Origin of the sequence: Pantoea sp. VS1, from assembly GCF_002207995.1 — a bacterium.
Lineage (GTDB): Bacteria > Pseudomonadota > Gammaproteobacteria > Enterobacterales > Enterobacteriaceae > Pantoea > Pantoea dispersa.
The window spans coordinates 1-53,960 of record NZ_NHZE01000026.1; the positions used below are offsets into that span (position 1 = coordinate 1).

A 53,960-nucleotide genomic window follows, 5' to 3' on the forward strand; every position below is an offset into this window, starting at 1 on the left:
TGGGTTCTTCTTGGGGTGTTTTTTTAAACAAAATTCAGAAATATTCTCTACATCACTGATCCTATATTTCTTAAGGTAACTTTTTAATCTAGGCAAATAAAAATTATCAAACTCTGACTCAATCAATATTATAATCTATCTCATTAAAAGTATCAATAACGTGATTTAAGAATAGTTGGAAACTTAAATTAAATTAATGTAATAAGTGTTTTGTCGAGGTTGAATTTACTCTAACATAGTCTTTTAGGGTGGAAGAGGTTGTTATGGAAAGAAAAGTAAAAACGTTCATGCGAATAAAATCAATTAACGACGAAATTAAAGCAAATGAAAATTTTCATTTAGCGGTAAGCATTCATTGCAAAATGATTCTGGATGAGTTTTCTCGTAAAAAGTTGTTTTATAAATTTATCTTTAGTAATAACAGATTTCTAATTTCAACGATTACTGCTTCGGTTTATTACAGTCAGGAAGATTCCTCTCTCTCCGAAGTTTCACGCCAGTGCCTCAAAACAGGTATGGTCAGTTTGAATACTGTATCTTCTTTATTGACTCTTTTTAAGGTAAGTGGAAGGATCCGTGTCTGCAACAGCAATAAAGATCGTCGAAAAAAAATATACATGATGACTGAAAAAGGAATTGAAGATACTTTATGCCTGCTTAATACTATGACCCCTAGTTTGAAAACTGTCTTTCCTAAATCATTAAAGGGTGAACGTTTAAGTAGTTTTGATCTTCCATTTTTTTTTAAACGATATACAGAAATTCATGAGTCTTCTGTTTTTCTGATTAACCTTGTAAAGGATGTTGAAGTATTTATCGCAAAAGATTCCGGTCACATGGTGCTCATTAATATTTATATGCTCGGAATCCGTAACGAAAATTCTAAAGATACGATAAGCTCTATTGCTAAACGTTGTGGCATATCTCGCACACATCTGAGAAGCATGATTTTAGACGCAGAATCAAGAGGTTTACTTCTGCTTGAAAGTAAATCCAATAAAGTGATTGTATATAAGAAGTTCTATTCCATGTTCAACTCTTATATGGCTTATTATTTCTCTTTCTTTTATTACGGCATGGAAGGTATTTCAGAAAAAAACAATCAATTATAAATCACCCTGTCAGACTGTGACAAAAAAACATGCTACCGCCCTTTGCGTCACTCAGGCAAATTAAGTTGATTTTTATTATTTCAATCACTTTAATAAATATTCATGAATAATTACCTCGCATGCTATAGATACTGAGTGATAATTATATTTTGTTTGAGGGAATATAACGCATCCTTCATGCATACAAAACGTAATGATTTACAACCAAATTTTGACGTTAAAAAGCGATATAAATTATTGACTTTATTTCATTGTTATGAATTTCGTGAAGGTGCTCAGATCAAATCCCTCCGGCCGATTGGTTTCATTCATCAGGTTATGTGGAAATCAATACTGACCAGGCACGCAGCCAAGAGTGCCTGGTACGATCCCGCCGGCGCCGGTTTTTGATTATTCCCTTAACCACCAGACACTTACCTTCTTTCCCGCGCCCGAAAGGTGGCGGGGCCCGCGCCTTTTTATTTCCGGCCGTCCAGGTTATTCTCCGCATACGAGAGAAAAGCCGAAAAACGGATCGAAGCCGGATCCTCTGCGGATCGATTTATTCCCGTGGTTTTCGCTGGACAGACAGGGGAAAATACGTTCCACCCCGCCAGACAACGGAGATTGAAAGTTTGGGCACTTTACCCCGCGAACTGACGCAGATTTCACGCAGCGGCGTCACTGAACAGAATCTGACCGGAACGGGCGCCGCGCGCTACTTTGACTATGAGAGCGCCGTGGCGCTGCGCAACCTGGCCGCCGCGTACGGCACCGACATGCCGCGCTACCTGCTGGCGCCCGAGGTGGCCGTGCTGCTGGCAAAGGTGACCGATCTCCGCAAACGCCTGTTCATCGACGCGCTGTGGAACACCGGCGGCCGGCTCAACGAGATCCTGCCGCTGACCCGGGAGGACTTCGTGCTGGACGCACCGCACACCGGCGCCCCGCTGTCATCACCCTTCGTGGTGCTGCGCACCCTCAAGCAGCGGAAGCTGGAAGAGGCGGCGAAGAGCCGCAGCCGCCGGCGCGGCCGGCCGACGAAGGAGGAGCAGCAGGCGGAGCGCGAGGTGGAAGCCGAGATAAAGGACAACCCGCCGCGCGCGGTGCCGCTCACCGATCCGGGGTTCGTGCAGCGGCTGAGGGAGTGGTTTGCGACCGCGCAGCCGGCGGCCGGTGCGCGCCTGTGGGACATTAAAAGCGAGGACACGGCGCGCAGCTGGATAAGCCAGGCCGTGGCGGCCGCAGCACGTGACGGTGTGACGTTTTCCATCCGGCCGGTAACGCCGAAGACGTTCCGGGACTCGTTTGCGATGCACCTGGTGCAGCATCAGGTGCCGCAGAAGGTGATCCAGACGCTGATGGGCCACAGGGACGCCAAGTCCACCGAGTGGTATACAAGAGTGTTTGCGCTGGACGTCACCCGCCAGCTCGGCGTGCGCTTCTCGATGGACGCAGGCGAGGCCGCGCGCCTGCTGCTGCCGGGCGTTCCGCGCCCCTGAACGTGTTCCGGCTCTGCTCTGAGCAGGCCTTTAATCTGTCTGGAAAATCAGAGCAACCTTTACCGTCAGCAAACACAGTTTCCGCAGAACAGGCATCCGGCACTGCACTGTGCTGCACTGGCCGAAAATCTGTACAGGAAACGAATGCATGACAGTTTCACCGCTTAAACAGGCCATTCCGGGGCGCTGCCGCGGCGTGCTGGCGGCCCGCGAGCGGAAACAGGTCTGCGCCATCTGCTGGCCACCGGATGAATGGCCGCCGGCAGACGTCTGGCTGGCGTTGCAGGAGATGCGGCGTGACGGCATCATCGCCTGTACCCGCAGGAGCAGCCTTACTGAGGATGGATTTGTGCTGAACGGGCGGTAATGCTGCCTGTCATCGCTGAGAAGCCTGAACGTTCAGGGGTAGCCCCGGATGGTAAGGCGAAGCAGGCAGTGGAGTGCAGGCAATCGCGCTGAAAAGTTCGGTCAGGCGTGGCGACTTTACCTGACAGAGGTGGCCCTTATTGCCGGCGTGCTTATTCCTGAAATCCGGCAGCGGCTACTGCTTACGCCACGGAACACGCCAGATGCTGCCATCATCCAGCGTCAGTACACCGGCCTTTTCATCGGTCCGGAAACACCGTGTTTTTTTCCCGTCCACCGTGCAATCGTGCCAGTACAGCGGGAAGCGTTCGGCCTCTTCTTTCGCCTGCGCCAGCGCTGCCCGTCGCGCCTGTATCTCATCCAGCGGGGGGACAAGCGTCATGATAAACCCAATGGCCACTGCACAAAACGCCACCTGCGCAGTCAGAAACCAGAGCCAGCTTCGCCAGCCAAGCGACCGGCTGGCCCGCTCATAGCGTTCAGCCGCCTTTTCTGCGGCCCTGTCGGCTTCGCGGAAATGCTCCGCCAGAAGCCGTGCTGACTCCTGAGCCGTTGAGCCGGCCATGGACGTCACGGCACTGATGACGTCATCCCCGACCGCCTTCACGTGTCGTTCATGGGCGGCGGTGACCTGAAGCAGCGCTGACGTTGCTCTGTCGGCCGTTTTTCCCTGCTGCTGCGCGGCCTGGAGGATCCTGTCTGCGGCGTCAAAGAACAGGCGTATGTCGTGGTCGCTGATTGCGTTGGTGTTTTTCACAGGCTCAGATCCATTCCTCTGTCGTGATCTAATGATTTTTCCCTCTCCAGCTCTTTGCCGTGTTCCATACTGAGCCTGTATTCGAGCCATGTCTCATGCGTCATCGACAGCTCCATTATGTTTTTCAGTTCGGCATAGTGCAGATTGCCGAGGCCGTCACACACGACGATAAGCGCCCCCGCGCTGCTCTTTTCATCAACGCCCTGGCACCACCGGATCAGTTTCAGGTAGTTGCTGACGGCCACCGGGTCGTCTGCGTCCGTCTGAGCCGAAAAGATGCTGCACGTTGTCTGCGCAATAAAACGCGCAAGGTTCAGCGGCTCAGCCTGACGGGCAGGCTGAGAGAGTGCGCTGAGGTAGCTCGAAAAGTAGGTTTTTACGCCCGACTGAACGTCAGGGGTGGTTTCTACATACCAGTGGATCCGGTGAGATACCGCTCTCAGTCCCTCGCGGCACTCCAGCGCGTGTGAAAGCTTTCGGAAGCGGGCCGCCTCTTTGTCTGACCGGTTAGCCGCGGATTTGAACTCAATCAGCCGCAGCGTGCCGGGGAAAGAAAGGAGTACGTCGCCCAGCGCCTTGTCTTCCGGCGTCTGCTGCAGCAGGTTCACCGAGGCTGGAAGGACGTCTCCACCCAGCCGGGCCCCCACGGACACGCCCAGCCCGTACAGGAAATTACCAATGACCACGTTCTCGTAGAGCTTCACGTTATACCTGGGTTCCTGCATTTTTCGCTCACTGAGCGGTCACGTCATCATCACGCCGCCCGTGCCGGATTGCTCACAGCAGCGTGCCGTGTCAGACGCGAATGATGATTTTCGTCTGTGAAGCCAGACCACATTATTTCTGAGCGCCAGCACTGCCATCATAAAAAAACACCATTCCCTGCTCTGAGTACCCGCCAGAGGGGGCAACCGTGTGATGATAAAAATGTGCACGCGGGCTTATCTCAGTACATTATTTTTTCAGGAGCTAACTATGCACATCAAAATGTCCTAAGGACATTTTGATGTGCATAGCGTCACGTTGTCAAGATATATATAAAAATCCAGCGAATTCAGGAAGTCAGAACTTTATGTTCAACCTGAAAAAGTTGACATGTGACGTTATGCAGCGTATAAGTCCTTAGGACTTATACGCTGCATGGTGTTGCATGAATAAAACAATTTCGCTTCGTGAAGCTGTCCGCCTGATACTCCTTAACCGGCACCCTAAACCGGTTATTGCGCTTCACGAATTTAATGAACACCTGTATCAGCTTTACCAGGACAAATCGTATGATGGCCTCCCCATTGGAAAGATCCAGACCGCCGAGCCCGATGGTCGTATCCTCAGCGATATCCTGAGTGACATGCTGTATCAGGGGATATTGCTGCCCGCCATCGATGGCTACGTCTGGCAGATAAGCAACCGGGACATCTCTACCGCGCAGCAGCAGGTATGCGATCTTACCCCCTACTCCCACCTGTCCTGTCTTTCGGCGATGGAATGGCATGGCCTGACCGACAGGATCCCACACGTGCTCCACGTCACTCAGGCTAAGCTCTCTGCCGCCAGAAAACTGCATGAGCAATATCTGCGAACGCGATTTCCAGACCTGACAACCGTGCTTCCTCTGCTTCCGCGGGGATTTGTCCCTCATGAAAAAATCGACGGAAAAACGCTGATTCAGCATGCCAGAACAAAATACCGGCCGCGCTCTGAGCTCCATGGCTCTGGCGGAGTCCGGGTGACCAGCCTGGGAGAAACCTTCCTTGATATGCTCAGAGAGCCGGATCTTTGCGGGGGCTACTCTCATGTGGAAGATGTTTTTCGTGAAAGAGCGGCTGAACACCTGCCGGTGATCGTCAAAACCGTCGACAGGGAAGGCACAGGGATCGATAAGGCACGTACCGGGTACATGCTGGAAGAAGTCTGTGGCCTGTCACACCGCACCATCGAAAAGTGGAAAGATACCGTGCAGCGGGGTGGGAGCAGGAAACTGGTCTCGTCGAACCCTTACAAAAATGTTTTCTCCGAAGTATGGTGTATCTCCATCAACAACTGATCCCGGGAAGTCCATGGAATACGCTATCGAGGAATGGGTCGCTGAGGCTCCGGCAGACAGGGTAACCTTCCGTCAGGCGGTACATATTGTTTTGCAGGCGATTGCGGAGAGCGAGTACCTGCAGCCGCGCATGATAATGAAGGGAGGGATCCTGCTGGGGCTGCGCTACCGGAGTTCCCGCTTCACGGAGGACATCGACTTTTCAACCAGCATGCGCCTGGCTGACATCGATAAGGATACCTTCCGGGAGGAGCTGAACGAAGCGCTTCAGATAGCATCGGCCGAACTCCCCTATCAGGTCAGCTGCGCGGTGCAGAGCCTGAACATTCAGCCGCGCGATGCTGAACATGCCACCTTTCCGGCCTTTCTGCTCAAAATTGGCTATGCCCGGAACGGGATCGACGGTGAAATGCGCCGCCTGCGCGCCGGTCAGTCCCCGCATACCGTGCAGATTGACTACAGCCTGAATGAATACAGCCTGTCGGTTGACCACATTACGCTCACCGATGACAACGATCTGCTGGCCTACAGCTTCACCGACCTGGTGGCCGAAAAGCTCCGCTCCGTCATGCAGCAGGTGGTCAGAAACCGCTCGCGCCGGCAGGATATTTACGATCTCAACCTGCTGCTCGGTGCCGTTGAGATCAGCGATGAGGACCGCCTGCACATCCTGACCAGCCTGCTGGAGAAGTCCGCGGGTCGGCTGGAAGCGGGGTTCGTCAATCCGCGGACGCTGAACCGCACGGATATCCGTGACCGGTCAGCGCAGGAGTATGCGCTGCTGAAAAGCGAGGTGGCGGGCACCCTGCCCGATTTTGATGCGGCCTATGATGCAATCGGGGCGTTTTATCGCGCCCTGCCGTGGGATCTGGTGACAGGATGGCAGCGTGCTGACGACTGAGTTTCATCTCTCATTGCAGGGGAGCAGGACGGAACAGCTGGACCGGTTTATGTGGGTGGAAACCGGCCGGTGCCGGCTGTTTATGATGGCCGACGGATTTTCTCACTGTGATGCCCGCCCACACTACGTGGACTGGCTGACGACGCATCTGGAGCGGATGAAGGATTCGGGCAGGGATCTTCACGCGGTCTGCCACGACATCAGCGCCCTGCTGCGCTCGGCCGGCCACTCTCCAGGCAGAGCCAGCGTGGCGTTTGTGATTGCAGACGATCGGGAATATCACTATGCCTCACTGGGCGACACGCGGATTTACTGCCTGAACTGCCGCGACAGGACGCGCGATCATTCGCTCGCCGAGCGCTGTGTGGCTCTGGGACACTGCCCCCCAGACGCGATACGGTTTCATCCCCTGCGAAACCGCCTCTTCGCCTGGGCAGGAAACAGCCGGGGGCCCATGCATGAGGTGAAATGGCACCAGAGAGCCTGTCAGCAGGACCAGTCACTGCTTCTCTGTACTGACGGATTCTGGAGCCAGCTCAGTGATGCGGACATCTACACCCTCCGCTCTGCCGCCGCGCTGAGGGAACGGTGCAAACGTCTTTCTGCTGACCATCGAAGCAGCCCGGATAACCTTACCGTTGCCCTTCTCCTGCAGCGGCCGATCTGTCAGACCGCGTCACACCACGCTTAATCCACCCCGGATATCAGACGGTTCTGCCTCATTAGCGGCTCTGCGGTGGTGCAGGGCGGGAACCGTATTTGCCGGCCGACACTCCCCGCCTGCATCAGTGTCTGTGAAACCTGATCCTGCTCACGATGCACGACTCTGGCTACGTCAGGGATACGACCGCGGTCTTCCTCAGCGACAGCGTCAGAAAACTCCCCCTCCGCCATCGCCACCTTCATCAATGAGATACCATTTTTATTAATCAGTTCATGATTTACGCCTGAACGGATCGATGATTATATGAGCGAGTCACAGCAAGGATATTTCACTAGTTTCGATGCAGTTTTAACTTAAATCAGCCATTAGAAGGAATTTTCGATGGATGTTGAAATCTGCCACTGCAATAACATTGATATTGCGCGCATCACGCTTTCAGAAAATAAGTTAAACATTAAGTTTGCGCCTAACGGCACTGGCAAAAGCACGATTTCCCGCGCTATTCTGCACAGCGTGAACGGTGATGCCGACGGTCTCCTGAGCCTTTTGCCCTTTAAGCTCCGGACGGCAAATTTCTCAGATCTCCGTCCCGGCGTGTCCGGTGTGGAGCATATTCAGGATGTCCTGTGCTTTGATGAAAAGTACGTCTCTCAATTCACGTTTCAGCCCGACGAGCTGGTCAGCAACAGCTTTGATATCTTCATTAAAATGGAAGCTTACAGCGAGACAGAACGTGAGATCGATGCGATGGTGCTGGCCATCCGGCAGGAATTCAGCGGAAATGATGATCTTGAATTATTCATCACGCACCTGCAGGCGCTCAGCGGCGCGTTTAAACTGACCAGCAAAGGCCTGTCCAGGTCCTCTACGGGGATGAAGGGACTGGCGGGCGGTAACAAACTGCAGCATATTCCTCCAGGCCTGGAGCCTTATCAGCCGTTTATTCAGAGCGACCGCAACGTTGAGTGGATTGAGTGGCAGACAAAGGGGTATGAAAACTTCTCCACGCTGTCTGCGGGATGCTGCCCCTTCTGTACCGGTGATTCTAATGATAAAACCGAGCAGATAAGCAAAGTCAGCGCCGAGTATGACAAGACGGTTATAAAGAATCTGGTCGGCATTATTGCGGTGCTCGATAAGCTGGGCGCTTATTTTTCCGAAGCGGCCAGGACACGCCTGAAGGAAATCACCACACTGCAGGGCGGTCTGGAAAAAAAGCATGAAGACTATCTGATCACCGTTAAACAGCAGACAGAAAATCTGCTCTCCATGCTCCTGACCCTGAAAACGCTGAATGGTTTTACCTTTACCGACGCCGGCAATATCCGCGCCTCACTCGCGGAATTCCGCCTGGACGTCACTTATTTCCCCGATCTGCAGTCGGAGAAAACCCGTGAGGTGACGGAACGTCTTAACGCTTCTCTGGAAGGACTTATCTCCCAGGCCGGTCAGCTGCAGGGGCAGATCAGCAGGCAGCGAGCGGGCATGCAGCGCCTGATTGAAAAGCATAAAAAAGATATCAATACCTTTCTGGCCTACGCCGGCTACCGCTATCAGGTTGATATCACCGGCGCCGGTGAGCAGTGCCGCCTGAAGCTTCGTCACGTCGATTATGGCGATTACCTCAGTGGAGGGAGCCAGCATCTGAGCTACGGCGAGCGTAACGCGTTTGCCATCGTCCTGTTCATGTATGAATGTCTGGCCCGCAGGCCCGGTCTGATCGTGCTCGACGATCCCATTTCGTCGTTTGATAAAAACAAAAAATTTGCCATTCTGGAGATGCTGTTCCGCCGCAGCACGGGCGAATGCCTGAAGAACCTGACGGTCATGATGCTGACGCACGACGTCGAGCCCATTATCGATACCCTGAGGTCGGTGAAGCGATTGTTCAGCAACCAGGTCACCGCCTCCTATCTGCGGTACAGCGCCGGCACAATCACGGAGCTGCCTATCCGCGAAAGCGACATCATGACCTTCACGCAAATCTGCACGCGCGTGACAGCCTCCGGCTGTGATGATCTGATTAAGCTGATTTATCTGCGCCGGCATTATGAAATTCTGGACGACCGCGGCGATGCCTATCAGGTGCTCTCAAATCTCTTCCATCATCGGGAGGTCCCCACCGACACGCGTGAACCCCTCGCAGAAGGCGCCGGTTATCCTCCTATGGAGCCGGAACGGGTGAACAGCGGCTGCAGCGAGGTGGCCGGGCGTATCCCGGGGTTTGACTACGCCAGCATGCTGGCCCTGCTGAACAGCCATGCGCATATCCTGGCGCTTTATCAGCGCTGTGTGAACGGGTATGAGAAGCTTCAGGTTTTCAGGCTGCTTGAGCCGGAGGCCGACAACCGCGTCATCCGCAAATTTGTCAACGAGACCTACCATATCGAGAATGAGTTTATCTGTCAGCTCGACCCTACCCGTTTCGACCTGATCCCGGAGTACGTCATCGCTGAGTGTGACAGGTTGCTGCTGACCGGTGAGGCAGCGAACGAGGAGGCCGGACAGCAGACGGCCTGAACCTTTCAGCCCTGCCCTTTATGATGGCCAAAGAAGTTATCACGTCAGTGAAATGTCCGGAAGGCAGAGTCTGCGGTTTATTCTTACAGTGGGGGCCATGAAGCCCGTCAGACTGGGGGAAAAAATCGTCTAGCGATAATAAACCACCGGCTCAGGGGCTGAGAGAAGAGTGATCATGATGTGATACATACCCGTAATAAAAACATCTGAGGTGAGGAGAGGGTGACCCCGGCATGACGGCATATGTGTGCTGACGGGAAACCCTCTGGCGAAAGCTGTATGGCGCCATTATTAAGGGGATGAAACATGTGCCGTGGCGGGATCAGGACATCCTAAAGTGTGCTCTGTTGAGGATTCAGGGCTGGATATGTGTGGTGGCGGGTATATTCGGTTTGCTATCCCGCCACCACACACTTTGTTTAGCGACTCTGCGTTCGTAAAAGCCGCAAAGCTTAAGCTTACCCGCCAGCACACACTCAATCTGCCGAGAAACTCCCCCGCCAGCACACATGTTTACATGTCAGCTGGTTTTAGTTTTGGATTACGTTTATGAATAAAAAGATAATTTTCACGTTCTTTGCGAACTAACGAAAATTCCAGATACCCTATTTTCTGTAACTGCTCCAGGGCCTTTTTGATCGTGCGGTTTTGCTCGCTGATTGAGCTTGAGAGGGAAAGCCGTTCACGCAGGCGCGCGAAAGCGACCGGGATGGGTTGAGCAGGCAGGCTTTCGATAAAGGTGTAGATTGCCTGCGCCGCTTCTTTTTTGGGTAGTGCCTTGATAGCGTGCTGCTGCAGGAGTACGCGGTAATCCAGCTGAAAGAGCTCCCAGAGCTTCTCATCCGCCTCCAGCTGAACCACATCCTTATCTGCATCAAAGTAACCGGTTTTCAGCAGGCCTGTCTGATAGCTGCCGCGCACATCTTTTCCCCGCTTAAATGAAATAGATTTATTACGCAGCTTGCCCAGCGATTCATGAATTGCGCTTCGCAGGCGGCTGTCTATACGCTTGGCTGAAAAACCACAACCCTTTGCAAATTCAGTGAATTTGAGCTCAATTTTATTTGAATTCAGGCCATATGTACTGAAGGCATAAATGACGCCTATCCATACCTTAAAGTCGCAGTCCATATCCAGACGTGGTCCGGCAATGTTGATATTGTCGTATCCCTCCGCCCTGGCAATTTCCAGCTGGGAAAACAGCTCAGAGGCGTCAACAACATTATTTTCCCCCTGCGATTTAGTGGGTTTGGGAACAAATACGCCGAGGCGCATCAGGGCGACTGGCTGAACCGTGTTATTAGAATTAACTGTGAGCTGTTTTTCCCTGCTAATCATGTCGCTGTACAGCGCATCACTGATAAATGTGTTGTCTTTCATCTACTTGTATCTGCTTCCTAAGAGTCACTACAGATTGTGGATAGAAAGAGATCTTTCCCGGCAGCACACACCATACATCCCGACAACACACATTTCCATCCCGCAGGCACACATATTAATCCCATCAGCACACATGGAAATCCCAAAAGCACACATCAGGATCAGTCTTCAAGCCACGAATGACAGGCTTTACAGAAGGCTGAGATCTATTTGGAACTATAAGGATCTGAATGGAACTGTTATTGGATCGCTCCTGTGGATTTGTGGATAACACCTGATACCTTTTGAGCCATGCTACAGGCACGTTATGGGTAAACAATGAACTACATTCTTTGCCCTGCAACGAGGCAACTGCAGACAGACGCTCATAACGAATTATTTATCGTGGATCTTCTGCCTATTTCCGGCACAAGATCCGGAAAAAGGGAAAACCGGAAACTCACCTTTTGTTAAGAGTCTATGAATTTTGATTTCGGATTTTCTTATCCGTAGCCTTTGCCAGTTCTACACCCTGCAGCTGCCTCTCATGATGTGTTGTGTGGTCATTAGCGCCGTCTGCAGGGCAACCTTCAGGCGTCAGATCCTGAACGGGTTCGGGCAAGATTCGGGCCGCGCCATCCTGACTGGCAGTCAGGCGGGGCTGGCCAGCATTTCTCCTTTAGCTTTTATCGGGCCAGACAGCAGCCCGGCTTAGGCAAGTAGAAAACGGCTTCAGGGGCAACTTTCTCAGCCGCAACTACTATGGCAGGCTGCACGTCACCAGTCATAAGCTGAAGTTACGGTCAGTCTGCACTGGAAACCGATATTTTCCCTCTGTAGACGCCTGCTGCAGAAATCCCTGGCCTGACATTTCAGCAAAGCTTTTTTCTCATCAGCGTCAGTCCTGACGGACTGACGTGAAGACATATAGGCAGTATGCGCACAGGCTGGTAATCCTGGCGTTTTCACGATTAGATTCAGCTATCGTAAAGGTCATGAAAAAACAACTTAACTTGTTAGAGATAAATTTAAGAATAACAAGCTTGTCTTCGCATTCGGTCTAAATCCTAAAGAAGCTGGCCTGGAGCAGGGCGGAAAAGAGATGTGAGTATTTCTCAGGCCATGTCCCCGACACAATGATAATTTTTCCAGCCATAAATAAATGCGTAGTCAGCTGATGAAGATTGAAATTTTACTGATTGAAAATGGTGACAGAGCTATTAAATCCTGCTTGCCGGTTATTAAACTGATCCCTGATGAGAGTTAAGGCTATAAATTATATCATTTAATTATAAAACGAAGGGGACAGTGGAGCGCTCGAAAATGAGATGCAAGTCACACATTAAGCTGAGCGCAACATTCGTAATAAAAAAAATTAATCGTTTTTATGAGGATTTTCTGAAACCACTCATCATATTGAGAGGCTACGCTTTTGAAAAAAAAGAAAATGAACCTAGAGATTTTATTTGTAAAACAGTTAGTTATCCGTTTTACTGCGGTTTTGTTCTGAGCTGGCCTGAAATATGAATATGTAACACAATCTAAACTATAAATTAATACCTTAACAATGTCGGAAAAACTTTTGAAAAATGGCATTTATTTTTATTCAATTAAATCAATATGATATATAAATAATGAGATTGACCTGTGCTTTCATAAGTGGCTGTAACTATGGAAACAGTGAAGTCATGGTAATGGAGTTTCTGTTTTTAATGAAATAATCTGTTTGATTCACATTTTAAGCACATGTAATTATCGAGACCCGCATTTTATAGTGCTTTAACGTACATAGAACAGGAATGACTATGAGCTTAAAAGCTAAAGATCTCATGCAGTCTGATATCAACTATTTCACCACCATCTGTGGTGATACCGTTGATGAACTGGTCAGAAATGGTATTTATCAGATCATCTCATCCGGAGAAAAAATATCTTCCCGGGCAGGTGATGCACTGCAGGCTTATGGTGTAAATTACATTCTTAAAAACCCTAAAAACCGCCTTCATAACTTAAGAAGTGGCGCGGTTAAATATTTATGCCGTGAATTTTTAGCTTACTTTAGTGGCAGTTTAAAGGCCGAGGAAGGACTCGCAAAAGCTTCCAAGTTCTGGATGTCACTGGTGGACGATAACGGGAACGTTAATTCAAACTATGGATACTATGTTTTTCATGAAAGTGTTGAAGGACATGGAAATCAGTATAACTGGGTAAAAAGCGTTCTCCTGAAGAACAGAGACTCCCGGCGAGCTATAATAAATATTAATCAAAACTATCACAAATCTGATACGAAAGATTTCCCATGTACTGTTGGCATTCAGTTTTACATAAAAAATAACATTCTGAATTGTGAAACCATTTCACGAAGTACCGATGTGATAACGGGCCTTCCATATGACATGGGATTCTTTTCATTTATACATGAGCTGATGTGGAAAGATCTTGCAGAAAATGGAATGCCAGACCTCAGGCTGGGTACAACAGTCATGAAAACAACATTTACTCAGATATATGATAAGACGCTGCAAAAAGCCAATGAAGTAATCGAGAAAAATGAAGAAGATATCATTACTTCTTTAATGCCAGAAATTTTTTCAGCCAAAGAAACGCTGAAAGACATTTTTTCCGGCAGGGCCGAAACTGAAGTTATTAAGTGGATTAGAAAAAATGCCGAGTAACCATCCGACTTTTTTGCTGACATCTGTAAATGAAGCAAAAATTAATTCATTGAAGAATGTCTGCTCTGCAATTTTCAAAGACTTTACTGTGACATATAAAAGTGCAGAGTCAGGCGTTAGCCAAACACCAGACAATGACGACGAAGCGATAAACGGCTGCCATGCCAGAATAAGCGATATTGAAGCATCACTCTCTGCACCGGTGGACTATATCATTGCACTCGAAGGGTTGATCGAACGAAAAGATTTTGGAGATTTTGTATACGGATGGGCCATGATTAAGGATGTTTCAACATCCCTGTTTTATTATGGCTGCAGTGGGAAAGTGATGCTGCCTGCAGGTGTTGTCGATAAGATAGGAAGGGAATCAAAACTATCAGAGGTAATTATTTCATTATATCCACATATATCATGGTCCGATATGAACAGATTAGGAACCAATGGCGTCCTGACCAAAGGTGTGTATACAAGAGTTAACGAATTTGAGACAGCGCTCAGATGTGCTTTTGGTTCACTGATTATGCATAAGGATCTGGGGCATGATTAAACTAATAATTTTTGATCTTGATGATACCCTGGTGGACCATCAGGCAGGAGCGGAAGCTGCATTAAAAGCAGTAATCGATCTGATGATCAGAGCTAATTACATACCAGCTACCTATGACAGTAAACCGTTTGTGGATGCTTATCATAAAAAAAATCACCTTTTGTGGGGAGGATTTACTGCAGGCAGGATTGCAATAGATAAATTGCTGGAAGAGCGGTTTGACTACATATCTGACTGGTTTGAAACAGATGAGAAAATCAAAGAAGAGCTGAAAAAATGCTACTGGGATTCATATACAGCTAATTGCCCGTTAACAGCAGACTGGATTCCACTTCTTGAAGAATTAAAAAATCATTTGTCACTGGCTATTTGCAGTAATGGCGCGCAGGAGGTGCAAATACGCAAGTTAAAATCAAATAACATTATGGGATTTTTTGATGGCCTGTATTTTGGTACCCGACAGCCAGAATGTAAGCCCTTCGAAAATTTCTTCAGGGGTATTCTTGATGATTTTAAGCTAAAGTCAGAAGACGTGTTAATGGTCGGGGATAGCCTAGATAATGATATTATACCCTGTTCAGAAATGGGAATGCAGGTATTACTCTATAAAAGTGACTTTCCTTATGAAAAAATTAAGGAGAGTATAATGGATATGACAGGTATAAGAAATGTTGCTATTTAAAAACGTTAAGTTCCTCAGCCCTGATACCAAGGTACTGGAATCGGGAGATGTGCTGATTGCAGAGGATAAAATCGCAGACACAGGCTTCGGTTTAGAGGTTAATGACAGCAATTTATCCGTAATTGAGGGCGATTACATATTACTTCCCGGGATGATCAACGCGCACTTGCATCCGAGCAAAGAAGTTTATGGCGATATTCTTGACTCCTCTCCTATTGATATCGTACTTGACAAGGTACACAGCAATAATGAACTTGAAGATGCCCAAGGGCAGTTCATCTCATCACTGAAGTGTCTGGTAACCGCAGTCAGAAAGGGCGTGACAACACTGGGTTTGTTTACAAGCCGCATAGAAAGTGACTATCGTGCTGCCCAAGCGATTTCAGCCCGCTGTGTTATGAATTTCTGTCAGAGTAATCAATGGGTTGGTAGTGGAAAAAGTCCACAAAGTAAAACGACTGATACAATATTAAGTGAATACTTATCAGCTGAGAATGCTTATCAGAATAAATTAGTAACATTGACCCCTGCTACAGCATCTGAATTGTCTGCTACGGATGAATTGTTGACCGGTCTTCATGATGTCGCCGTCAGATACAGTAAACCTTTCACTTTGCATGTTCATGAGGGCAGTCATCAGGTTAAGTGCCATAAGGACGCCTATTCGCAAAGCGGTATAAAAAGAATGTACGAGCTGGGCGTTATCGACAACAACACTACCCTTATACACGCCTCTCATCTTGATGAAACTGATTGTGAAATTATAAAGAAATCCGGCTGTAAAATTGTTCATTGCCCGGTCAGTAACAGTTTCGTCGGCGCCGGTACCATGCCTCTGGCTGAATTCCAGAGCACCAACGCTGTGGGATTAGGTACCGATGCAGCTATGGTCAATCCCGTAAATGATCTGACGTTTGACGCTCTTTTCACCTTATATCATCATGGTGATAACGATTTATTAAATAAAGTTAATGCAGAAAAAATATTCGATATGATGACTATCGGTGGAGCTGAAGCGCTTGGCCTAGAAAAAATTGGCAGAATTCAGTCAGGATATAAAGCTGACATTATTATTTACCGAGAAAAAGACATTGATGCTGGCTACATTAACACCCCTGTTTCAATCCTCAGGATGATGCATAAAGAAAAACCATCTGATGTCATCATTGATGGTCGCTTTATTGTTAAAAACAACGACTTTGTTAATCTGGATATCCGCAAAATCTCTGATTCTTATTCTTTACTCAGAAGGAAGATTACATTATGAAAAAGGTGGCTTTTCTTTTTTCAGGTCGTGGCAGCCTGCTGACTACGGTTTCAGAGGCTATTAACTCATGTAATCAGAAAGCAGAGCTGAGTGTCGTCATTACTAATAATGATAGCTTTTCCGCAGAAGGTAATCCTGCTTTTAAAGACATTAATGTCCTGAAGGTTAATCACCGTGATTACATAGACAGGGAAGGATTTGAACGCGAAATTTCTAATCACCTCGATAAGGGTGGAGCAGATCTCATTATTCTGGGAGGGTTCAGAAGAATTTTTTCACCGGAATTTGTAAAAAAATATGGTTCGTTAACAATGAATACGCACCCGTCACTGCTTCCAGCCTTTCCCGGCGACAAAGCTCAGCTCAAAGCTATCACTGGGGGGTTACGCATCTCTGGCGCTACGCTGCATTTTATCAATGAACATGTTGATGCTGGGCCTATCATTGATCAGGAACCCGTCAGAATACTGAATGGCACCACTGAGTCCGAGCTTAAAGAATTAATTATAGAAGCTGAAAGGACCATGATTTATCGTGCTGTTTGTGCTTTTATAGAAGGCAGGATATCTGTCTTTGATAATCGCGTAGTCTATGAAGGATATAACGATGTTCAGAATCAAAAATGATGTTATTGCTGCGAGTCTTATAGCCAGCATCCTGTTTCTTGCAATCCTTAGCCTGGGACTTTCACTGGCCATTTTACCTCTGTTTGTCGCCAAGTACCTGAAGTATTCGGCTTTCTATGTCGGACTGGTTGTTGCAGCCGAGTCTGTCGCCACCCTCGCCTCCAGAGCGTATGCTGGCCGGTATTCAGACCGGCACGGGCCTAAAAAAGGCATGATTTTAGGCCTGACCCTCACCGTCTTTTCAGGTCTTTTAACCTATTTTGTATTTTCCCTGAATAATCCCGGAATTGTGGCTTATATCATTATAATCCTGTCAAGAATTATAATGGGTCTGGGTGAAAGTCTTATATTTACCTGTAGTGGAACCTGGCCAATCGGGCTGGTTGGCAGAGAGCACGCCGGGAAAATTATGTCCTGGGTAGGTATTGCCATGTTCCTTGGACTGGCTATCGGTAACTATGCCGGGACATGGTCTTATTACAATGCCGGAATTACGCTTTCTGCATTGTTGATGACATGTTTACCTGCGTTAGGTTTTGTCTTTGTTTTAATTGTCAGGCCTGTTACTTTTCATCCTGACGGAAATCAACCCACCCTTGCCTTTGCAATCAAAAGAGTATGGAAGGCTGGAGCTGGTTTTTCACTTGCCAATATCGGTTACGCGTCTGTAACCACCTTTCTTGTTCTCTACTTCATAGACAAAGGCTGGTCATCTTTCAGTGCGTTTGCCCTTTCACTATTCGGTATAGGGTATGTTTTGTCACGTCTTACCCTGGGATGGAAAGCTGATTCCAGTGGATTAAAAATGACTCTGTTTTCCATTTTTATTGAAGCCTCAGGGTTGCTTATGATAGCAACTTCCGCAACGCCCTACTCCGCTATGACTGGCTCATTCCTTACAGGGTTCGGCTTGTCAATGGTTTATCCGTTACTCGCCTTACCTGCATTAAAAAGCATGCCAGAAGAAAACATTGGTCTTGCTTTAAGCACATATGAGTCCTGTTTTGACATAGGGATCCTTATCGCAGGTCTTGTCGGAGGCACCATTGTCTCTATTTTCGGATACGCTGGCGTTTATTACTTCGCCTTTGTCTGTTGCGTTGTTTCTCTTTATTCTTCCGTACTGGCTTATAAGCAGCTAAACAACCCGTCACGTTCAGACAGCAATTCCGGCGTGTACGATTGACCTATATAAGGGGGGCATTCTGTCTCCCTTATTCCAATAATTTTTAACACGCAGAATTTTTGCCCTCGACATTAACCCTTAAAAGTTCAGATAGGCGAAAAATCCGGGTCCGCATTTTCAATAATGCCAGTCTAATCTGCTGATGTGGCTTTGTATATGATCACCATCCTGCTTCCGCCCTGTTTTCTCTGTGCACGTTTAGCTGTCTGTTCACGAGCCCTGATGATGAATAAAGTTGTGGCCAGCCACCGTAGTGCGGGATCTGTCCCGCAGCGGGAAGGTGGCATAACGGACTGCGCGGTACGATGCTTTTTCCTGCGGGCCCGCGCACTGATGTCCGGTCACCCGTCAGCTGCCGGCTCGGGCCAGATCGCGACACGGTAACTGTACTCAAGCCCTTGTCTCAGGAGTCCGCTCACTTTCCTGTCAGGCATAACGAATGAGCGGGTCACAGGCTGGCTGGTCAACGGGAATGTTTTGTACATCATTCCGTAACACCCCGCATTGAGATCGGTCTTTTATGCACAATCAGTGCATCCGGATGTGATTTTAACATTCGTGAGCCTTTACCTGCTTTATGCGGTATTTATTGCCGTATGCATTAAAGCGTCCTGCAGGATGTTATTGTGTTTAACGATGATTTTATTTCACTATTCACTGTGTGTAGCATGAAGCTTTTGCTTTCCCTCTCAGGGATCCGTTTTCTGTAGGAACCGGATCTTTCCCGGCCTAGCGGTGCTTTTTTATCCACACTACAACATGTAGTGGCTAACCCAGCTGATAATGGCACAAGATAAGGGATGCGTCAGGAAAGCACGCGTGACAAAACGGCGCTGGCTGCCCCGGAACGGGCTGCTACGCTTCCGGAAAAATGACAAATGAAGAAGAAAGCGGATCTAGCAGAGAGGGTAATGCGGTAATTTAGTGTGGTGGCTGTTTGCAGGCTTACTGTTTCATCGGTAACTGTGAGTGACATTGGCCGTCCGTTTTTAAAACGAGGAGTCCGTGATGTTCGAGTCTTTTTTTAACCGCAGCGACTTCCGCTGCGCCTTTGAAAAAATCAGCGCCGCCGTGGCCGATCCCTCCGCCGAAAACGTGCACGCCGCCACCCATCTCGGGCTGAACGTCCTGAGCGCCAAGTTCAGCACGTTCCGCCATGAGCTCGACGAGGCTGGCGCGATCGGGGAGTGGCATGACGATCTGGACACCTACGAACATTGCCTGGGCGTGCTGGAGCGCTACCTGACCGGGAATCCGGACGGGCTCACCGGCCGCGACGCCCGTATTTACTGCCGGTACCTGCGCTGCGAGTACGTAGAGTTTACCGAGCTGGCCGGCGACCTGGCGGAGCGGCCCGCAGGTAATGAAGGACGTCAGGCCGGATGAGCGCAGGCATTTCAGTGTGGACGGCGGTGATCGGCGCGGCCGCGGGTGTTGCCGGCGCGCCGGGAAGCCAGTGGCTGTCGCACCACTTTAAGACTTCACGTGAAAGGCGTGCCTCAGAAGACAAGCTGACCCGGGTGCGGTATTTAATCGCTACCAGGCTGGTCTTTCTGCTTGAGCGGTTTGCCCAGCAGTGTGTGCACTCGGCCTGTGAGCGCGGTTACAGCAATCACAAAAACGGACAGATAAGGGTTGAACATTATCTGCCCGATTTAAACTACAGCGCCATCGCCGGTGACTGGCGCTCCCTCCCGACCTGATGTACCGGAGGCCCTGCGCTCGATTGCGGCGGCGTTTGATAACGACAGCCCCTATGAGGGTGACGAAGGGGTATCTGAACTTAACCGCCAGTCGTGCCGGCTGGGCCTCAGGGCCATCCGCCTGTCGCGCGAACTTAGGCGCACCTGCGCAATGCCGGACGACGAACTTTCGGCCCATCACTGGTCAGCGTGGCGTTCACACTCTGCCTAACGCGCCCCAATTACTGACGCCGATCTGCGCTACGGCCGCAGCCGCTATAAAGCCTGGGACGCGATGAAACTACTGAATTCAGCTGGCCCAGACACAGAGGAAAGTGCGTCATCATGACCGGTCTCGTTTCATTCGGCCACGCCGCGCCGCCTGCGCATCTGCCGGTGGCCATTGACTATCCTGCTGCGCTGGCCCTGCGCCAGATGGCCGCGCTGATCGACGACCTGCCGAAGTATCTGCTGGCGCCAGAGGTCAGCGCCCTGCTCCACTTCATGCCCGACCTGCGCCGCAAGATGTTGTTCACCACGCTGTGGAACATCGGCGCGCGCATCAGCGAGGCGCTGGCGCTGACACGGGGGGACTTTCTGCTTCGCCAGCAGTCCCCGTTCGTGCAGCTGGCCACGCTCAAGCAGCGCGAGGATAAGGCGGAGCACCGGGCCGGACGCCGCGCCGCCGGCGTCGTCCCCCACCGCCTGGTGCCGCTCTCCTACGCGCAGTACGTGACGCAGCTGGAGATGATGATCGCCACCCTGCGCATTCCGCTGGAGCGTAAGAGCGAGAAGACCGGGCGGGCGGAAAAGGTGCGCCTGTGGGAGGTAACCGACCGCACGGCGCGCACCTGGCTGAACGAGGCGGTGGAAGCGGCGTCAGAGGGGGTAACGTTCTCGATACCGGTGACCCTGCACACCTTCCGGCACAGCTACGCCATGCACATGCTGTACGCCGGCACGCCGCTCAAGGCGCTGCAGAGCCTGCTCGGGCACAAGAGCGCGAAGTCGACGGAAATTTATACGCGGGTGTTCGCGCTGGACGTGGCGGCCCGGCACCGGGTGCAGTTCCAGATGCCGGGTAATGAGGCTGTGGCGATGCTAAGGAAAGGGTGACAGCGGGTGTGATACATGAATTTGTGTTTTGTTTATCGATGCCTGCTTCTTCAAAACAATATTTCAGCCTAAACTCATATGTGTTTTTACTCAAATGAGTTTTTAATGTTATATTACTTGTTATTTTTCAATTAAATAGTGTGATTTATGAGTTTATACTCATTTGTGGTTTTGAGTTTATGTGTAAAAATCTTTATTCCTATGGTTTAAACCTCTATACTCATTTACTCACATCTTCATTTGAGTTTTAACATAGGGGTTATCTAACATGAAGGCTATCTCTTTTCTGAACCCTAAAGGTGGTTCTGGTAAGACGACTGCTGTTATCAATGTCAGCACAGCTATGACCAGAAGTGGCTACAATATTGCTGTAGTTGATACAGACCCCCAGATGAGTTTGACAAACTGGAGTAAGTCTGACAAAGCAGCATTCGATGTATATACAGCTGCCTCAGAAAAAGATGTCTACGGAATCCGCAAAGATCTTGCTGAGTATGATTACGTTATCGTTGACGGTGCTGGTTCGCTTTCCGTAATCACCTCCGCTGCCGTGATGGTCAGCGATCTTGTCATAATTCCTGTTACCCCAAGTCCTTTAGATTTCTCTGCTGCTGGCAGTGTTGTTACGGTGCTTGAAGCACAAGCATACAGCCGAAAAGTTGAAGCCCGTTTCCTGATCACTCGAAAAATTGAGCAGGCAACCATGCTCAATGTTCTTAAAGAAAGCATCAAGGATACCGGTGTTAAATGTTTTCGCACTGCAATAACTCAGCGACAAGTTTATATAAAATCAATTCTTGATGGTGACAGTGTATTCGAATCCAATGATGGCGCAGCTAAGGGTGAAATAGAAATCCTTACAAAAGAGATAGTTAACAGTGTTGAGTGATTAAGTTTTTACACATATGAGTATAGGTGCTCATACACTCAATTACTCATTTGGTTAGAGAGTTTAAACTCAAATACTCAAATACTCAGTGGAATTTTCCTTGGAGAGTCACATGGCGCTTGAAAAGGCTCATAGCAGCAGTAATAAGAAAATGACTTTTGGTGAAAACAGAGATCTTAAAAATGTTGTCACCTCTCCAGTTATGACTGGAAAAGTTAAGCGTGTAAACGTCAATTTTGATGAGGAAAAGCACATAAGATTTAAGGTTGCATGTGCCAGAAAAGGTACTTCTATAACAGACGTTATCACCCTCCTAGTTGATGACTGGCTTAAAGAAAACGAATAAAAAAGATCCCCTGATTAATCTGCTGGCTATAAAAATGCAAGCCATTTGAGAAGATGTTGGGGGCACTAAATCTGAAGGTCATAATGAACAGACTGATTAATCTAATTTTGGGATTTATGGGTCTTAGAAAGCTCGATGGCAAAGACAGCAAAAGTGCTGCTGAATGGGGCTTCCTGCTTAGTGTGGTATTTATTGTGCCGCTCTTCTTCCTGCCGCACGCCAGCGATCTGGTGAAAATCGGCCTGCAGCTACTGTGGGGGACCTGTGTGTCGCGCGCGGCTTTCATGGCCAATGCTAACTGGAAGAAAAACAACTCACGCTGAAGAACACAGCAAAACACAGACGCGTTGATGAAAATGCAGGAACTCACCGTGCAGGCGTGTTGACGTGCGTAAAGCTGTCAGCGTTTCGCATTCAGCTGACATGTTCATCGTGAGGTCGCGCTCGCGATACCCGAACACTGAAGACTGACTTTACCAGACTGCAGCGGTGACAGGCTCCACGCGGGCAGTAGCCCTGCGGCAATCAATCCGACCGGCCTTTGTATGTCGGGCTGGTACCGGTTGAGTTTCTGAGAGGGCAGGGTGAAAGGCGCACATTGGCGCATCGGTAGCCACATACGCCCGGCTACTGAACCCGCGCCACGGGAATGTCACTCCAGCGCGTGGTCCACGCAGGGAACAACATCTCTCGCTTCATTTTCCATTCCGTATTAACACCCTGGCCCGCGAACCACAGGTTACCGAGCCCGGACTGGTTGATGCCGTCCAGTACCTTCATCAGCTGAGCGCTGTTGGGCCGCGGGCCGTCTTCATCGAACAGGTTTAGCTGGCTAACGCCGTTTGGTGTGAAGTCATCAAGCATGTTGCCGGCCTTCATGTAGCGACGTCCCTCCAGCCAGATACGGTCAAGACTGCGCATGGCCACCTCAATAACGTCACGCGTGTCTTGAGTGGGGACTTTAAGATTTTCACCGGCGCTGTTGCCGTAAAACACCTCGCCGGGTGCGTGCGGCGACGTGCGGATAAAGATGCCCACGCGGCGGCAGAACTGCCGCTCACCGCGCAGCTTTTCTGCCGCGCGCGCTGCGTACTGACAGAGCGCCTGCTGTATGGCCACTTTTGACGTGATGCGCTCGCCAAACGACCGCGAGCACACTATCTGCTGCTTGGCCGGCGCAAACTCTTCCAGCGGAATACAGGACTCGCCGTTCAGCTCGCGGACGGTACGCTCCAGCACCACGCTGAAGTTTTTCCGGATGAGGGCAGGGTGGGTGCGTGACAGCTGCAGGGCGTTTTCAATGCCCATGATGTTAAGCTTTTTCGCGATGCGTCTTCCCACGCCCCAGATTTCCTCGACCGGCTGGTTCTGCAGGAGCGTCGCGGTACGCTTAGGGTTGCCTGGCGTCAGGGCCAGCACGCCCTTAAACTGCTTCCATTCTTTGCTGGCCCACTACGCGCTTTTGGCCAGCGTTTTGGTCGGACCCATGCCGACGCCCACGGTCAGACCGGTCGTGGCCAGCACGTGCGCGCGCAGGCGCCGGCCGAAATGTTCAAAGTCTTCACAGCCATCAATGCCGGTTATGTCGAGGAACATCTCGTCAATCGAATACTGCTCGACCTTAGGCGTCAGCTCCTCGAGGGCCGTCATGACTCTCTGCGACATCGAGTAAGTTACGTGGAATGCAACATTGAGTGAGTAAGCTTTGAGCAGCGATATTGTTGTTAGAGGAGAACACGATGCTGATTCCACCGGATGAACATGCTCTGTTACTGGCAGAGCGCTGGCTGGAGCTGTTATCAAATCTGGGTCGTGCGCAGGCCACGCTCACCGCCTACCGCAATGCCCTCCATCATTTCTTTGCATTCTGCAGCCAGAACGGAATTAAACCTGATAAGGCCCGGTTTGAAGACCTGGCCGCGTACATCAATCCTCAGCTGCCCGGTATGCCGTTTCCTGTGGCCAGCGCCACGCTCCATTTGCGCCTGTCTGCGATCCGTCTCTGGTATGACTTTCTGATGTACCAGGATCTCTGTCTGATAAATCCGCTGCCCCGCTCCGGCACGCCCGGCATGCTGAATGCCGGCCGGGGACTGCTTCCCCGCGTCATAAAGCTGCCGCGCATTCCTGACGACGCGCATTGGCAGTCTTTTCTTTTTCATGCCGCCGCTTCCCCGCTCCGTGACCGCCTGATGCTGGCATTAACCTACTATGGCGCGCTGCGGCGATCTGAAATTACCTCATTAAGTATCGAAGACCTCGACTTTGCGCACCGACTTATCCGTATCCGGGCAGAAACCACCAAGAGCCGACGTGAGCGTATCGTGTGTTACAGCCCGGCCATTGTGCCCGTGCTGGCGGCCCATCTTATGCAGATGAAGCGGACCGGAATCGTCAGAGGGGCACTGTTCCGTTCCGCGTCCGACCGGAATCAGGGCGCGCCGCTTTCATTCTGGAGCTGGAGCAAAACGGTCAGGAAATGGGCGCTGGATTCCGGGATGCCGGATATATCAACCCATACCTTCCGCCACCTGCGCCTCACGCATCTGGCGCGCGCAGGCTGGAAGCTGTACGAGCTGGCTACCTATGCGGGACACCGCGACCCGGCCACTACGCAGATTTATATCCACCTGTCAGGCTGCGATCTTGCTGCTAGGATGGCGGGCGCGATTGAAACGGCAGATCTCAGAATGGCGAAGCTTATTTTCAGCGCGGAGAGATAGCATGAGCACTCAAAGACCGATTGAATGCAACTGGCGTCCGTTCGACATGACTGAATACCGGCCTGAAACGTCACTGAGTTCCGCTGAACAGGTGGCGCTGGCCAGCTCTCACAGCCGGTCCGCTATGTTACGCATGGATCCCTTACCAGACCTTATCAGGCCGCTGACGGATATTACCGCAGCAAGCGGATGCGGCAGAACAATCACCAGACTTGTAATAGCCAGATTGCTGCGCGAAATGCATGTAACCGGCCTGCCCTGCTGGTGCTGGCCGCAGGAACGGTGGCAGACACTCTGCCGGGAAGTCCGTGAGGGCCGTCCGTTAATGGCCGCGTTTGCCTGGCATCTTGCTGATTTGCATGATCCGCTCAGCCTGCCCGATATCCGAAAACCGGCACTTTATGCCTCTGCCATCTTTGGCCAGGCTTTTTATCACCAGGAACTGCAACGGCTGACCGATACGCTGACGTCGCTTGGATATGCCCCGGCCAGCCAGAAAAATCATGTCTCAGGCATACTGGCCACGCTGATGATCGTGAACAGGGATTCCCGGCTTGAGTCATTTACGCCGGAGCTGCTCTGGCAGGTCCAGTCCGGCATGGACGCGGGGACTTCCCGGTATGTCGGTCGGGTTTCACACGCACTCGCCGCGCTGGGTATTTTCAGCGCACCGATGAGGATGAGAAACTACACGCAATGGTATGAAAAGCCTGTCGAAGGCATCGACCCGGCCTGGGTACACTGGTGCCGCCGCTGGCGCGAAACGTCGGTTCTCAGGCCGCGCACCCGTGAAAACCAGTACAGCTTTATTCTGCGCTGCGGCCTCTGGCTGGCAAAGGGTCATCCGCAGGTGCGGGAACCGGCAGACTGGACAATGGAAACCTGCGCCAGCTTTATTGCGGCGGTAGGCCGGATGAACGTGGATGAGCTTCAGCTTGGCACGGAGAGGGGTACCAAAAAATCGGCCCGCTCCGGCGAGCCCATGATGCCGCATTCACGGGCGCATTTTATCTATTCACTGCGTCGTTTTATGATTGATTATGAAAACTGGGGCTGGGGCCGGCTTCGCTTCAGCCCTTCCCGTCATCTTTCCACGCCCGACACCCCCCTGTTCCGCCGTGGGGTCAATCCACGGGTGATCGACGATCCGGTCTGGCTGAAGCTCATCTGGGCAAGCCTCAATCTGCGTCAGGAAGACCTGCTCACTGAAATACATTATCCGCTGGCTATGCTGCAGGCGATGGCCGTTATCTGGACACATGCAGGGCTGCGGAAAAACGAGTTGCTCCGTCTGACGACAGGATGCATCACGCCGCAGGCGGATGACATCGTGAAGGAGGACGGCAGCATTATCCCGGCCGGAACGCTGTGCTACCTGCATATCCCTGCCGGGAAAACTTCAAAAGCCTTTGTTAAGCCGGTAGCTGCCGTGGTGAAAAAATACGTCGATCTCTGGCTGGATGAGCGCCCTGCAGAACAGGCAATGCTGGCCGACGATCGGACGGGTGAGAAAGTCCGGTTTCTGTTTCAGTACCGCGGTAAACCTGCCGGCAGCACTATTCTCAATAACACGGTAATACCCATGCTGTGCGCACGAGCAGGCGTACCCTCAGAAGACAGTGGTGGCACCATAACCAGCCACCGGGGCCGGGCCTCCGCAGTAACCGCGCTGGCAAGCGTACCGCAGGGCATGTCGCTGTACGAACTGATGCAGTGGACCGGGCACTCAACGCCCCAGTCCACCATGCATTATCTCCGCATCCGCCCGACTCAGCTGGCCGCCTCGTTTGTAAAAGCAGACAGGATTGCTCACATGATAAGCGTGCTCATTGACCACGATCCGGAAGCTGCCAGCCTGACAGGTCCCGCGACGTACTATGATTTGGGCGATTCGTACTGTACAAATCCCTTCTGGAGCAGCTGTCAGCACCGGATGGCCTGCATCGGCTGCGATTTCAACCTGCTGAAGGACAGCGCACGCGGGCTGATACTGGAAAGCAAAGCCTCTGTCAGACGTTACCTTGAGGAAGTTCCGCTCACCCCCGATGAGAGAGCCATCGTGGAACTGGACGCAGAGAAAATAGAGCAGGCTCTTGAGAGGTTACCCCTTAAACCTGAAGGGTGAAAAGGACCGCTATGTGCCAAGACAGAGTGAAAACCTCGACCTGAAACTAAAGTGCGCGCATCTACGCAAAATCTGAAATTGCCCTAGCGGACCGGTAGCTGAACCAAATTTTACGTATGAGCGCAGTTTTCAGCCCTGCTTTTGGCAGTTTAAGCGACCAAAACAGTTTTCACAAAGCCCGTGCCATTTGAGGACGCCATGAACGATAAAGTGCATTAACAATCAGTTTTGCGCTCAAACTACGGAAATCATCAGTTAGTACGCACTGATTTTCTTTTAGGTAAAACTCACCAGCAAGGTAACTCGTTACCGCAATAAAAGTTATAGCAGCTCCCGGTAATGTATTGCCGGGCGGTAATTCATTGAAAAAGATCCAGACCCATAGCGGCCCCAGCACAATGTCAGTTTGTGCAATCAGACTGGCCTCAGCAGGGTCAACGTACCGGCTTCCTGCCATGAAAAGCAGATAGCTCATACTCTGAGTGGCCAGTGCAAAAGCGAACAACCATAACATTTCATGTAAACCGGGCAATGGTAAGCCTGTCGGCATCATTGCAAAACAGAAGATACCACAGAGGGCGCATGCCAGAGCTGTGACAGCCGGCAGGTTCATACCCGGCCACTTCCCCGACATCACTATGCTGGCAGCAAACCCCACTGTCATTAAAAGAGCCAGCGCGTTACCTGCCGAATCACCTTGTCCTGTGGCAGAGGCGGCCATAACAATAACTCCCACAAGGCTGACGGCCGCAGAGATAAGTGCGCGGATTGTTATTTTCTTCTTCTGTATAAACCAACCCAGCCCCATGGCAAAAAAAGGAATGGTGGCATAAATAGTCATCACACCTGCGACGCTGGTAAGTTTAAGTGCCGCTACGTAGCAGAACATGGAAAATGCCATGACAACAGCTGTTATCAGGCCTTTTAAACCCACATTCCTCCCGAATGAAAAGCGATGTAAATGCCCGCCCAACGCGAGCAGAAAAGTCTGTGAAAGAAAAGCAAACAGTGAGCGCCATGCGACCATAGCCCATGTGTTCATGTCGAGCATTCTCACGAAGAATCCCGCTGAGCTCCAAAGGATGGCCGAAAGGCACAACATAATCAGCCCCAGGGTGTGTCTGTTGAAGGTTTTAAAAGGTGGCATCTTCTGTTCCTGCATATTATAGTCTCAGTAAAAAGTAGAACGGTCTAATTATCATGACTAAAAATGATACACGCAAACGTCTTTTAAACGCAGGTATGCGGGTTTTCATGAGGGAGGGTTATGAAGGCGGGGGGATAACAACAATTCTGAGCGAGGCAGGAATGCCTAAAGGTTCTTTTTATAATCTCTTTTCAAGTAAAGAAGAATTTGCCTGCGCCACGCTTGACGCTTACATCGGGACCTTTGAACGACTCCGGACTGATACGCTGCTGGACAGAGCCCTGACTCCCCGCCTGCGTCTGATGAACTGGCTCAACGGGCACAGGCAATACATTGAGCACGAATCTGATGCAGCAGGCTGTCTGGCGGGTATTTTCGGGCAGACTGTCTCAGTAAACAGTGAAAAAATCCGGCAAAAGCTGCTGGCATTTTTTAGCTGCTGGGAGGGCGATTTGATAAACGTGTTTAATGACGCTCAGCATGCTCAGACCCTTTCGCCAGTGCTGTCACCGGAAAGCGCGGCAAAGCTGCTCATTCATACTTATGAAGGCGTCATGATAGGTATACGCACAGAAGGGAACACCTCTTCTTATGATTTTCTGATGCAGACGTTACCAGAAATTCTTTTTACAGACTCCGCCTCCGGTTCTGAATTCACAATATGCTGAGAGGATAATTCAGCCTGAAGTAACGAAGCCCGCTTTCCGCTCAGGCTGTTTGAAAACCGGGACCTTAAACTGAAGTGCGCGCATCTGCGCAAAGTCTTAAATTGCCAGACTGGTCAGCTGAACCGGATTTTACGTATGAGCACCTTTCAGTTCGGCTTCCGGCAGTTTAAGCGACCAGAGCAGTTTTCTCACAGCCTGCGATCACAGCAGCCATTCAAATCCGGAATCATCCTGTAGTTTTCCATTCCACATAAACACGGTTTACGGTAGCAGGCATTTTTCCTGTAACGATCAGAGCCCTGCGTGCGCGCCTGATGTTCAGCTCAGGACTGAACGTCATCAGGGCTGTTCTGATGCCATCCTGAAAAAGTTCTGCAGGGCCATAAGCACCCTGCCGGTCATGGCTATTTCGGATACCATCACGGCGTCATGCTGCTTTAACCATGTCAGAAAGCCGGGGTCATCCATGAAGGGGGTGAACAAAGCAAAAGCCATTTTCAGGTGCGTCAGGTTATTGGCCCAGACGTCCAGCGACCGGTATTCGCCTTCACTCAGCTGGACCAGCAGCCCATCCGTCTGCGCCTTAATGTCTGTAACACGCCGGTACTTTTCATGCATCATTATCTTAACCTTCCGGTAAGCGCTTCCTTGTGCACGGCACGGGTATCACCCGGGCCCAGCGTTGCGTGGCCGCCAGAGAGATGAAGGCCATAAACGTCTTTCATGTGCGGCAGTTGTGTGTCCGGGGCGGGCTATACCCTGAAAGCTTCCACCATTCCGCGCAGCGCGTGCGCCTGCGATGAGAGTGACTGCGAGGCAGACGAGGACTCCTCAACCAGCGCGGCATTGTTCTGCGTCACCCCGTCCATCTGACTGACGGCAACGCTGACCTGAGATATGCCCTGCATCTGCTCTGATGAGGCCAGTGATATATTGTCCATGGCCTCTGCAAGTTCGCCTACCATGCCGGTAATTTTCAGGATGCTTTGCCCCGTGCCGGCTGCCACCCCCACACCGTTTTCCACCTGCTCCACGGCCAGCTCAATCAGCTGTTTGATATCGCGGGCGGCCGTGGCGCTGCGCTGCGCCAGCGTCCTGACCTCACCGGCCACCACGGCAAAGCCCCGCCCCTCCTCGCCGGCACGCGCCGCCTCAACGGCCGCGTTGAGAGCAAGAATATTGGTCTGAAAGGCAATGCTTTCAATCACGGCGGTGATATCCCTGACTTTTATGGCGCTCAGGGAAATGCCGCTCATGGTGTCCGACATGCGCTGAACGTCCGCTTCACCCGCACGGGCAAGTGACGCAGTTTCGCGGGCTGAATCCGCGGTCTGCTGTGCACCTGCCGCGTTGCTTTTCACCGTGGCCGTGAGCTGCTCCATGCTGGCCGCCGTTTCCTGCAGGGCTGCAGCCTGCTGCTCAGTACGGGAGGACAGCTCCGCGTTGCCCTGCGCAATTTCGTCCGCCGCAAGCGCCACAGACGCGGCAGAATCCTTAATCTGCGACACCAGCCCGCGCAGATTCGCCTGCATGCCGTCAAGCGACGCCATCAGGCTGGACGCGTCATTACGGCGCAGCGTGACCGGTGTGGTCAGGTCGCCCGCCGCAATGGCCGAAGCCAGCGCCTGTGCCTGTGCGGGCTCGCCGCCAAGCTGACGCATCAGCACGCGGATGGTCAGCAAACACGTGCCCGTGGCCAGAATAACCGACAGCGCTGCCAGCACCGTCAGAATACCCGCGGTCCGGGACGTCGCGGCACTGTTTTCGGCAACGGTGTCGCGGCTGAGCTGCATCTCGACGCCGGTCAGCGCGTTCAGGGCATCCAGCAGGGCCTGCTGAGCGGGACGCGCAGTGTTCATCAGGAACGCCGTGGCGGCCTGCTGCCGGTTATCCATACCGAGCTTTCCGGCCTCCGTCAGCGTGGACAGCGCGGCGTTTTCAGACGCCAGCACGCGCGCCAGCGCGGCTCTGCCCTGCTCGGAAACGTGAGCGGACATGCTTTTTTCGAGCTGCTCACGCTGCCGGACGTAGTTTTCGCGCTGTGAAATCAGTCGCTGCCATTCGGGCTGCATCTGCGCCGGGTCGCTCAGCAGTGCGAGATTACGTACGGCAATGGCCATGTCGCGCAGGCCTCCGCGCATGTTCAGTACCAGCGTATAGCGTTTCATTTTGTTATTTACGGTATCGTTCATTCCGTCGCGCGCCTGCCAGAGGGCGTGGATTGAAATGCCGGTGCACAGTATAAAAAGCAGGATAAGCAGGCCAAAGCCTGAGGCAAGCCGGACAGATATTTTCATATGTTTTCTCACTTTGCGGTAAGGGAACTCACTGCACTACGGGAGTTATCGGCACGCGCAGGAAAACGTACAGTCGCCTGCATCACCCATGGCAGTCATTCAGCGCCCCGGAAAACCCGTACAGGCGTCACTGCCGTGATACAAAGGACCGCGAATCCCACAGCGGCGGTTCTACCGGCAGCAGAAAGGGCTGAATGCAATGACCGCCGGGAGCCATTTTTTGTGAGCAATTACAGACAGTTTTATTCACGCAGACCTGACAGCTTTCAGGCGTTATGCCGCATTCTGCCTGTGATATCCGTTCCCGTACGGGCAGGCGTGGCCGCCACGTCGCGCTGCGTTAATTTTTTTTGCTGTGTTCCGTCAGCGATTCCAGAAACTTTCGCTGTTTATCATTCAGGTCCAGCGACTTAATCTTTTTTCTGACGTCTTCGCTGTTTTTATCTGAAGGCAACGCGGGCCGGACTTTACCCGCCTCAGCGCCGTACACAAGGGTACCGAAAAACAGTCCCCATACCAGCGTGCAAAACAACAACATCATTATCCAGGTGGCCCTGCGATTTAATTTCATCATACTTCCGGATTCGTGAGGGGTCATCTGCGACAGATGCGGGTGAGGCGGGCTCATAGCGTAAGCGATGACAGTGAATTTTCTGGCGGCGCGAAGGTATACAGCCCGTGAAAAGGATATGCTTCAGCGCTGTTTTGATAAGGATTCAATGTACTTACAGTTTATTAAGAAAACCTTAACGCCGGCCCGGCCGCAAAAAACAGGCCGGAAATGCAGCGCCTGCCCTGAAATGTAAATGCAGGTCCGTTTCTACCGCTCTTTTCTTTTTATGTGCGGGCCGGGCCTGCCGTAGAGAAAGCCCTGGAGCAGGTTGCAGCCGTTGTGCTTCAGCCACCCGGCCTGCTCTGACGTTTCCACCCCCTCAGCCGTTACCTCAAGCCCCAGCTGGTGACACAGTGAGAGAACAGAGCCGACGATGGCGGCCGCGCGGGCGTCCGAATTCAAATCGCTGATAAAAGAGCGGTCGATTTTTATCCGGCTGAACAGATTCTGACGCAGGTGCCCGAGGGACGAAAAGCCGGTGCCGAAATCATCAAGGACCACGTGAATGCCCAGATCCCTGAACGCGCGGAGAACCCGGATGCTGTCCCCGTTATTTTCAATCAGCGCAGACTCCGTGACTTCAAGCTCAAGCCTCCCGGACGCGAGCCCGCTCTGCTGCAGAGCACTTTTTACCATGCTGAACAGATGCGGATCCCGGAACTGCAGGGGAGAAAGGTTGACCGCCACGCGCTCCTTATCAGGCCAGCCCGCCGCTTCCCGGCAGGCACGCATTAACGCAAACGCGCCGATGTCATAAATCAGCCCTGCGCGCTCGGCCAGCGGAATGAAGATTTCCGGCGAAACGGCACCACGCACCGGATGATACCAGCGCAGTAACGCCTCGTAAGAAACAACCGACTCCGTCACGCCATCAACCACCGGCTGGTAAAACAGCTGAAGCTCACCGTTTGCCAGCGCACCGCGAAGGTCATTCTCTAGGCTGAAGCGCCCGGTCGTGGTCAGGGCCAGGTCGTCAGAGTAATGGGCCCAGCCGCTGCGCCCCGCCGCCTTGGCCGCATACAGCGCGATGTCTGCGGCACTTAACAGACCCTCACCGTCTTCCGCTCCCCCCGGAAAAAGACAGATACCCGCGCTGCAGCCTGAAAGGATCTGGCGTCCGTTAAGGGAAAAGGGTTCACGCATCGCGCTCACCAGGCGCCCGGCGATCTCTCCGGCCGCATCCCCGCTGCTTATGCCCGGCAGGATGGCCACAAATTCGTCTCCCCCCGTGCGCGCGAGGATGTCCTCATTCCGCAGCGTCCCGTACAGGCGGGCCGTTACCCCGGCGAGAAGCGCATCGCCGGCCTGATGGCCCAGGACGTCATTCACCATTTTGAACCGATCGATATCAGACACCATTACCGCAAAAGGCACCCTGCACTGGATAAGCTTTTCAAGCTCGGGCATCAGTCCGCGCCGGTTAAGCAGGCCGGTCAGCGGATCGTGGAGGGCCTCGTGGGCTGATTTCAGCGCCGCCCGATGCTCCGCTGTAACGTCAAGCGCCGTGAACAGCACGGTTTCGCGCGCGTCGTTGCCCGCAGCGAGCTTTTCAGCAGCAATCCGCAGCGCCAGGACAGACTCTGACTGGCCGGATAAAAGCACGTCGCTGAATCCTTCACCGCTCAGGAGAGAAAGCCCGCGCCGGAATACGGCGTAAAGCTCAGGGTGGACACCGGAAGGCAGCGGCCCGGTCACGCTGCCCCTGAGAACGGTTTCTTTCAGCCAGGGCAACCGTATGGCAGTCGGGTTAACGCGGAGAATGCGTCCCGTCAGCGCGTCGCACAGGATGAGCGCACACGGCGCGTGGCTGAAAATGTCGTCCAGCATCCGACCCGCCTCGGAAAGCTCAGCGTCACGCCGCACGATAAGCTGCTGCGTGATGCGCAGCGCCATCTTTTCCTGATGGTAACCTGAGACGTCCCGCACTGTTTTTATAAAAGCGGGCTGTTCTGTGCCGGCCGGACTGAGATATTCAATCTCCACCGCCGCCCGGAACAGGCTTCCGTCCTTCCTCAGGCGCATGCCTTCTCCCCGGTACCACCCGTGCTCGCGGGCCGCGGCAAGATTGGCGGCCGGCACGCCAGCAGCCTGCTCGTCCTCATCGTAAAAAACCGAGAAGTGAAGCCCGGTGATGTCCCGGCCGTCCCAGCCCTTGATCTCACGGGCTCCGCGATTCCAGCTCATTACGTCTCCCTCAGACGAGAGAAGGTACACTGCGTAGAGAGACAGTTGCGCCACAGCGCTGCCCATGAGTTCGTTTTTCGTGTATTTCATACAACCACCCGTGTTTTTACTCCGGCCGTGACGGATACCGTCCGGTCAGCAGAACAGATATCGGCATTTCTGCTCCGTACTTCAGGCATCAGTTGTAACCGGTACCCGGCTGATCAGTTTCCGTACCGGATGGCCTGTACCGGCTACGGCCTGAAGCTCCCGTAATAAAGCATCAGGGAGCTGATTCAGGAAGGTGACGCTCCGGTTAAACATTAGTTCGAAGGGGTTCAGCTGACACCCGATGAAAAGTTACTGCAGAAGATGAGCCTGAGAAGTGCAGTCATTTTTTATCAGGCTCAGTAAAAATAAGCATTGGTGTATTGTTTCCCGAACATGAACCCGGGCGGGTTTAACTTTTTCTACTCTTTTCAGCCAGGAGGCAAAGCATTGCCGCAACGATAGCCTCAGGAGCATCTTCCTGAAGCAGATGCCCCGCCTCAGGGATGAGAGTAAACGACTGAGCATCAAGCAGTTTAGCTAGTTTCATACCCTGTTCGGGAGGGATCCACTCATCACATTCTCCCCACAGAATATTCACCGGGCACTCCATCGGTCCATAGAGTCGCTGAGCTTCCGCTGTATAACGTTCATCCATCCGGGCTATCTGACGGTAGAAAGCCGACTGCCCTTCCTGATCCAGCCAGGGGGCCATGTACACTTCAAATGCCTCATCGCGCAGCCTGTGAAAAGCAGTCCCCTGCAGATAGGCTCTTAACAGCGCACGATGTACGTAATCAGGCAGACCGGTAAAAGCGGCCTGATGTTGTTTAACGTGGGTGACAAAAGGCGATCCCCATGGCGTGATCGCAACAGCATCAAAAAGGGTCAGCGAAGAATAACGCATACCATTGAGAAAATATGCCCGCAGTGCGGTAGCGCCTCCGAAGTCGTGGCAGAGGATATCCGGCCTGTTCAGACCCCACTCGCCCAGTAACTGACAGAAAATTTCATTCTGAACGCCCAGGGAGATATCTTCATTATCATGTTTTGAAGACTGCCCCTAGCCCGGCATGTCGTAGTACCAGACACGCCAGTGTTCAGCCAGCAGCGGCACAATTTTCCGCCACACCTGACAGGAGAACGGCGTCCCGTGAATTACGACCAGGTCAGGGCCGTCTCCCATTCTGTCCCAGCGGACCTCTGTTTTTCCCGAGTAAAAGATGTTTCTCAGTAGTAACATAATCAGACACATCCTTAGTTAGCAAAATGACTATATGAGAATAGCGACACCTGACCGGGAAATACAGCTTAAAGCACTGGGTAATGCACAAAGAATGGCCGTACTGAATCTGCTTAAAAATCCAGCCGTAACCTTTTCTGCGCAGTGGTCTGCAGATCCGGCAGAGTTCGGAGTATGTATGTCACTGATTGCTGAAAACCTCGGACTGTCCCAGCCTACCGTCAGTCGCCATCTGGATATCCTTCACAGAGCATCATTCATTTCAGTACAAAAAAAACACAAATGGTCTTACTGCCTGAGAAATGAAGAAGGGATTAGGGAATTTCTGAACTGGCTCGGAAAGACACTCTGAAAAGAGTGTCATTTCCATTCCACATAAGTAAGTTAAGTGGAATGCAACATTGAGTGAGTAAACTTTTATCAGCAGAACTGCTGCCTGATGTGAATGTATTGTTGAAACCACCGGATGAACATGTTGTGCTTCTCCAGGGTGCATTTTCAGACTCGCGGCCCTCAGGCTGATGAAGGTATTGCAGGCAGAAAAGGCACCGCTGCGATTTCACTCAGGCAGTCATCGTATCCACCGAATTCCGGAAAAGGGCGCCGCCCGTTAAGAAGATGTTCAAGCCAGGGGGCCGGACAGCGACGTCTGAGTTGGGTAAACCAGTATGGATGATGCTGACCAGGGGAACTGACGATGAAATCCGGACTGTGGACGTTGATCACGTATTCTGAAGAGTACAGCTGGTGAGGCTGAAGATGGCTTTTGAGATAAACGAAAAACTGCAAAAATGACGACAGGTTCACACCGTATTCAGATGTCGGGGTAAGACGGAACAGGTCGTTAATCTTGCCGCTCGCCATATGGCCGTCGCCTTTACAACGGAAGCAGAGAAGGACGCCATCGTTTTCCAGACCATTCACCCTCATGAGTTCGTAGGTATACTCCCCTGCTGCTGAACCCGGGATAAAAAAATCATCCCACGCGCTTATCTGGCCCAGGTCTGCAACCGGAAAGGGGGTGCCCGTCCCGCAGAGCAGCCAGTCCGCCCGTATGTCAAGGCTTGCCGCCAGCCGGTCGGCCAGTCCGAAGTCCATATCGCTGCGCCCTTCCTGGCAGTCAAGGAGCGGGCCGGCCGTTTTTTCGCCTGCGCAGCGCGCCAGATGGGCAAGCCCGCTGTCTCCGGGCAGAAGCCCATCCTCGGTAAGGCGTTGCCAGATCCAGGTTAACCTGCCGCCGACCTCTTTACGCCAGCGCATGCGGGCCGGGACAACTTCATCGCCATGATCGGGCTGCCCGTTGTAAAGGTGCACCAGCCGCATCCGGATTTCATCTTCCACAGAATGGCCGGTCAGCAGGGCCTGCGCTTCAATCTGACGGTAAACACGCTTCGGAAATTCCGTTACCTGAAGTTTTCGCATTACGTTTCCTTGTTGCTTTTTTCTCAGTCCCGCCTGCAGCGCGCCTCGCCGCAGCTCCGGATTTTACCCGGTAAAGATGATCGTCCAGCCGCTCCACGCGAACGCCAAGTTCACCGTAACAGGTGACCTCCGGATTGCCGGCGTCGCCCGCATATTTCCTTCGTGCATGGTCGTCAGGGATAATACCCCCGTCGCCGGTGAGCGTACAGAGCGTGCGTCCCCCTCCCGTAATAATCTCACGGCGGAGGTGTGCCCTCTGCCAGCGGCTTCCGGCAACGGTCGTTTCCCTCAGCCACAGTTCACGAAAGCGGAAATCGCCTCTGGTCAGACTGGCAATCTCGTCCAGTGTCCGCTCATTCAGAAGTTTCATGGTCTGCCTCTCATGCCATCGTGACTCCGCCAGAACCTCCTGTCGGATGCTGTCAGCCTGCACAGTCTGGGCTGACAGCGTATTCAGGGCGGAGCCTCAGCGCAGTTTTTCCAGCAGCTGCTCTGCGCCCTTGTCCACCCCGGTCTCGGCCGCACTCATTGAGCCAAACGTTGCGCCCACGTTCATGGCGTCAGGATACTGCTCCGCCACGTAGGCCAGCAGCAGCTCACCGGTCGCGGCATCTTTCACCTCCACGGCGTAGTTTACGTACCCGCTCATCAGGCCGCGGCCCCCGCGAACTGACTGTACGATGTTATACGGTCCGCCGGCGAGGTCGAATTTCGTGAAAGTACCCACAACCTGAGGCGTGGTGTCCGCCCCGGTGAGCGTCAGCTTAAGGCGGAGACCCGGGGCGCTACCGGCATGGGTGTTGACGGTAAACTTCTCAGCCAGCACGTCGGCAAACTTCTTCTGCATGTAGTCTGCCAGATTGCGCCTGTCCTCCTGAGACAGCTCGTTAAACTGCGCGTCGCTGCCGCCGTAGATTTCAACGGGGTCGATGGTAATGCTCCGGTATTTACTCCAGTCAACCGGGGCGGCGTAGCGGAAAGGGATGCGGTCGCTGTCGTCAGCCGTGTTGGGGGTCATCCGGGACGTGGCCTCAATGCCGGAATATTTTACCGGGGAGGTGGATGAACACCCTACGGCGGCAACGGCGGCGGTCAGGATCAGCGCGCGGGGCAGTTTTCTGAAAAGCTGGGACATGGATTTTTCTCCGGTTACTTTTTGACATAATGAACTGTACGGTACAGTTAATATGGTATATTATGACTCTGTCAAGAAAATGTTTCAGTTCGTGTCCGTAAATTTCAGCTCAGGAGCGCGACATGCTTTACATGTACCCGGAATTTTCAGCGTCAGGCCTCCCGACCGGCGCCCGTTCTCAGCCGGTGATTACGCGGGCGCTGAGGGAGGACGCGCCCGCGTCCGTGCATCAGGAGCGTGTTGAGCATGCCGTTTTTAACTGGGGCCTGCCGCTCCGCTATTCCTGCCTGCCAGTGCGGCGGAGGCTGACGAGAATGATGCTGACGCTGCAGAGATGCGGTGAAGCCGGGGATAACCGCGAACGGGAGGCCTTTACGCTGGCGGCGGACTATGCCCGGAGCGTCATTGACACGGCAATGCTCCGCGGAGAGTTGCGCTGCCGGCCCTCCGGCGAAATGGCGCACGCCTGGCTGATGCTGACCCGGGAACTGCTGAGCCTCACGGCCGGTGCTCAGCAGGATAAAGCCCTGCTGCGCAGAGAGGTCCGTCGAAGAACAGCTGACTTTCTGAGCCGGTACGGGGCGGAGGCTCGGGTATGAAGGTGCTGCTGCTCAGGGCTCTTCTGGCGCTTGTCTTTATTGCCGGCGGGATTCTGAGCGCGTCTGATGCCGGATTCGCCTGATGAAAGGCTGGCTGGTAGCGGAGTCGCTGAAAGATACGCCGCCTGAGCAGTGGATTGTGTATGGCTTCATGCTGACCGCCCTGACGTACGCCCTGCTGAGGACCGCCGGCAACCTCAGGGAAATTTACCGCCTGCGCCGGCTGGGGACGCGGCGGGCCAGGCACTATGCCGTCAGGGTGTGGGGGGCCTCACCAGGGCCGCTTCAGCTGGTCCTGGCGGCGGAATGCCTTGTCACTGACGCGCTGTGCGCGCTGCTTCTGCTGGCGCTCTGCGACGTCACCCTCTGGTGAGAACCGCTTTACCGGAACCAGTTTGTACGCAAGCGTCTGCCAGAGCGCTAATAACGGGAACTTAAAGGAGAAAATGAGCATGGTACAGAAACTGTCAGAGATTAACGGGAATGTCTCCTGGATGGACTGGAGCATGATAAGCATCCTGATTTCATTTGGCACCCTGGTCATGACCGTCATGATTATGTGGTGGCGCGTCATCAGCAACGTGACCGAAGTCGTCCAAATCCGGCGCCTCAAGGCCCGCCGCGGACGAAAATATGCCGAAGGTGCCTGGGGGGTTCGCCAGAACTCGCTGATGACGCGGCTTATCGCTGAGACCCTGGTGGCTCTTGCCATCAGCGCCCTGATTGTCCTCATGCTGACGGGGGCGTCATTCTGACCGCGCTCAGGCGGCGTGAGCGAAAAGCCCGCCGGAAGGCGGGCTGGAGAGATTCAGATGTGGCTGCCGATGGAAAGACACCCGGAGAGCATCAGCACGGCCATGCCGGTCACGAGACTGTAAACAAGACGCATGTCATCTCCTCAGAATAAAGATACGCAGCCGCTCAGCATCAGCGAACCCACGGCAACAGCGGCAACCATCATAAAACGTTGAAGCATTGACTGACCCCCAATAATTAACTGTACGGTATAGTTTATATATAAATTACCAACAGTCAAGAGGATGTCCTGAATCTCATGGCAGCAGGTCGCCCGGTCAGCGCGGTGACGCGCCGGCCAGGAAAACGTCTACAGCACTTTGCACCATTGAGACAATGTTCCCGCGCGTGTAGACCGGCATGTCGTGCCGGAGAAAAAGTTCGTCCGCCTCGGCCTTTACCAGAGCAGAAAACTGTTTCGCACGCAGGTCAGGGCGTGCCGGGAGGAGGTCTCCGGCTTCAATATGCTGCTCCATCAGCACCGCCAGGGCGTTCATGCTTTCCCGGACGCCGGACTCGTAGAATATATCGCCAATGCCGGAATGCCCCGCCTCGCCGATGACCATGCGGTAGAGCTGAAGCCCCTTCCAGTCCGACGTCATGGCACCCAGCATGCCTTCACCAAATCGCTGCAGCCTGTCAGGCAGGGGGAGATGACCGCTGTCCTGACTGTAGAGATCGTCCGCAGCGCGCGTCAGAAAGTTGGTGCCGTAGGCCCTGACGACGGCGTCAAGAAGGCTTTCCTTGGAGGTGAAGTAGTTATAGAGCGTGGCCTTGGAGCACTCTGCCGTTCTGGCCACGGCGTCCATGGAGGCGCGTTCGTACCCCTGCTCGAGAAAAACGGTCGTTGCAGCATTCAGGATGTCAGTTCGTTTCTGTTCGGTCAGCGTTCGCATGTAATTTCTCCCTGTAAAGAAACTCAATCTTAACAGAACCATCCGGTTCATTAAAGGCGCACTTTTTTAAGTTGCTTAACCCTGCTGAGCGGAGGACCGAATACAGAGGATGAACGTGGAAGCTGGCCTGTAAAAGTGCAAAAACACAAGATGATGCGACCAGTCTGTCAGGGGCTTATCAGAAAAAATATCGTCCGTGTAAAAATGATGTCATTCCTCTTTTTTCTGGGAAAACAGCCACGACCTGGCGGACTGAATGTGAAAGAATTTCCGGGCTGACGCCATATGACCCACACCTTCAAAGGTCAGAAACGTAATGTTTCCGCCTTCACTCAGGTAGCGTTTGAACTGACCTGTCAGTTTTTGCTGGCTGCTCACCGGGAAGATCAAAGCAGGGTCAAGTAGCTCTTCCGGCCGCGTGATGCGCGCGCCTGCCTGCTTCCAGACGGGCAAACATTTTTCATTCCATGGCGTTGCCTTCCCGTCTTCAGAGCCCGTAATAATGAGAAGTTTCTGGTCAGCCAGTGTGACCACATCTTTAGGGCGCTGCTGGCCGGCAACAATGAGCCCGGCGGCAAACGTTTCGGGATGCCTGGCCATCAGCCACAGGGATGTCATGGCCCCCATGGACCAACCTGTACAGTAAACCCGGGACTTATCAATACTGAAGCTCTTGCCTGCCCGATCCGCAAGCTTGGGGTTTGCATAGTCCCAGGTGTTGCTGAGAAAAGACTGCACCAGCCGCCAGGTATTTTCTACGTCGCTGGTATGCTCCCAGTAATCATTCATGCTCGTTCGCTCGTAACGTGAGGTGATCACCACACACTCGCGTAATGCCTGCTCTTCAGGGAGGCTCCATATCGAGGCAATACATTGTTCTGTCAGCGTCTGCGCACAGGTCCCGTCGTAACTGGTACCCGAGTGCGTGACAGCGAGCAGCAACGGGTATTCTTTTTCCTCTCCACTGGGCTGAAGAAAGGATCGGGGGAGATAAATGCTGTATTCAAGCCACGCGGACCGCGCGTCATCCCACCACCAGTGATTCTGCTCCCATTCATCGACTCCGCGGATAACAACGTTATTCCCTTCCTGCTCCGTGTTGCGCCTCTGCACGGTGCTGGCAGCATAAATCTGCCCTGTCCGGGTTCTGACGTTCTTCGCCTGAACAAGTGTTACCATGTCACTGTCCTGTGTGGGCAGACTCAGATCAGCCTCGTGTTCAAACTCAAGAATGACGGAGCATTGCATGCAGGCGGCGGTAGCCGTAATACCGGTAGTTAGCGTGGAAGAGACCCGCCATGGTAACACGAACAACTGCGTGCTTATCACCGGTCTGCAGCGCAGCGCGGTGATAAAAATAGCTGCTACGGGCGAGCCCCAAGGTGCTCAGCAGCGCCGACAACGTATATGTTTCTCTCAGGACATCAGCGACCTTGGTCTTTTCCCTGTTTGTCAGGGTCTCTGCGCTGATGCCCGGGTCTTTTTTATGATTTCATCCGCTTTCTTCATGATATCGTGCTCCATCTGCAACTGCTGGATTTCCTGCCTGAGCCTGCCCCGCTCATTGCGTAGCGTTTCGATATCTTTTGTTTCAGGTGGTATTTTTCGTTTGCGCATTGCACGATAGGCCTCGTCACCAACAAATTCATCCTTCCACTTATACAACAGTTGGCGGCTGACACCCACATGCTGAGCGATATCCCGGGCGGGTTTGTTACGCGTGCACAGCTCACCTACGGCTTTACGCTTAACCTCTGATGTAAAGGGCGCTGCAGGATTGAAGGTGCTGGTCAAGATATGACGTTTTCCCGGCAGAAGTTCATCCAGCCAGTAGTTGAGTATTGCAGTGCAGGGGTAGCCCAGATCACGGCACGTGAAGGCCAGGCAGCGCCCGTGTGTTAGATAATGATCAACAGCAGCCTGTTTTTGCACGGTGGAATAGCGTGGTTTGCGCTTAACACTCTTTACAGTGCCGTCACCTGCCTTCCATGCTTCTATCCAGCGTCCGAGACGACGTTCTGTGGGATAACCCAGCTCACGAACAACGGCTACGATTTTTTGCCATATTTAAAGTACAGCTCGATTGCGCGAAGGCGGTCTGCTTCGGAATACATAACTTATCTCCTGAGAGTCCAGGAAATCGTCCGCATCTCCAAAACTGTCAGTAATCTTGGCGTTGACAAAGCTGGCGATGACGGCGGCAGTACAGTGCGCACAGCTCCACGTCATCGTGGCGGTCATACATCCAGCTCCGGTGGTTCAGCACCAGCGAGGTGATCACGATACCCGCCGCTTCGCTGCTCAGGCGCACATCACTGTAATTTTCAGGGTTGACGAAATGCCAGAATTCCTCCGAAGCGGGCTTCATAAAGCCAATGCCGGAAGGCAGCAGCGCGAAGTCCCATACGCCGCCGTCGTAGTCCGTCAGGAAACAGTCGGCGTACAGGTACACGTTGGTTTCGGCGCGCATGAAATCCTCGCCAAACAGCGCGGGCAGAAAACGCAGACGTGCATAGCCGTCAAGGACGCGTGCGGACTCAAAAGCAGGGGTGACAGTATTCATCAGAAATCTTCGCAGTCAGGGTGGTAAACCGTTCCGGCCTGAGCCGTGACTGAATGACAGCCCGGAGCGGAGTGTTCAGAAGCGGTGACGAGGCCGCAGCGCAAGCGAATGGAGGCGGGCTTACGCACGGCAGTGACGCGAAACATGAGAGGAGGCGCGACGGAAGTAAGCACGACGGAGAGAGTGCGAACGGGTGAGCAGTTGTGTTACGAGTCAATGCGGCTTTGCTTCAGAAGGGGGTATTTAGCTCAATGACAATTTTAAGCTGAAAGTTTCTCATGAGCCGGTAGTTTTCATAAGGGACGCTATACAGGAAGGCAGGCGAAGCCGCATTTGAGCTCCGCCTGTTTATCGTTTATCAGTTCTGCATTATGTACGGAGTCATCAGTGACGACTACTTACTTTCTCTTTTAAACGGGACTCATCTGGGGTTTTAAGAGGGCGCAGCCGCCTGATGCGTGGCTTAAGTATGACGCGAGGCATTCTCACCAGCCTGCGGCTGTTTTTGTTGAAAACAGGGCGTTCATGCCAGAGTTTTAATAAGATCACAGTCAGTGCGAGGAGTGCAGTAATACCATTTGCCGTCATAACCGGAACATCGTTCATACGAAAGCCATACCACGTCCAGCAACTGACACCAAAAAACAGAGCGCCCCACATACCCAGTGATAGTCCACTGGTATCTTTGTTTTTAATAATGTGAAGGACTTGCAGACAGAAGGACCCGGTGGTGACCCAAGCAGCAAGCGTGCCCAACCATACTGGCCAGGGAGAGAGTAAAAAAGCCGAAAGCAGCGCCGCTATGATGGTTAAAATAACCAGTAGGATATTTTTCATGCAATGGCTCCTGCCTCTTCTAAACCCCTGTCGACGCACTTAAGCGCAAGCAGCATATCTTTATAGAGTTCAGGTTGACCAGACAGCCCGCCCCAGATTTTTTTACTTTTTATGAAAGCAAGAAGCGGGTCTTCAGCGCTGAAAATAGCCCCAAAGTCCACCTCGTCTAAGGCACGATCCTCGTATTTAAATCGTAAGTTTCCTTCCTGATGGCGCTGCATGAAGCGCATCCAGAGTGCAGGCAATATCATAGTGGCATGTGGGCTGCCGCCCTGATCATATACCATCCTGATAACCGGCAGAATGTACTGATGCAGTTTAGCAATACTGTCTGATGATACGCGTTGCGTGGTATCCCTTACCCAGCGATTACTAAACCGGCTCAACGTTGTCTCACAGTATTCCCGTAGTCCGTCATCGTCTGATTCCAGAATCATTTTGACATCATGCATCACGTAATTACGTATCCACTTCACTACCTGAGGTGTAAGACTTTCATCAATATAGTCCTTTCCCATAAGCCCTCCGGCCCAGGCAACACCACTGTGACCGGCGTTGAGTACGCGGATTTTTGTTTCTTCGTCATGCATTACGTTATCTTTAAAGTCGACGCCGACCTCTTCCAGAGCAGGACGTCCGGCAATAAAGCGGTCCTGAACGACCCACTGGGCGAACGACTCACAGGAAAGCGGTGCCTGATCGCCATGGATTCCATGCTCAGCCAGGCGGGAAAATATTTTTTCGTCAAATTTCGGGGTGATACGGTCAACCATGCTGTTCGGTGAAGACACATTGCTCTTAATCCACTTCAGCAGACAGGTATCATCTGAAGCCTTAACGAATGCAATAAGGCCTGACAGAACGCTGTCGCCATTGTTACGCAGATTATCGCAGCTGAGCAGCGTGACCGGCCCTGCGCCGGACTCAATGCGCTGACGAAAAATCCTGATTAATGCGCCATACAGAGTTACGGGGTCGCGATTCCCCGCTAAATCAGCGATAACAGCAGGATGCTGAAGATCCAGACGGCCATCGTCGTCCAGAAAGTACCCACCTTCTGTTACCGTAAAAGAAATTATCCGTGTATCCGGATGTGATCCCTCTTCAATCAATGACCGTATGCCGGGGTCCCACAGGATAATTTTGCTGACTGAGGCCATTGTCTGGTAGCGACGCTCTCCGGCCGGAGAAATGAGCTCCAACGTGTAACGTCCCTTTTGTGCATGGAGGCGCTGCAGTGTCTCCTGCGTCTGGCTGTTGCGAATATTGGCTAACGCAAGTGTCCACCGCGTGTCTCCTTTCAGATGCAACTGATTCAGATACCATGCCTGATGTGCACGGTGAAAAGCACCTGCTCCAAGATGCAGCCAGGTAAGTTTTTTATGATCGGTTTTAGACACATTTTCTCCTTAATCCATTACAGATGAGGGGGGTGTTACCAGTAACAGTAACATACTCTTCAATCAATGTGACCGAGGGGGCTATTGCTGCTGGGTATAATTGCAGGGACAAGAGAAAGAAATTCAGGTTGTACCATCTGGTTAAGTCGTTTTTTTCACCGCCCCGTATCATTGCATTTATGATGGTTATCATTTTCCGCACACATGCCGTCATGGCCACTTTGAATACTTTGCCTCTGGATGTCAGATTTTCATAAAAAGCTTTTATTTCCGGGTTATAGCGCACAGCAGAAAGGACTGCCATATACAACATCGAACGGATATCAGAACGTCCACCCCATATCATCCTACGTCCACTGAAATTCCCACTATCCCTTGAATCGCCACTGATAATTTAGACACTTCCGAGCCGTTGATAATACTGGTTTTCATATTCAGTTGGTGGCATCTGATCGCTGGAACCATGCCGACGCTTACTGTTATAAAACATTTCGATGTAATCAAAAATATCGCTGCGGGCCTCTTCCCGCGTTCCGTAGATCTTTTTCTTTACCCGTTCGCGTTTCAGCAACTGGAAAAAGCTTTCTGCAACCGCATTATCGTGACAGTTACCACGACGGCTCATGCTGCCCTCCAGACCGTGTGATTTCAGGAACGACTGCCACTCATGGGTTGTGTACTGACTGCCCTGATCCGAATGAACCAGCACCTGTTTTTGGGGTTACGCCGCCATACAGCCATCAGCAGTGCGTTCAGGACAATGTCCTTTGTCATCCGGGATTGCATGGACCAGCCGATAATTTTGCGTGAGAACAGATCAACAACCACGGCAAGATATAGCCAGCCTTCGTGAGTCCTGATGTAGGTTATGTCCGTTACCCAACGCTCATCCGGAGCATCCGGATTGAACTGTCGCTGAAGCCTGTTGGGCGACACGATACTGGTCTCGCCTTTACGTGCCCGTGGGCTCCGGTATCCGACCTGAGCCTTTATCCCGACACGCTTCATCAGTCGCCAGACTCTGTTCACTCCGCACTGATGCCCGCTGTCCCGCAGATCCAGATGGATCTTGCGATAACCATAGACACATCCCGATTCCAGCCAGAACTGTTTAATCTGTCCTGTCAGTCTCAGGTCTGCCTGATGGCGTTGTGAATGCGGCTGCAGAAGCCAGGCATAAAAACCACTGGGATGAACATCCAGCACCCGACACAGCAGGCGAACAGACCAGTAACAGGTATTGTCACGGATAAAGGCGTACCTCAGTCGGACAGCTTTGCGAAGTACGCCGCGGCTTTTTTTAATATGTCCCGTTCGTCGGTAACTCGCTTCAGCTCTTTCTGGAGACGGCGGATCTCGGCCTGATCATCTGACTGTTCTTTATTAGCGGAAGAATCCGGACCGTACTTCTTTATCCACGCGTAAAGGCTGTGGGTGGTGATATCGAGACGTGTTGCAACGCTGGAAACAGAATGTCCACGATCAACAATCTGTTTGACTGCTTCGATTTTAAACTCTTCTGGATAACGCTTACCGCTCATGGGCACCTCTCTTTAAGCCATCTTAAATGACTCTGAGGTGTCTGTTAAACCCGTGGCGATTCAAAACGCTTTTTTAGCGAACCAGCTCTCCAGCAGCTCTGAGGTCAGAGCCTTACGCCAGCGAATGATGAGAAGCCGTGTAAACCAGTCCTGATACACGAACACGCCAATGTAGATAAGGATGTAAACGCAGTACTCCTTGACGAGGCCGTAAACGCGGGACCCGTTAAACTCACCCAGTGCGTCGTAAAACGACTTACTCCATTCATTGATCAGCACGTTCAGCCAGACAATCGACCCACCCAACCCGACAATGACCGCAAGCAGCAGCCAGGCATTCCAGCATGATTTACCGCTCCAGAACGTCCGGCTCAGCTGCCAGACCGTATTCAGTTTCTTCTTCATTGCTGATCCTCTTGCGGCAGGACCGTGTAAACCGTCAGATTTTTCGGGTCATACAGGCGGGTTGCCATGCTGCGAATACCTTCTGGAGTGATCGCTTTATCGAGGCTGTCTACCCGGGACAGATAAACTGGGCTGTTAAAGTGCTGGTAGCTCAGTCGCAGGCGACGCTGCAGGGTTATAAAATCTTGCTGTCGTGACGCTTCAGCCTTGTCAAAAATAACTTTCTGCTCTCTAACCGCTGGCTCTCCGATCCCACTGCCCGCTTCTGACAACGCGCGTTTGGCGAGGTTAATCATCTCCTCTGCCCGCTCTGGAGAGGTGCTGAAGCGCAGTTGCGATTCGATACGGTTGGACTTGTCGTTGAGCTCGCTGTCAAAACGGAGATTGTAGATCCCCCGTGCATCGTCGCGCAGGACGGCTTTCAGGTGCTGGTTCATCAGATTACGCGCAATGCTGACCTGCACGGCGCGCTCCGGTGTCCAGACTTCATCGCGGAAGGTCCACAGGCTGATATCCGCTTTTGGTTCTGAGCTTAAGTGACTGACGCGCTCGCGGGCCCCCTTCTCCGGCAGGTAGGGCTGGTAGGCCAGCGGCTGCAGGCGTTGAATACCCGCAAGATAATGCTCAACCGCTTTTTTAACGTCGCTTTCCGGCAGGTTCCCCATAATGAAATAGGTGACGGGGGCGGTACTGAGCGTCTTCCATTGTGACTCCAGATTTGCAGCCGTCACGGCAGTCAGTTCAGCCTGGGTAGGTACCGGGAAGGTTCTTGCTCCGTACCTCAGTGCAGAGACTTCCTTATCACGCTGTGCTGACAGCGTACTGCCCTGCATGACCTGACGACGCGCCAACCCCAGAAGGCTGCTCTTGACCGAGGCTGCGTCAAGATGGTTATCAACATACAGCAGCTGATAGGCCTGCATGAGCTTGTTCAGGCTGGTGTTAACAGCGCTGCCTGATACCTCAAGGCTGCCCGACGCTTGGCTGACGTTAAGTGTGGTATTGTTGTCGCTTAGCCAGCGCTGGTAGTCATCCTCACTCCATCCGGCTGGGGCACCGTGAGCAGCCAGCTGCGCCGCCAGCTGAGAAGACCATCCAACGACACCCTCACTGAGATAGCCAGCCTGGCTTACCGCCTGTATCCAGACACGGTCTTTTGCCAGTGGCGTGCGTTTCCATACCACGCGATCGCCATTGCTGAGTTGCCATTCCTGCACCTGCTCAGTGGCAAAGTTTTTGGCAGAGAGAATGGTTCCCTCTGTAGTGTGCTCAGGCAAGGAAGGCAGCACTGCAGTCGCCGCGTCCGGTGTGGGTAAAAGCGGACGCGCAGCAATACGACTGACGGTCTTCTCTACAGCAGAAGGCAGCGGGATGTTGTACTGCATGCGGCCCGGGATGCTGAACTGCACCAGTTTATCCTGTGCCTGAAGCCAGTTTCTGAGGCGAGCGTTGACCGTGTCAGGCGTAATGGTTGACAGCTCTTTCAGAGCAAGCGTGCCACGCATCTGCGTGCCGGTGTAGGGCTCGTTTTTTTGCCAGGCCACACTGATGACCTGCACCCAGTCAGAAAACGCGCGCATTTCTGGTTTGTCTTTCATACGCTGAGCGGATTCCACCAGCTCTGCTTTTACGCTTTCAATATCCTGACTGCTGATGCCATAGCGCACCAGACGCTCCCGCTCTGTGATAACCGTGTCCAGCCCCTCTTCGAAGCTGCCTGGCATCACGTCTGCGAACAGGCCAAAGGCAACGGTAGTGCGCCCGATTTCCGACTTCCGGGCGACCATACTGCCGACAGTATCTGGCAGCGCATCACGCTGTCGCTTGAGCTGGCGCGTCAGGGCGCTCAGCGTAATCTGGTCAATCAACCGTTCGCGAAAGCCTGCGATCCCCAACGTATAGCCTTCCTCAAAACGGGTCACCCAGGAGACCTGGCTGCCACCGCTTTCATCATCCTGCAGCCGCACCACGCGAAGCTGGTCTTTCAGCTGCTGGTCGTAGTCCTTTGTGCTGCGAATCGTGACCGTTATGGAAGGCAGGGACGAAAATACATGCGAAATCTTTGTACGCGCCTCTTCCGGGGAAATATCACCGATAATTAGCAGCCGCATGTTTTCGGGCTGATACCAGCGGTGGTAAAAGTCTGCCAGCGTGGTAGCAGGCGTGTGTTTGATAGATTCGACCTGCCCGATGGTGGGTCGCAGCGGATAGCGGGATCCTTCACGCAGCGCCGCGATGCGCTGCTCATTCATCCGTGCGGCTACGCCGAGTTTGCCGCGCCACTCCTCCAGAATAACTTTACGCTCGTCATCAAGATCCACCTGCCTGATGCTGGCCTGTGACGCAATCTGCTCAAGCGCCTGGAGCGAGAGATCTAACCCTTTTACTCCATCAGGCGGGCTCATCATGAACTGAGTTCGTTCGTAGTTGGTGACCGCGTTATAATTCAGACCTCGCTTCCAGCCCTGAGTGGTGAGCGCAGAGGCAACCCCCTCGGGCCAGCTATTGCTTGCTCGAAACACCATATGTTCGACCATGTGGGCGACACCAGATTGCGCACTGGTTTCATCAAGTGAACCCACCTCAACGTTCAGACGGATATCAAGCCGTCCCTTGTCCGAATGTATCGGAATAAGGGTGTAACGCAACCCGTTAGCCAGCTCTCCCTCTGTCACAGTGGGTAGCCCTGATTTGAGGTCAGCGCTTATTGCCTGGGCATTAAAAGTGAAAAGCAGAAATGCACCACAAAGGGTGCGAAGGGTATAGCGCATGCGTTTATCCTTACATTGCTAACTTACCGCCGTCCGCCGCAATCTGCGGACAGCGTAAAACTCACCGGCGCGAAGGCCGGTGAAAAATGAGAATTACCAGTTGTATGCCACACCCAGCCAGAACTGACGGCCGGTTTTATAGGTCACGACTTTGGAAGATGCCGCGGTTGTCTGTGATGCCTCAATGACCGTGTCGAAGACGTTCAGCACATCGAGCGTCAGCTCAACTGACTGATTCTGGAAAGTGGGCTGAGACCAGGCGAAACGCCAGTCGTAGGTGAAGTAGTCTTTGTATTTCGTCTTGGTATACAGGCTTGCATCGCCCTCGTAGCTTCCACAGGCACTGTTACCCGAAGGACAGGCAACATCAGAGGTCGTGTAGCCCGAGTAACCTGCTGTATAGCCGACGTTCTGGCTCCAGTTCAGATTAATGGCAGGGAAGAAGGTGTTGACGTTAACAAATGCAGTCCACGGCGTGTTGAAGTCGAGCGCATCCATCTCACCCTTGTCCATTAACTTGCCGTTGAAAATGACCTTATCCTGATCGCTGTCCTGCTGGTCATAGTAAGTCTGCGAGCTGGACTTGTTTTTCACGATGCTGGCACCCAGCTCCCAGCTGATATCTGCCAGTGAGAAGTGGTAAGGGCTAATGGGCTGAGCCGTCAGAGACCAGGTATTACCTTCCGTTTTTCCGTTGTTGGAAAGAATGTAGAACTTTCTCCCGTCATCATTCACGTAGCTGTCACGGCCAAACTGATCGCGGCCCTTTCGGTTAACCCATTTAACCGTCCAGACGGTATCTAATACGCGCTGCGACAGCCCAAGAGACAGCTCATCGCTGTAAGGCGTTTTGAGATCGGAAATATCATAATCGTACGTACTGTACTTGGTGGTATCTCCCACCCAGGGACTACTGGCGTCCTTGCGTGTCTGGGCAATGTTGGCGCTGATACCCGAGCGAAGTTTATAGGTCAGCAGGTTCTGGCCATAATAGCGGTTTGCCCCACCGAACAATCTTGTCGTGCGATCGCCGAATACATCCAGGGATGCAGCAAAGCGAGGAGCGGCGGTCAGGTTTTTCATGAAATCGTCATATTGCAGACGCACTCCGGGTGTCACTTCAAGACGCTTGTAAAGCATGCTGTCCTGAAGGTAAAGCGCGTAGTTGGTATAATTACCTTCAACGCTTCGCGCCGGGTAAAGTGTGCGACGGCTTAAATATTGTTCACCATCAATACAAAGCGCATCACCTGACTGGCAAACAACGCTGGTATCGATGGTTGGTAGACCTGTACCCAAAGATGCATCAGTGAAGCGACGATAACGCGCCTGATATAAGTCAGTCTGCCAGCCCGCATCCAGCTGATGGGTCACCCCCAGTGCAGAAAACGGCGTAAATTCTGCGTCCTGCTTAATTGTGGTGGTTGATTTATCCGTTCCGTAACTACCATACCCACCGATTTGACCGTACTGAATATTAGCTGTGCCCGTTGTACTGCTCCAGTCTATTTCATCAGAGACAAAGTCTTTTGTTTTACTATATCGATACCATTGCGCAAAGGTATCAGAAGCCTGTTCAATTTTATTCTGCTCAAACTGGTAACCTGCCAGACTGGTAATTTTTCCCCAATCGGCGAAATGCTCCCACTCGATATTGGCGCGATAACCTCCACCGTTGTTTGTAAAATCCCCATCTTTAATATCAAGCTTATTATAAGTCGACTTGTGTGGAGCATACATGCCGGTCAGGCGGAATATATCACCATTATCTGCAAACCAGGTTCCTTTTAATAAATAGGTTTCTGCAACTCTCTCCTGATCTGACCAAACCCCCATATTAGGGCTATATTGAGGAATCTTCGATACCTGTCGGTTATATGAAAAGATCAGACCTACGTTGTCGTTTAGCGGTTGATTGACGCTCACGGAATAGAAGTTTTTAGTGAACTTAGGCTGATTTGACTGACTGGTCGCTTCCTCAAAGCTGTCACGCTTGGATTCATCAATATGGTATCGCGTCCAGCTGTCACGACTGGTGCGCCAGGATACGCGGCCAGATGCGCGATCCAGACTGGGGTCTTTCAGGCGTGCATCCACAACCCCTCCGGTGAAGTCACCGTACTTAGCCGCGACGTTACTGTCAAACACCTCAAGCTTGTCCACCAGCTCAGAGTTGATCCAGAATGATTGCGTCCCACCGGAAGGCAGGTCAATCGGACTGTATCCATCGGGGTCTGCTGTCAGGTCTCCGTTTTTGTTGCCGGGATTGACGGTATTATTGTTAGACAGTCCGTCGATCATGAAGTTGTTGTTATAGAACTTTTCCCCGTGGAAGGAGACATTCTCCGGCGCTATTTCACCCGGGTTATTACTTGAATTCGTATCATTAGAAAAACGCACGTTAGGGTTGTGCTTAAGCAGTTCAGTAATAGTACCGTTACCCGTCGGATACTTTTTAATCTGATCCGCATTAATGACCTGAGTTCCCATCGACTGACTGGTTGGTGCGGAACGAACAATAATCGTGTCACCATCTTCAGCCGATTGCTCCGTTAGCTTTTCAGCGACTGGTTTCTTTATGACATCTTTATCTGCAAGACCTTCAGCCAGTATCGACTGAGCAAAAATGCTCAGCGGAATAACAACGCATCCAATTTTTTTCATTATTTTCCCAGAAAATATCTTCAGTTAACTACCTGAATACGACCATCGATTTTAAAAATAACGGTGACAATCTGGTCTTTAACTTCACCAGTTGTGTCATAGCGCCAGCGTGAAATATCACGCTTAAGATCTGCACCAAATACACCGGGCGGATCTTCCGCAAGGATACGAATATTTTTTATCGTTCCGGACTCATTAATGTCGAACTGGGCTTTAACCCGGCCCTCAACACCCATTGAACGTGCCCGGGATGGATAATTCACGCGGCGATTAAGAATATGCAGATGAACGGTTGCAGCAGATCCAGCCCCGCTCGCAGCACGACCAGTAGTGCTTTCGCCAGACATGGTGGAAGCACCACCCTGACCAGATGCAGTCGAAGCCGTCTGACTATTTTCTAATGTCTGAGTATCCCCCATGCCGGAGGCTTCCTCTTTACTGACTGGCGGACGTTCAACCGTTTTTTTCGCCGAGGGGGCAGGTTGAGTTTTCTCGACAGGTAGTGTTTTTTTAACCTGTTTCGGCTTAGGAGGTGGTTCTTTGTGTTCAGTCGCTATGACTGCATGACGGACAACCGGCACAGGAACGAGCAAGGGTGCATCTTCCGCTGCGGTTTCGGCTTCTGCCGGGCTCATACTCGTTGCATTGAATGCAACGAACGCCACTGGACTTCCTGCTCTGCCACCCTCTTCTTCAAGAGTGGGCGAGGAATTTTTGCAACAAACATAAAGGGTAAGCAGCAGCACATGGAAAATAATGGACGAAAATAAAGCAGCCCCTCTGCCCTTCAATACCGGACTTCTGCTGAAATTGGGACAGGAATGTAACCCATCTGGGTAAAGGTCTGTGTTAAGCGCCGTTTTCATTTTGCCTTCAAATGATTTCGTCAAACACTCACCGGCGTTACGCATTCCTCTGAATGGCGTGACTATCCGTAAGGGTTATAGCCCGACTGAAAAATTTATACACACTCTTATGCATTTTCGCGGTGAACATTAACAAGAATGAGATTGATTTACAATTTCATTATCATAAGGCGACATGTTACAGCTTCTTATGGCACTAATTGCACAGACCCGTCATCCTCTTCGATGATCCTTTTCCGTTTAATCCCCATCAGACCCCAGCCGAAAGGCCCGAAACGCAGCCCTTTGCGGTCCGGCGGAGCTTACCGGCTTGCCGGTTAGCGCAATAGGGCTCGACGACCCGGCTTGCCGGGGAGCCGAAGGGGGCCATGGTTCGTGACCTTATCAGGGTGATGAATCAGGAGAACCACGGAAGGAAGAAATGGCAGAAGCAGAATGACAGCAGCAGGAAGACAGGAAAGAAGAGGAAGAGAAGGCCAGACCACAGGAGAAAGCGCAGGCGAAGGGAGAGAGCCGGTGCGTCAGCACCGGGTTTAGGTACGACCGGGCACATGGGTAACAGATCAGACCGGGCACACAGGTAACATTTTTTGTGGTCAGTCGATTCGGATAATACGCTTTTCTGCCCGGTCATAATACGCAAGGATGAGCCTGTCGAAGAGGATGACGTCAATGCCGTCGTCCACTTCCAGGAACCGTACATATTCCCCCCGTAACGCCGCGCTCAGGAAGGTTCGCCCGTTCAGCCTCAGGTCGCCTTTTTCACCGACTTTGTACAGCTTCGCCCCCTCCGGATAGCCCACCTCCGGCACTTTTCCG

At 52.2% G+C, this 53,960-nt stretch carries 49 protein-coding genes and 4 pseudogenes; 26 read left to right on the forward strand and 27 right to left on the reverse strand.

Features of this window, described 5'->3' with window-relative positions:
- Positions 1-263: 263 nt before the first annotated feature.
- The 3 genes from CBW22_RS12075 to CBW22_RS12085 all read left to right on the forward strand — a co-directional run bounded on the left by CBW22_RS12075 (position 264) and on the right by CBW22_RS12085 (position 2,960).
- A complete protein-coding gene (locus CBW22_RS12075) occupies positions 264-1,112 on the forward strand; it encodes a hypothetical protein (RefSeq protein WP_088516753.1) in 849 nt (282 codons plus the stop codon).
- A gap of 614 nt (positions 1,113-1,726) precedes the next feature.
- Positions 1,727-2,593, forward strand: a complete 867-nt coding sequence (locus CBW22_RS12080; RefSeq protein ID WP_088516754.1) for a tyrosine-type recombinase/integrase — start codon at positions 1,727-1,729, stop codon at positions 2,591-2,593.
- A 148-nt stretch (positions 2,594-2,741) separates the two neighbouring features.
- Positions 2,742-2,960, forward strand: coding sequence for a hypothetical protein (locus tag CBW22_RS12085; protein ID WP_088516755.1), 219 nt, complete (start codon positions 2,742-2,744; stop codon positions 2,958-2,960).
- A 174-nt stretch (positions 2,961-3,134) separates the two neighbouring features.
- Here the strand turns inward: CBW22_RS12085 and CBW22_RS12090 are convergent, their stop codons facing one another.
- Both CBW22_RS12090 and CBW22_RS12095 read right to left on the reverse strand, forming a co-directional pair.
- On the reverse strand, positions 3,135-3,716 hold the full coding sequence (locus CBW22_RS12090) for a hypothetical protein (protein WP_088516756.1): 582 nt from the start codon (positions 3,714-3,716) through the stop codon (positions 3,135-3,137).
- Positions 3,713-4,420, reverse strand: coding sequence for a hypothetical protein (locus CBW22_RS12095; protein WP_088516757.1), 708 nt, complete (start codon positions 4,418-4,420; stop codon positions 3,713-3,715). Before CBW22_RS12095 ends, CBW22_RS12090 begins: the two co-directional genes overlap by 4 nt.
- A gap of 446 nt (positions 4,421-4,866) precedes the next feature.
- On the opposite strand from CBW22_RS12095, the gene CBW22_RS12100 reads away from it, so the two are divergent.
- The 4 genes from CBW22_RS12100 to CBW22_RS12120 all read left to right on the forward strand — a co-directional run bounded on the left by CBW22_RS12100 (position 4,867) and on the right by CBW22_RS12120 (position 9,845).
- Positions 4,867-5,760, forward strand: a complete 894-nt coding sequence (locus tag CBW22_RS12100; RefSeq protein WP_088516758.1) for a type IV toxin-antitoxin system AbiEi family antitoxin domain-containing protein — start codon at positions 4,867-4,869, stop codon at positions 5,758-5,760.
- Positions 5,761-5,773: 13 nt separating this feature from the next.
- The gene (locus tag CBW22_RS12105; protein ID WP_088516759.1) at positions 5,774-6,661 is read left to right on the forward strand and encodes a nucleotidyl transferase AbiEii/AbiGii toxin family protein; all 888 of its coding nucleotides are present in this window, start codon (positions 5,774-5,776) and stop codon (positions 6,659-6,661) included.
- Positions 6,648-7,352 carry a PP2C family protein-serine/threonine phosphatase gene (locus tag CBW22_RS12110; protein ID WP_088516760.1) on the forward strand — a complete coding sequence of 235 codons (705 nt, stop codon included), beginning with the start codon at positions 6,648-6,650 and terminating at the stop codon, positions 7,350-7,352. Before CBW22_RS12105 ends, CBW22_RS12110 begins: the two co-directional genes overlap by 14 nt.
- A 354-nt stretch (positions 7,353-7,706) precedes the next feature.
- Positions 7,707-9,845 carry an AAA family ATPase gene (locus CBW22_RS12120; RefSeq protein ID WP_088516762.1) on the forward strand — a complete coding sequence of 713 codons (2,139 nt, stop codon included), beginning with the start codon at positions 7,707-7,709 and terminating at the stop codon, positions 9,843-9,845.
- 513 nt (positions 9,846-10,358) lie between these two features.
- On the opposite strand, the gene CBW22_RS12125 is transcribed toward CBW22_RS12120, so the two are convergent.
- Positions 10,359-11,225 carry a RepB family plasmid replication initiator protein gene (locus CBW22_RS12125; protein ID WP_088516763.1) on the reverse strand — a complete coding sequence of 289 codons (867 nt, stop codon included), beginning with the start codon at positions 11,223-11,225 and terminating at the stop codon, positions 10,359-10,361.
- 1,784 nt (positions 11,226-13,009) lie between these two features.
- Here CBW22_RS12125 and CBW22_RS12130 point away from each other — a divergent pair.
- From CBW22_RS12130 to CBW22_RS12185, 12 genes are all read left to right on the forward strand, one after another.
- On the forward strand, positions 13,010-13,879 hold the full coding sequence (locus CBW22_RS12130; RefSeq protein WP_088516764.1) for a thymidylate synthase: 870 nt from the start codon (positions 13,010-13,012) through the stop codon (positions 13,877-13,879).
- The gene (locus tag CBW22_RS12135; protein WP_088516765.1) at positions 13,869-14,426 is read left to right on the forward strand and encodes an inosine/xanthosine triphosphatase; all 558 of its coding nucleotides are present in this window, start codon (positions 13,869-13,871) and stop codon (positions 14,424-14,426) included. The genes CBW22_RS12130 and CBW22_RS12135 overlap by 11 nt, the downstream gene beginning before the upstream one ends.
- The gene (locus CBW22_RS12140) at positions 14,419-15,108 is read left to right on the forward strand and encodes an HAD family hydrolase (protein WP_088516766.1); all 690 of its coding nucleotides are present in this window, start codon (positions 14,419-14,421) and stop codon (positions 15,106-15,108) included. Before CBW22_RS12135 ends, CBW22_RS12140 begins: the two co-directional genes overlap by 8 nt.
- Complete coding sequence (locus tag CBW22_RS12145) at positions 15,095-16,375, forward strand: amidohydrolase family protein (RefSeq protein ID WP_088516767.1); 1,281 nt, start codon at positions 15,095-15,097, stop codon at positions 16,373-16,375. The genes CBW22_RS12140 and CBW22_RS12145 overlap by 14 nt, the downstream gene beginning before the upstream one ends.
- A complete protein-coding gene (gene purN / locus CBW22_RS12150) occupies positions 16,372-17,001 on the forward strand; it encodes a phosphoribosylglycinamide formyltransferase (RefSeq protein WP_088516768.1) in 630 nt (209 codons plus the stop codon). Before CBW22_RS12145 ends, purN begins: the two co-directional genes overlap by 4 nt.
- A complete protein-coding gene (locus CBW22_RS12155; protein ID WP_088516769.1) occupies positions 16,982-18,187 on the forward strand; it encodes an MFS transporter in 1,206 nt (401 codons plus the stop codon). Before purN ends, CBW22_RS12155 begins: the two co-directional genes overlap by 20 nt.
- A gap of 1,008 nt (positions 18,188-19,195) precedes the next feature.
- Positions 19,196-19,573: a hypothetical protein gene (locus CBW22_RS12160; RefSeq protein ID WP_088516770.1), complete on the forward strand. Its 378-nt coding sequence runs from the start codon at positions 19,196-19,198 to the stop codon at positions 19,571-19,573.
- 14 nt (positions 19,574-19,587) lie between these two features.
- Positions 19,588-19,890, forward strand: a complete 303-nt coding sequence (locus tag CBW22_RS12165) for a hypothetical protein (RefSeq protein ID WP_176428110.1) — start codon at positions 19,588-19,590, stop codon at positions 19,888-19,890.
- A gap of 324 nt (positions 19,891-20,214) precedes the next feature.
- Positions 20,215-20,985, forward strand: a complete 771-nt coding sequence (locus tag CBW22_RS12170) for a tyrosine-type recombinase/integrase (protein WP_088516772.1) — start codon at positions 20,215-20,217, stop codon at positions 20,983-20,985.
- Positions 20,986-21,253: 268 nt separating this feature from the next.
- A complete protein-coding gene (locus CBW22_RS12175; RefSeq protein ID WP_088516773.1) occupies positions 21,254-21,874 on the forward strand; it encodes a ParA family protein in 621 nt (206 codons plus the stop codon).
- A 112-nt stretch (positions 21,875-21,986) separates the two neighbouring features.
- Positions 21,987-22,220, forward strand: a complete 234-nt coding sequence (locus CBW22_RS12180; protein ID WP_088516774.1) for a plasmid partition protein ParG — start codon at positions 21,987-21,989, stop codon at positions 22,218-22,220.
- Between the two features lie 83 nt (positions 22,221-22,303).
- The gene (locus tag CBW22_RS12185) at positions 22,304-22,543 is read left to right on the forward strand and encodes a hypothetical protein (protein ID WP_088516775.1); all 240 of its coding nucleotides are present in this window, start codon (positions 22,304-22,306) and stop codon (positions 22,541-22,543) included.
- Between the two features lie 304 nt (positions 22,544-22,847).
- Here the strand turns inward: CBW22_RS12185 and umuC are convergent.
- Positions 22,848-23,909, reverse strand: a pseudogene (gene umuC / locus CBW22_RS12190) (translesion error-prone DNA polymerase V subunit UmuC); the annotation flags it as partial.
- A 50-nt stretch (positions 23,910-23,959) separates the two neighbouring features.
- On the opposite strand from umuC, the gene CBW22_RS12195 reads away from it, so the two are divergent.
- Together CBW22_RS12195 and CBW22_RS12200 are read left to right on the forward strand one after the other, a co-directional pair.
- Complete coding sequence (locus tag CBW22_RS12195; protein ID WP_088516776.1) at positions 23,960-24,943, forward strand: tyrosine-type recombinase/integrase; 984 nt, start codon at positions 23,960-23,962, stop codon at positions 24,941-24,943.
- 1 nt (position 24,944) lies between these two features.
- Positions 24,945-27,068: a tyrosine-type recombinase/integrase gene (locus CBW22_RS12200; protein WP_088516777.1), complete on the forward strand. Its 2,124-nt coding sequence runs from the start codon at positions 24,945-24,947 to the stop codon at positions 27,066-27,068.
- 169 nt (positions 27,069-27,237) lie between these two features.
- Here CBW22_RS12200 and CBW22_RS12205 read toward each other — a convergent pair whose 3' ends face one another.
- Complete coding sequence (locus CBW22_RS12205; RefSeq protein WP_088516778.1) at positions 27,238-28,215, reverse strand: DMT family transporter; 978 nt, start codon at positions 28,213-28,215, stop codon at positions 27,238-27,240.
- A 53-nt stretch (positions 28,216-28,268) separates the two neighbouring features.
- On the opposite strand from CBW22_RS12205, the gene CBW22_RS12210 reads away from it, so the two are divergent.
- Entirely contained in the window at positions 28,269-28,883 is a 615-nt protein-coding gene (locus tag CBW22_RS12210) for a TetR/AcrR family transcriptional regulator (RefSeq protein WP_088516779.1), read from the forward strand.
- Between the two features lie 339 nt (positions 28,884-29,222).
- Here the strand turns inward: CBW22_RS12210 and CBW22_RS12215 are convergent, their stop codons facing one another.
- From CBW22_RS12215 to CBW22_RS26655, 6 genes are all read right to left on the reverse strand, one after another.
- Entirely contained in the window at positions 29,223-29,504 is a 282-nt protein-coding gene (locus CBW22_RS12215; protein WP_088516780.1) for a hypothetical protein, read from the reverse strand.
- A gap of 131 nt (positions 29,505-29,635) precedes the next feature.
- Positions 29,636-31,180: a methyl-accepting chemotaxis protein gene (locus CBW22_RS12220; protein ID WP_088516781.1), complete on the reverse strand. Its 1,545-nt coding sequence runs from the start codon at positions 31,178-31,180 to the stop codon at positions 29,636-29,638.
- A gap of 340 nt (positions 31,181-31,520) precedes the next feature.
- A complete protein-coding gene (locus tag CBW22_RS12225; RefSeq protein WP_141097314.1) occupies positions 31,521-31,754 on the reverse strand; it encodes a hypothetical protein in 234 nt (77 codons plus the stop codon).
- Between the two features lie 246 nt (positions 31,755-32,000).
- Positions 32,001-34,067 (reverse strand): putative bifunctional diguanylate cyclase/phosphodiesterase, encoded by a 2,067-nt coding sequence (locus tag CBW22_RS12230; protein ID WP_088516783.1) that lies wholly within the window; start codon positions 34,065-34,067, stop codon positions 32,001-32,003.
- A 349-nt stretch (positions 34,068-34,416) separates the two neighbouring features.
- Positions 34,417-35,037 (reverse strand): alpha/beta fold hydrolase, encoded by a 621-nt coding sequence (locus CBW22_RS12235; protein ID WP_217899522.1) that lies wholly within the window; start codon positions 35,035-35,037, stop codon positions 34,417-34,419.
- A 30-nt stretch (positions 35,038-35,067) separates the two neighbouring features.
- Entirely contained in the window at positions 35,068-35,190 is a 123-nt protein-coding gene (locus CBW22_RS26655; protein ID WP_254919489.1) for an alpha/beta fold hydrolase, read from the reverse strand.
- Positions 35,191-35,425: 235 nt separating this feature from the next.
- Between CBW22_RS26655 and CBW22_RS26950 the strand changes: the two genes are divergently transcribed.
- On the forward strand, positions 35,426-35,599 hold the full coding sequence (locus CBW22_RS26950) for an ArsR/SmtB family transcription factor (protein ID WP_369597191.1): 174 nt from the start codon (positions 35,426-35,428) through the stop codon (positions 35,597-35,599).
- Between the two features lie 161 nt (positions 35,600-35,760).
- Here CBW22_RS26950 and CBW22_RS12245 read toward each other — a convergent pair whose 3' ends face one another.
- The 3 genes from CBW22_RS12245 to CBW22_RS12255 form a co-directional block, all read right to left on the reverse strand.
- Entirely contained in the window at positions 35,761-36,669 is a 909-nt protein-coding gene (locus tag CBW22_RS12245) for a hypothetical protein (protein ID WP_141097315.1), read from the reverse strand.
- Entirely contained in the window at positions 36,617-37,039 is a 423-nt protein-coding gene (locus tag CBW22_RS12250) for a hypothetical protein (protein WP_176428111.1), read from the reverse strand. Before CBW22_RS12250 ends, CBW22_RS12245 begins: the two co-directional genes overlap by 53 nt.
- Before the next feature lie 96 nt (positions 37,040-37,135).
- A complete protein-coding gene (locus tag CBW22_RS12255; protein WP_088516786.1) occupies positions 37,136-37,804 on the reverse strand; it encodes a DUF3313 domain-containing protein in 669 nt (222 codons plus the stop codon).
- 122 nt (positions 37,805-37,926) lie between these two features.
- On the opposite strand from CBW22_RS12255, the gene CBW22_RS12260 reads away from it, so the two are divergent.
- The 3 genes from CBW22_RS12260 to CBW22_RS12270 all read left to right on the forward strand — a co-directional run bounded on the left by CBW22_RS12260 (position 37,927) and on the right by CBW22_RS12270 (position 39,158).
- Positions 37,927-38,403, forward strand: coding sequence for a hypothetical protein (locus CBW22_RS12260; RefSeq protein ID WP_254919490.1), 477 nt, complete (start codon positions 37,927-37,929; stop codon positions 38,401-38,403).
- A gap of 82 nt (positions 38,404-38,485) precedes the next feature.
- Positions 38,486-38,776 (forward strand): hypothetical protein, encoded by a 291-nt coding sequence (locus CBW22_RS12265; protein ID WP_088516787.1) that lies wholly within the window; start codon positions 38,486-38,488, stop codon positions 38,774-38,776.
- A gap of 79 nt (positions 38,777-38,855) precedes the next feature.
- Positions 38,856-39,158, forward strand: a complete 303-nt coding sequence (locus tag CBW22_RS12270; protein WP_254919491.1) for a hypothetical protein — start codon at positions 38,856-38,858, stop codon at positions 39,156-39,158.
- Between the two features lie 318 nt (positions 39,159-39,476).
- Here CBW22_RS12270 and CBW22_RS12275 read toward each other — a convergent pair whose 3' ends face one another.
- From CBW22_RS12275 to CBW22_RS26290, 13 genes and pseudogenes are all read right to left on the reverse strand, one after another.
- Complete coding sequence (locus CBW22_RS12275) at positions 39,477-40,094, reverse strand: TetR/AcrR family transcriptional regulator (protein WP_088516788.1); 618 nt, start codon at positions 40,092-40,094, stop codon at positions 39,477-39,479.
- A 210-nt stretch (positions 40,095-40,304) separates the two neighbouring features.
- Positions 40,305-41,273, reverse strand: a complete 969-nt coding sequence (locus CBW22_RS12280) for a prolyl oligopeptidase family serine peptidase (protein WP_254919492.1) — start codon at positions 41,271-41,273, stop codon at positions 40,305-40,307.
- A 52-nt stretch (positions 41,274-41,325) separates the two neighbouring features.
- Positions 41,326-42,208 (reverse strand): annotated as a pseudogene (locus CBW22_RS26660) (transposase); the annotation flags it as partial.
- A gap of 47 nt (positions 42,209-42,255) precedes the next feature.
- A complete protein-coding gene (locus CBW22_RS12290; RefSeq protein ID WP_088516790.1) occupies positions 42,256-42,657 on the reverse strand; it encodes an antirestriction protein in 402 nt (133 codons plus the stop codon).
- 384 nt (positions 42,658-43,041) lie between these two features.
- Positions 43,042-43,494, reverse strand: a complete 453-nt coding sequence (locus CBW22_RS12295; RefSeq protein WP_088516791.1) for a SemiSWEET family sugar transporter — start codon at positions 43,492-43,494, stop codon at positions 43,042-43,044.
- Entirely contained in the window at positions 43,491-44,894 is a 1,404-nt protein-coding gene (gene dalD / locus CBW22_RS12300) for a D-arabinitol 4-dehydrogenase (protein WP_088516792.1), read from the reverse strand. Before dalD ends, CBW22_RS12295 begins: the two co-directional genes overlap by 4 nt.
- Positions 44,887-45,288 (reverse strand): transposase, encoded by a 402-nt coding sequence (locus CBW22_RS26665; protein ID WP_369597193.1) that lies wholly within the window; start codon positions 45,286-45,288, stop codon positions 44,887-44,889. Before CBW22_RS26665 ends, dalD begins: the two co-directional genes overlap by 8 nt.
- Positions 45,289-46,435 (reverse strand): annotated as a pseudogene (locus CBW22_RS12310) (IS3 family transposase). It lies immediately after the preceding gene.
- Between the two features lie 60 nt (positions 46,436-46,495).
- Entirely contained in the window at positions 46,496-46,840 is a 345-nt protein-coding gene (locus CBW22_RS12315) for an SbmA/BacA-like family transporter (RefSeq protein ID WP_441339112.1), read from the reverse strand.
- Complete coding sequence (locus tag CBW22_RS12320) at positions 46,837-49,611, reverse strand: M16 family metallopeptidase (RefSeq protein WP_088516793.1); 2,775 nt, start codon at positions 49,609-49,611, stop codon at positions 46,837-46,839. Before CBW22_RS12320 ends, CBW22_RS12315 begins: the two co-directional genes overlap by 4 nt.
- Positions 49,612-49,704: 93 nt before the next feature.
- On the reverse strand, positions 49,705-52,275 hold the full coding sequence (locus CBW22_RS12325) for a TonB-dependent receptor plug domain-containing protein (RefSeq protein WP_088516794.1): 2,571 nt from the start codon (positions 52,273-52,275) through the stop codon (positions 49,705-49,707).
- A 20-nt stretch (positions 52,276-52,295) separates the two neighbouring features.
- Positions 52,296-53,165: a TonB family protein gene (locus CBW22_RS12330; RefSeq protein ID WP_176428113.1), complete on the reverse strand. Its 870-nt coding sequence runs from the start codon at positions 53,163-53,165 to the stop codon at positions 52,296-52,298.
- A 572-nt stretch (positions 53,166-53,737) separates the two neighbouring features.
- Positions 53,738-53,960: pseudogene (locus CBW22_RS26290) on the reverse strand (integrase core domain-containing protein); the annotation flags it as partial.

Excerpts from the sequence above, each read along its gene's own strand:
- CBW22_RS12075 (WP_088516753.1), top strand. The coding sequence starts at position 264 with ATGGAAAGAAAAGTAAAAACGTTCATGCGAATAAAATCAATTAACGAC.
- CBW22_RS12085 (WP_088516755.1), top strand. The coding sequence starts at position 2,742 with ATGACAGTTTCACCGCTTAAACAGGCCATTCCGGGGCGCTGCCGCGGC.
- CBW22_RS12100 (WP_088516758.1), top strand. The coding sequence starts at position 4,867 with ATGAATAAAACAATTTCGCTTCGTGAAGCTGTCCGCCTGATACTCCTT.
- CBW22_RS12105 (WP_088516759.1), top strand. The coding sequence starts at position 5,774 with ATGGAATACGCTATCGAGGAATGGGTCGCTGAGGCTCCGGCAGACAGG.
- CBW22_RS12120 (WP_088516762.1), top strand. The coding sequence starts at position 7,707 with ATGGATGTTGAAATCTGCCACTGCAATAACATTGATATTGCGCGCATC.
- CBW22_RS12125 (WP_088516763.1), bottom strand. The coding sequence starts at position 11,225 with ATGAAAGACAACACATTTATCAGTGATGCGCTGTACAGCGACATGATT.
- CBW22_RS12130 (WP_088516764.1), top strand. The coding sequence starts at position 13,010 with ATGAGCTTAAAAGCTAAAGATCTCATGCAGTCTGATATCAACTATTTC.
- CBW22_RS12135 (WP_088516765.1), top strand. The coding sequence starts at position 13,869 with ATGCCGAGTAACCATCCGACTTTTTTGCTGACATCTGTAAATGAAGCA.
- CBW22_RS12140 (WP_088516766.1), top strand. The coding sequence starts at position 14,419 with ATGATTAAACTAATAATTTTTGATCTTGATGATACCCTGGTGGACCAT.
- CBW22_RS12145 (WP_088516767.1), top strand. The coding sequence starts at position 15,095 with ATGTTGCTATTTAAAAACGTTAAGTTCCTCAGCCCTGATACCAAGGTA.
- purN (WP_088516768.1), top strand. The coding sequence starts at position 16,372 with ATGAAAAAGGTGGCTTTTCTTTTTTCAGGTCGTGGCAGCCTGCTGACT.
- CBW22_RS12155 (WP_088516769.1), top strand. The coding sequence starts at position 16,982 with ATGTTCAGAATCAAAAATGATGTTATTGCTGCGAGTCTTATAGCCAGC.
- CBW22_RS12160 (WP_088516770.1), top strand. The coding sequence starts at position 19,196 with ATGTTCGAGTCTTTTTTTAACCGCAGCGACTTCCGCTGCGCCTTTGAA.
- CBW22_RS12170 (WP_088516772.1), top strand. The coding sequence starts at position 20,215 with ATGACCGGTCTCGTTTCATTCGGCCACGCCGCGCCGCCTGCGCATCTG.
- CBW22_RS12175 (WP_088516773.1), top strand. The coding sequence starts at position 21,254 with ATGAAGGCTATCTCTTTTCTGAACCCTAAAGGTGGTTCTGGTAAGACG.
- CBW22_RS12180 (WP_088516774.1), top strand. The coding sequence starts at position 21,987 with ATGGCGCTTGAAAAGGCTCATAGCAGCAGTAATAAGAAAATGACTTTT.
- CBW22_RS12185 (WP_088516775.1), top strand. The coding sequence starts at position 22,304 with ATGAACAGACTGATTAATCTAATTTTGGGATTTATGGGTCTTAGAAAG.
- CBW22_RS12195 (WP_088516776.1), top strand. The coding sequence starts at position 23,960 with ATGCTGATTCCACCGGATGAACATGCTCTGTTACTGGCAGAGCGCTGG.
- CBW22_RS12200 (WP_088516777.1), top strand. The coding sequence starts at position 24,945 with ATGAGCACTCAAAGACCGATTGAATGCAACTGGCGTCCGTTCGACATG.
- CBW22_RS12205 (WP_088516778.1), bottom strand. The coding sequence starts at position 28,215 with ATGCCACCTTTTAAAACCTTCAACAGACACACCCTGGGGCTGATTATG.
- CBW22_RS12210 (WP_088516779.1), top strand. The coding sequence starts at position 28,269 with ATGACTAAAAATGATACACGCAAACGTCTTTTAAACGCAGGTATGCGG.
- CBW22_RS12215 (WP_088516780.1), bottom strand. The coding sequence starts at position 29,504 with ATGATGCATGAAAAGTACCGGCGTGTTACAGACATTAAGGCGCAGACG.
- CBW22_RS12220 (WP_088516781.1), bottom strand. The coding sequence starts at position 31,180 with ATGAAAATATCTGTCCGGCTTGCCTCAGGCTTTGGCCTGCTTATCCTG.
- CBW22_RS12225 (WP_141097314.1), bottom strand. The coding sequence starts at position 31,754 with ATGATGAAATTAAATCGCAGGGCCACCTGGATAATGATGTTGTTGTTT.
- CBW22_RS12230 (WP_088516783.1), bottom strand. The coding sequence starts at position 34,067 with ATGAAATACACGAAAAACGAACTCATGGGCAGCGCTGTGGCGCAACTG.
- CBW22_RS26655 (WP_254919489.1), bottom strand. The coding sequence starts at position 35,190 with ATGGGAGACGGCCCTGACCTGGTCGTAATTCACGGGACGCCGTTCTCC.
- CBW22_RS26950 (WP_369597191.1), top strand. The coding sequence starts at position 35,426 with ATGTCACTGATTGCTGAAAACCTCGGACTGTCCCAGCCTACCGTCAGT.
- CBW22_RS12245 (WP_141097315.1), bottom strand. The coding sequence starts at position 36,669 with ATGCGAAAACTTCAGGTAACGGAATTTCCGAAGCGTGTTTACCGTCAG.
- CBW22_RS12250 (WP_176428111.1), bottom strand. The coding sequence starts at position 37,039 with ATGAAACTTCTGAATGAGCGGACACTGGACGAGATTGCCAGTCTGACC.
- CBW22_RS12255 (WP_088516786.1), bottom strand. The coding sequence starts at position 37,804 with ATGTCCCAGCTTTTCAGAAAACTGCCCCGCGCGCTGATCCTGACCGCC.
- CBW22_RS12260 (WP_254919490.1), top strand. The coding sequence starts at position 37,927 with ATGCTTTACATGTACCCGGAATTTTCAGCGTCAGGCCTCCCGACCGGC.
- CBW22_RS12265 (WP_088516787.1), top strand. The coding sequence starts at position 38,486 with ATGAAAGGCTGGCTGGTAGCGGAGTCGCTGAAAGATACGCCGCCTGAG.
- CBW22_RS12270 (WP_254919491.1), top strand. The coding sequence starts at position 38,856 with ATGGTACAGAAACTGTCAGAGATTAACGGGAATGTCTCCTGGATGGAC.
- CBW22_RS12275 (WP_088516788.1), bottom strand. The coding sequence starts at position 40,094 with ATGCGAACGCTGACCGAACAGAAACGAACTGACATCCTGAATGCTGCA.
- CBW22_RS12280 (WP_254919492.1), bottom strand. The coding sequence starts at position 41,273 with ATGGTAACACTTGTTCAGGCGAAGAACGTCAGAACCCGGACAGGGCAG.
- CBW22_RS12290 (WP_088516790.1), bottom strand. The coding sequence starts at position 42,657 with ATGAATACTGTCACCCCTGCTTTTGAGTCCGCACGCGTCCTTGACGGC.
- CBW22_RS12295 (WP_088516791.1), bottom strand. The coding sequence starts at position 43,494 with ATGAAAAATATCCTACTGGTTATTTTAACCATCATAGCGGCGCTGCTT.
- CBW22_RS12315 (WP_441339112.1), bottom strand. The coding sequence starts at position 46,840 with ATGAAGAAGAAACTGAATACGGTCTGGCAGCTGAGCCGGACGTTCTGG.
- CBW22_RS12320 (WP_088516793.1), bottom strand. The coding sequence starts at position 49,611 with ATGCGCTATACCCTTCGCACCCTTTGTGGTGCATTTCTGCTTTTCACT.
- CBW22_RS12325 (WP_088516794.1), bottom strand. The coding sequence starts at position 52,275 with ATGAAAAAAATTGGATGCGTTGTTATTCCGCTGAGCATTTTTGCTCAG.